Raw genomic sequence first — 49,917 nt, forward strand, 5'->3', positions numbered from 1 at the left:
CCTTTCCAGCTATGCTATTAATAATCTTATTTAATTCCCCACCTTCTAGTGGTGGATCTACTTTTGTATTCCATAGATGCATGATTTCAACTACTAAACTAGGATCTACGTATCTTCTAAACAAATGGCCTGCTAACTGTGCAGCAGCATTATTCCTGGTTCCTTCACTCGTATGATGAAAGATATCAATCCAATGAGAAGAAGGTTTCTTTTGATACTCTTTTTCTTTTGGTTTACTCGCTAATTGAATTAACCATTCTGGCGCCTTTGCTATCTGTGTAACAATCGGCTTTGATGAATACTCGTACTCATATTTATTGCCATTAGGATGCGTACTAGGAGGCAATACGATATATTTACCATCCCCTTGTACATCAACGCCCTCGTAGCTTTCTAATTTGCTCTTATTGATGCGTTCATCATATTGAAAGAAGAAATGTTGTCCACCTCCGCCAGTAAGGCTTAAAACGGTATCGGGTAAATCCTCATAATCATGTTGCAATTCTTCAAGCGACACATCACCTCTATTACGAGGATCTATATCCAATACGACTACATCATTAATTTTTCCAGTAGGTAATCCTATACCTGCACTTGGATGCTCTGTATACCAACGTTTTATTTGTTCCACATTATTACTAGCATCTTTAAAGCCGTGTTGTGTAATTGGCTTTTTTGACTTATAATAGATAGGAAAGATCGACCAACCTAACATTTGCGAATAGGCTATTGCAGCGTTTAGATTGGCACTCTGTTCAGGTACGGCAATACCTGGACTTTTTTTATTGCTCATCTTCCATCACTTCTTGCATTTGTTTATCAATCCATTCATCAATAGCATGACGTTTAAAGAGAATACGCCTACCGATTCTAAAATGGACTAACGCCTTTTCTCGTACCATTTTATACACCATATCAGTGCTAATTCCTAAATACTCTGCCACTTCTTCAACAGTTAAGGTACTTCTTTTAATTGGCTCTAATTGTGGTTTAAATGCCTCCATATCAATGGCCTCCAACCTTATGATTTTCTCTTAGATCAAGTATTGCTGCATGTAATTCTATATGGTCAATTAACAAGGAATAAGTCTTCTTCAAATGGTTTGCCATGCTAATTGGCTCACCAATTTCAAATTTTCTTATCCTAGTTGAACTAGTGCCCAATAATTCAGCTGCTCGATTAAGTGTTAAACCAAGTTGATTACGTTTCTTTCTAAAATATTGCCCTTCTTCATTCCACTTTACATAGTTATCAATAAGGAATTGTTCCTTTCTTTGTTCGTTACTCATATTTTGTTTCATTAGCTTATCCCCCCTAAACTGGTATGTTTTAAGAATTGCAACAATGGTGAAATGTCATGACTATTTTCTTTCAACCATTTGAGTACTTCTTCTAAATCAACGGAACCATCCTTATTTATTTTTAAGTCCTGCTTCAATTTCTTCTACCTCCCTTACTGGCAAATCTTGAATATACTTATATTCTTTAAGAAACAAAACTAAATCCCTAGCTGCATCATTTTTAGAATAAAGATGATCGCTCGCTAGCATTGAAGCAACCATTAAAATCTTTGCCGATACTTCTGCTTTTTCTTGTAATTCCAATAATGACATTGCCATTAGTTAACCCTCCTAAATTAGATTTTCGAGAACCGTTTGCACTTCGCCAAATAAATGCTTTTCTAAAACGTTGATTGCTTCTACATACACTTGAAGCTCTTCTTTTGTAGTTACACCATCATGATAGAAACTGATTTCTGCATACAAATGCGCTTTTAAAGAATTAATAGCATGATCCATTTTTATACCTCCTTTCGAATCCCTTCACCTAATGCCTTAATATGATCTATTAATGCTTTTGCTCTTGGATCTTCATCTTGCTCATCAATAACAACCTTCAAAGCATTTGCGAATTCTTTATCTATTGTGGATGATCGCATTTGTTACGCCTCCTTTAAACTATTGTTATCTACTACATATTTCCTTTTGGCTTTTTCTATTGATTCAAAGACTTCTTTCTTTTTCTCTTTAGACATTTCCTTTCGTAATAAACGACTAAAATTGCCATCAGATATCCCATATTCTTCTGCTACTTGCCAGTATTTTAAATTTGCTTCACCAATCGCCTTGCGAATATCCTTATTTCGCACTCTATCACTCCTCCCTTTTGTTGTTGTTTCCTTTTGGCAACTTTATAATATCATATCGGTTTCCTTTTGACAACAACAAAAAAATAATTTATTATTATTTCAACAACAACAAAGGAAACGAGGTGATATTATTGTCTTTTGGTGAAGAAATAAAAGAGATTAGAAATACTAAAAAGCTTACTTTAGATGAATTAAGTAAGCGGACAGGCTTATCTAAAGGTTACTTATCTAAATTAGAAAATGGAAAAAGGGATATCCCAAAAGCTGAAACTATAAAAAGATTAGCTGAAGGGCTGGAAGTTAGCTCTTTTGAACTGCTTTATGATGCAGGACATATAAGCAAAGAAGATGTTCAAAAAAAGATTCAAGATATGGCTACAAAGATGCAAAATATATCAAGAGAATTAATAGATCAAACTGAAGAATACCTTAATATACCTAACCTAAAAGAGTTTTTGATTCAAGATAATAACATACGGTGGGAGAATCAACCTCTTAGTATAGAAGATAGACAAAAAATAGTTGATTTTATTCAAGAAAAAGTTGTGGAAAAGCAAACTAAACGCTTAGTAATTGAATTTGAGGATGGTAAACCTGTGTCAAGAACAGAAAATTTTGATAACAATTCTAAAAAGGAGGAGTAAAATGGCTGGTCACATCCAAGATAGAGGAAATGGCTCTTTTTTATTAGTGTACCATGTTGGCTATGATTCAAATGGGAAGCGAATTAGAAAAACTAGGACAGTTAAAGCTAAAAACTCAACGGAAGCTAAGAAGAAACTAGCTGCATTTGTAACGGAAATTGAAACTGGTCAATACGTTGCCCCTTCTCATACTCGTTTTGGTGATTATGTGGAGGTATGGAGGAAACAAGCACAAAAGAAATTAGCACCTACCACACTTCAAACATATAACTATGCTATAGATAAGAGAATACTCCCCTTTTTCTCCCATTTTAAGATGGAAGATATAACTCATGTTCATCTTAATGGTTACATTGAAGATTTAGAGGAAGAAGGACTGGCAAGCTCTTATATTAAAAAGCAAATCAATATTTTAAGTAATATCTTTGACTTGGCTCTTAAGAATGAAGTCATAAAAAAGAACCCTACCGAAAAAGTAGAATTACCAAAAGTAAATAATAAAGAAGGACAAGTGTATAACTCTAAGGAATTAAAAGAATTATTCCAGTTATTAAAGAAAGAAAACAACAAGCAACAAGTATTAATTGTGAAGTTAGCATTAAAAACTGGTATGCGTAAAGGTGAATTATTGGCTCTTACATGGGATGATGTAGATTTTAATACAAATACGATCCATATTAGAAGGTCATTAGGCTACACTAAAACAGATGGCTATATTTTAAAAGAACCAAAAACAAAAGGCTCTATTCGTAAAGTAGCACCACCTAGAAAGCTAATGGAAGAATTAAGAAGGCATAAGCTTAAGAAAAGCACTGAACGCATTGAAGCAAAGGAATTATGGCAAGGTGGACAGCATTTCTTTGTATTCTCTACTGATTTAGGTAAACCTTTCTTTTTAGATGTGCCTAGTACTTGGTGGAAAAGATTTCTCGAACGTCATAACTTTAAAAAGATAAGATTCCATGATTTACGTCACACTGCTGCAACGGATTTAATAAACAAAGGGGCGAATATCCACTCTATTTCTAAAAGGCTCGGACATACGAATATAAGTACCACCTTAAATATATATGGACATTACTTAGAGGAAGCAGATCAAAAAATTGCAGATATGTTAGATGAGGATTATATTTAGGCACCATATAAAATGGTGTTTTTTCTTTGCTTTTTTTAAGAACAAACGTGCGTTAAATTTCAAATGGGCAACAATTGGACAACAAATAAACCTACTTTATAATATCTATAAACAAATAAAACAACTAAAACCCTTGATAAACAAGCATTTCAAGGGCTAGTTATTTTGTGAAGGCAATCAGCGACTTTCACCCCTTAAGGATTCCGTCCATATGAACGTATCAGTCATACCAATTATAGTGATACTTCTTTGAATTGACAAGTTATTAAAAAGCGAAAATCAAGGGTTTCCTCCCCTTGATTTTTTACTTTACTCTTATAAAAAATGCATATTCCTCCTATAACCTATCAGAAAAACACATATGTTTCACGTGAAACAGTTTATTCTTGGTGCTCAAGTACTTGCTTCATCTTTTGTTCAAATCGTTTTCGTGGCAACATCACACTGTGACCACAGCCTTCACATTTAATTCGAATATCCATACCCATGCGGATTATTTTCCAGCGATTTGTCCCACATGGATGCGACTTTTTCATTTCTACTATATCATTCAACTGAAATTCTTTGCGTTCCATGTTATCACCTCAATACTTACACAATCTTATTGTATTATTATATTAGATTCTTTTGTAAAAAGGAAATAGTAAGATAGCACAAAGTAAATAAAGATTCACAATTCCATATATCGGGTATAAAAGGGCAATTAAAGTGGAAAAACCGATTTTTGTTAATGGTGTTACAACAATTAATAAAACGAAAACAATCTTCCACATATGAACCTTAAAAAAGCCTGCTATTCTCGTAACAAGGCCTAAAACACTGGAGATAGCGGTAGTAAAAATGGCACACCATAATAGAATTGACATTAAAATATACGTATAATCAGGATAATTCTTTAATATCGCAAATAAGGGAATTTCATATAAAATGATGATTTCTGAAATTTGAATAAGTGAATTATTATATAAAAGAGAGGTAATTCCCAGTACTAATCCACTCCCTACACTCGCAATAATAATTTCCCCGTTTGTTTGCACCTTATCCCCTACAGCTCCTAAAACAGCTAAAATTGATAAAATATTCAAAGCTGTAAACGTAAACGATGCTGTCCAGTTTGCCTGTTGATCCATCGATAAAATAAAGGACAATTGCTCATCAATGGAATAAATAACTAAAATGGATAATAAACCGACAATTAATAAAGGTAACAAAATAACATTGAACGTAACCACACCATTAATTCCTTTAATAAAAATAATGAAGATAAAACATACAATAAAGATGATTCCTGCCCATTTTGATAATTGAAAAGCTTCAAAAGTTGCCCCACTTCCCGCTATCATGATAACTAATGTAGAAAGAAGATATAAAAAGATCAATATATCATAAAAACGCGCAATTTTTTTCCCTAAAAGAATCTCTAATAATGAAAAATAATTGGATGTTTGATGTTGATAGCTTACTTTCATAATAATGCCTACAGAACAGATAAACATAATCGTAAATAAGACGATAGCAAGTCCACTTTCATGACCAAAGAACTGCCATAGCTCCCTTCCTGAGGCATACCCAGCACCTATCATCGTTCCAATAATCAAAAACATCCATTTAAAACCCGATTTCCACATATCTCTGCCCCCAGAAAAAGCATTATATATAGTAAAAATATGCTTCCTTGGACAAAGGTATGAGAAAAATCTATATACAGTAATGAAAAAGGAACAAACCGAGGAAAAACAGTTTGTTCCTTTCAAAAATATGCTAGTACATATTTACAAAAAAGCCATAACCAAAATAAAACAAGATAAATACAAATATTGCTGGTAAAAAGTCTCCTATTTTTATTTTAGTGATGTTTAATATATTCAAGCCTATTGCTAAAATTAATAAGCCGCCAATGGCTGTTACTTCGTTAATAAATCCATCTAATATCGATGCAGGTAACCATTTATTAATTTGAACAGCCAGTAGTGCAATGGTTCCTTGATACAGCACTACTGGAATGACAGAGAAAATAACACCATATCCTAGTGTTGTTGTTAATACAATTGCCAAAAAACCATCTAAGAAGGACTTAGTAAATAATACTTCATGGTCACCACGTAAACCACCATCAAGTGCACCAACAATAGCCATCGCGCCAATAACAAAAATTAACGTAGCAGTAATAAACCCTTCTGTAATATTACTGTCACCCTTCTCATTAAATCGCTTTTCTAATTTTTGGCCAACTAGATTTAATTTATCCTCCAATTGTACTCCCGCCCCAATAATGGCCCCTACTAATATACTGAGTAAAATGAGAATAATATTATCTGCTTGTATAGCCATCTGTATACCAATCAATACGATTACTAAACCTATTCCTTGGAGTGCTGTTGTTTTTATCTTTTCTGGAATATTTGTGAAAATAAGCCCGATAACCGTACCGATAATGATTGCTAATCCATTTACCAATGTTCCTAATAACACCATTTTTAGTCTCTCCTAGCTGTATTTTTGTATAAAAAAAATCTGATTATTTGCGACCCGCAAACAATCAGACCTATTCTTACTCCATCTTATCCAATATGCGATTGAGATCATCTTCAGAAAAGAATTCTATTTCAATTTTCCCTTTCCGTTTACCTTTGTTAATTTTTACATTGGTACCAAAGAATTCTTTTAGGTGATTTTCCTTCTCTGTAATAAAAATATCTTTTTTGGGTTTCTTCTTTTTCTTCGGTGCCTTATTATTTAATTCATTAATTAGCGCCTCTACTTGGCGTACATTTAACTTCTCCGTCACGATACGATTAACGACAGGGTTGATATGTTTCTTATCTTTTAGCCCCAATAAAGCTCTACCATGTCCCATCGAAATAGATCCGTTATTAATTTTCGTAATAACATCTGCTGGTAAACTGAGTAAACGAACTAAATTGGCAATATGTGATCTACTTTTACCTAACCGTTTCGAAAGTTGATCTTGTGTAATATTTAGTTCATTGATTAACCGATCATATGCAGTTGCTTCTTCAACTGGTGTTAAATCTTCTCGCTGGATATTTTCTAATAAAGCTAATTCCATCATTTGTTCATCTGTTAAATCTTTGATAACTACTGGAATGGTACTTAATTGTGCCTCTTTTGCAGCTCTGTATCTGCGCTCTCCTACTACAATTTCGTAACCTTTAATACTTTGTCGAACAATTAATGGTTGAAGAATTCCATGCTGTAAAACAGATTCTTTTAATTCTTCAATCGCATCTGCTTCAAACACTTTACGTGGCTGATAAGGATTAGGGCGACATTCTTTTAATTCTACTTCCACTATCTTATCTGAAGATTTTTCCTCGACCACTTCATCAAATAAAGCGTCTAAGCCTCTACCAAGTCCTCCTTTAACCACCTGCAATCACTTCCTTTGCTAAATCAAGGTACACTTCTGCCCCTCTAGATTTAGAATCATATGTTAAAATTGGTTTCCCATGGCTCGGTGCCTCACCTAATCGTACATTACGCGGTATCACTGTTTGATAAACTTTATCCTGGAAGTATTTTTTCACTTCTTCGATAACTTGTAAACCAAGATTTGTCCTTGCATCTAACATAGTAAGAAGGACACCTTCAATCATAAGCTGTTTATTTAAATGTTTTTGTACAAGACGAATCGTATTTAATAGCTGACTCAAACCTTCTAATGCATAATACTCACATTGTACAGGAATTAAAACAGTATCTGCAGCAGTAAATGCGTTTATCGTTAATAAACCTAATGATGGTGGACAGTCAATGATCACATAATCATAGTTATCTTTTATACTATCAATTGCTTTTTTTAAGCGTGCTTCACGTGAAATAGTAGATACTAACTCTATTTCCGCACCAGCTAATTGAATCGTTGCAGGAATAAGTTCTAAGTTCTCTATAGTTGTCTTTTCGCATACCGTACTTGCTTCCACATCATCTACTAATACATTATATATACATTGATTGACATCCGCTTTATTTACTCCTATCCCACTAGTAGAATTACCTTGTGGATCAATATCAACAAGTAATATTTTTTTATTAAGATGTGCTAAGCTAGCACTCAAGTTTACAGAAGAAGTCGTTTTACCAACGCCACCCTTCTGATTTGCAACGGCTATTACTTTACCCAATGCTGTCACCTACCTCTTGCGTCATTTCCTTATATTCTATCACTTTTTTCATCAAAGAATAGCAATTTTTCTGCCTTTTTATTAAAAAACAACCCATCTTCCTAGCCGATAAAGATGGGTTCTGTACACATAATCATTTTTTCTTAGGAATTTTGATTGTTATCTGATAAAAATCATCATGATCCTGCTCATCAGTCTCTAAGTCTATCCCAGTATCGGTTACCATGTTTAATGACTGTCTAATCGTATTCATCGCAATTCGCATATCTTTATTAACACCTTTTAGACGTGGCTTTTTGGCTGGCTTTTTCTTTTCTGTCAAAAGCCTATTAATTTGTGCCTCTGTTTGTTTTACATTTAAATCACGTTCAATGATTTGCTCTAAAACTTTCAACTGAAGCTCTTCTTCCTTTAACGCAATTAATGCACGCGCATGTCTTTCGGTAATTTTTTTCTGTAAAATTGCTTGCTGAACCTGTTCTGGTAGTTTTAATAATCTCATTTTGTTAGCGATAGTAGACTGACTCTTACCTAATCGTTGTGCTAAAGCTTCCTGTGTTAACTCATGCATATCAATTAATTTTTGATAGGCAACAGCTTCTTCGATTACTGTAAGTTCCTCACGTTGTAAGTTCTCTATTAATGCTACGGATGCTGTTTCCTTATCCGTCATCTCACGGATAATTACTGGGACCTTCTCCCATTCTAATGTTCTAGCTGCTCGCCAACGTCTCTCACCAGCAATAATTTCATATTTATCTTCTTCATTCTCGATTGGGCGGACAACAATTGGCTGAATCATTCCATGAGTATGTAGAGTTTGAGCTAGTTCTTTGATCTTTTCTTCATTAAAAATAGATCTAGGTTGATAGCGATTCGCCTCAATATGATCAATATTAACGAACACAACTTCATCTTGGAAACTATCTTGTTCCTCTACCAAGTCATTATCCGCTTTATCACCTAATCCAAAAATACGACCAAATGGGTGTAACATAATAAACACCACCTTTTTTCTGCTTAACATTAGAAAAACTCAACATTTGCATAGTTTTATAGCAAGTGTCTTCATTTTTCTTACATTTTGTTCATTCAACATTTCACTAATGTCGAATTAATTCATCATAAAAAATAAAAATAATATAAAAACAATGGAAAACTTGCTTAAAAACAAACATTTAAGCAAGTCATAGAAGCCGTTATATATTCCTCATGTTTCACGTGGAACATAACTAGTAATCTGTTACTCTTATTTTATCATAAAAATAAAGAAAGCGATAAAAAATATGACTTATTTTTCATAAAATTATCATTTACAATGGGTTTTTGTTAGGTACTCCTGGTTTTCGCGGATATTTTTTCGGTGTTTTTCGCTTTTTGTCAATAATGACAATATTTCTCTCACCATCATTATTAGGAAGAGAAAAGTGTTCTACCCTCTGTAGTTTCCCACCTAATAATTCGATTGCATTTTCTGCATTCGCTAATTCTTCTTGTGCATTAGCACCTTTCATCGCAATAAATGTACCATCTGTTCGCACTAATGGTAAGCACAATTCTGCCAAAACCGACGTTCGTGCTACAGCTCGTGCCATTACAACATCAAATTCATGCCTGAATTTCTCATTTTTACCAAATAATTCTGCTCGATCGTGGTAAAAGCTTACTCCTTCTAAACCAAGCTCTGTTGCTAAGTGATTTAAAAAGGAAATTCGCTTATTTAATGAATCAACAATCGTGACATGAATATTCGGGAATAAGATTTTTAATGGGATGCTGGGGAAACCTGCCCCAGCACCCACATCACATACATGTATCTCATTCGTAAAATCAAAATAAAAAGCTGCCGTTACCGAATCATAGAAGTGCTTCCGATAAACCTCTTCTTTATCAGTGATTGCTGTTAAATTCATCTTTTCATTCCATTCCACAAGTGTGTGGAAATATATTTCAAACTGCTCTACTTGTCGCTCTGTTAATTCAATACCTTGTTCTTTTAACTGGTCTTGAAAAGACGCTACACTCATCATGCCACTCCTCTATTCATTCGATACTTTCGCTACATTTCCTTGCTCAATATAAACGAGCAAAATAGAAACATCAGCAGGGTTCACACCAGAAATTCTAGATGCTTGCGCGACAGACAATGGACGTACTTGTTTTAGTTTTTCTCTTGCTTCTGTTGCAAGACCACTAATTGCATCATAATCAATTTGATCTGGAATCAATTTGTTCTCCATTTTTTTCATTCGTTCTACTTGCTGATTTGATTTCGTAATATAACCTTTATATTTAATTTGAATTTCTACTTGTTCTTTCGCATCTCTAGCTAGCTCTCTATCAGCCGGTGCGATTTTTTCAATCACATCATACGTCACTTCAGGTCGTTTCATTAAATCATAAGCTAAAACACCATCTTTTAACCTTGTACTACCAATTTCATCAAGTAGCTCTTGTAATTGTTCTGTCGGTTTTAGACGGATACTTTTTAGACGCTCTTGCTCTTCATCAATTAATTGTTTCTTTTCTTCAAAGCGAGCAAAACGTTCATCTGAAATAAGACCGATTTGATGGCCAATGTCTGTTAAACGTAAATCTGCGTTATCATGGCGTAATAATAAACGATATTCTGCACGAGATGTTAACAATCGATATGGCTCGTTTGTTCCTTTTGTTACAAGATCGTCAATTAACACACCAATGTAACCTTGCGAACGGTCTAGAATTAGCGTATCTTTATCTAAAGCTTTTGCAGCAGCGTTAATACCAGCCATTAAACCTTGACCTGCTGCCTCTTCATAACCGGATGTTCCATTAATTTGACCTGCTGTAAATAGACCTTCAATATCTTTCACTTCTAAAGTTGGCCATAATTGAGTTGGTACTACAGAATCATATTCAATTGCATACCCAGCACGCATAATTTCTGCTTCTTCTAATCCTGGAATACTACGTAAAATATCTCTTTGTACGTATTCAGGTAATGATGTAGACAATCCTTGTACATATACTTCCTCTGTGTCGCGTCCCTCTGGCTCTAAAAAGATCTGGTGACGTGGCTTATCATGGAAGCGTACAATTTTATCCTCAATGGATGGGCAGTATCTTGGTCCTGTTCCTTTAATCATACCAGAATACATAGCAGATAAACCTAAGTTATCATTAATAATTTCGTGTGTTGTTTCATTTGTATATGTTAACCAGCAAGGAATTTGATCCAAAATCTCTTCTGTCGTTTCATAAGAGAAATGTTGTGGGTTTTCATCTCCTGGTTGTATTTCTGTTTTATCATAATTGATTGATTTATTATTCACTCGTGGTGGTGTACCTGTTTTAAAACGAACAAGGTCAAATCCTAATTCTTCTAGGTTCTCTGCTAACTTCACACTAGCTCGTTGATTATTTGGACCACTTTCATAAGAAATATCACCAATAATGACACGGCCGCGCATGAAGGTTCCAGTCGTAATAATAACAGATTCCGCTCGATATAATGCTTTTGTTTCTGTTATTACCCCTTTTACTTTCCCATCTTCTACAACTAACTCTTCCACCATTCCTTGACGAAGAGTTAAATTATCCGTTTGCTCTAACGATTTCTTCATTTCTTGAATATACAACGGCTTGTCTGCTTGTGCACGTAAAGCACGTACTGCAGGTCCCTTCGCTGTATTCAACATTCTCATTTGAATATATGTTTTATCGATTACTTTCCCCATTAATCCACCAAGTGCATCAATTTCTCGAACCACAATACCTTTGGCAGGTCCACCGATGGATGGATTACATGGCATAAATGCAATCATGTCTAAGTTTAATGTTAACATTAATGTTTTCGCACCTCGTCGTGCCGCTGCATGGGCAGCTTCCACCCCTGCATGACCAGCTCCGATAACGATCACATCAAATTTACCAGCTTCATATGTTGACATGGCTGATCCTCCTTTTTACAAATTATTTTCCTAAACAAAACTGTGAAAATAGCTGATCGATCAAGCTATCTTGCACGGTATCTCCAATTATTTCTCCGAGTAATTCCCAAGCTCTTGTTACATCTATTTGTACTAAATCAATTGGCATCTCTGCATCCATCGCGTCCATTGCATCATCCAATGCTTGCATTGTTTGTTGTAATAGCTGGATATGACGCACATTTGATACATAACTTAGATCACCACTGTCTAAATCTCCAGCAAAAAATGTATCTGCAATTGCCTCTTCTAGTGCATCCATCCCTTTATCTTCAATCAATGCAGTAGTAATAATTTTTTGATCACCAGCTAGTTGTTTCACTTCTTCTAGATCTAGCTTTTGCTCTAAGTCTGTTTTATTAACAATCACAATATATTCTAAACCTTCTACTGCTTTAAACAAGTTACGATCCTCATCTGATAATTCCTCACCATAGTTTAATACAAGCAAAATTAAGTCAGACTCTTTTAATGCTTGGCGAGAGCGTTCCACACCAATTCGTTCCACAATATCCTCTGTTTCACGAATACCAGCTGTATCAACTAAACGTAATGGAATACCACGAACATTCACGTATTCCTCAATAACATCTCTCGTTGTACCTGGAATATCTGTTACAATCGCTTTTGTTTCTTGAACAAAGGCATTCAATAAAGAGGATTTTCCTACGTTTGGTCGTCCAATAATCGCAGTTGCTATCCCTTCACGTAGTATTTTTCCCTGTTTTGCCATACTTAATAATCTCTCTACTTCAACATATACCTCTCTTGTTTGTTTCTTTAACATTTGATGCGACATTTCTTCGACATCATCATATTCTGGATAATCAATATTTACCTCAACATGTGCGACTGTTTCAATTAATTGTTGACGTAAATCTTGAACAAGTTTAGAGAGTTTCCCGTCTAATTGTTTTAGCGCAATATTCATCGCTTTATCTGTTTTAGCACGGATTAAATCCATTACCGCCTCTGCCTGTGATAAATCAATTCGACCATTTAAAAAGGCACGTTTCGTGAATTCACCAGGCTCAGCTAGACGTGCACCATGATATAAAATGTGTTCTAACAATCGATTAACAGATGCCAATCCACCGTGACAGTTTATCTCCACTACATCTTCTCTCGTAAACGTTTTTGGCGCACGCATCACTGTAACCATTACTTCTTCCATTACTTCGTTTGTTTCGGTATTAATCATCTTACCGTAATGAATCGTGTGTGAATCAACTGTTGCTAAATCTTTTCCGCTAAATAGTTTATTACTAATGGAAACTGCTTCCTCTCCACTCAACCGAACGATTGCAATCGCACCTTCGCCAATCGGTGTCGAAATCGCAGCTATTGTATCATTTTCCATTCTTTCACCCCCATTATTTACTCCATATCTATATCAATTGACTTATGCATTACATTTAGTATCACTAACTTATTAGAATATCACAAACCTCTATCACTTGAAAAGATATCCACACTTAGTTTCCCTCTTAAAATCAAAAATACTTATCCACATGTTAATATTATTACGCAAATCCAAATTATCAACAACTACTTACACAGCCTAAAAGCGATAACTTCACGTTGAAGTAGGCTTTCTTCCATTCTAATGATGATGAGTGCTGTTACAGCTCCGACAAAACACTACGCGTTCCGCGGGTACGGCTTCAGCTAATTTTTATGAAGAAGATCACTTCATAAAAATGGATCTTCAGCTCGTACTTTCCCGCAGGAGTCTACGTGTTGTGTCTCCGCTATATGATGCGTTTTACTGTTTGTGAGTGGAAATACGATGATTCATTTCCGAAAGAAATGCGCTTAATAAAAGGACATAAAATCTAAGTATTCCTCTCTCATACAATAGAGAATTTAATCAAAGCGGAGTATTCTGACGTAGCGATGAGCTTTCCACTAGCTATCAATCAGAATGAGTGAGCACTTTTTATCGAGTATTCAACATGGAGCAACGTCCACTCTCGCTTTTAGGCTGCGTAAGTGGACATATAAAAACGGGGCTGCGTGTACGATCTGATATTTGATCGTACAGCAGTCCCGTTTCATTTGTTTTTATTTTACTTTCGGTTTGATGACGACATATCGATTTGGTTCTATTCCTTGTGAATCCGTTTCGATATCTTTTCTTTGTTGCAATGCCGTATGAATAATTTTTCTTTCATATGATGGCATTGGTTCGATCTTCACTTGCTTATTGGTTTTAGCAGCCCGATCCGCTAATCGTTTTGCTAACGAAACAAGTGTCGAATTTCTACGTTCACGATATCCTTCTGCATCAATAATAACCGTATAATATTGCTCAGAATATTGATGCATCGCTAGTTGTGCCAGATATTGAATCGCATTTAAGGTTTGTCCACGTTTGCCGATCAATAAAGCAATTTGCGGACCTGCTAAATCGATTGTTACTACATTTTTATCTACCGATACATGTGTTGTAACATCTATTTGAAACTCTGCAATGATTTGTTCAACATACCGCTTCGTTTGCTCTACAGCATCAACTGATGTGGATATCGATGTTTGTTCTTCAATATCAGACGATTTTGTCGCTGGTGATTCGACTTTTGATACTTTGACGATGGCAGGTTTAGAACCAAATAAACCTAATAAACCTTTTCGCCCCTCGTCAATAATATCCACCTCGGCTTGGTCCGCTGTGATGTTTAACTGCCTTAATGCTGATTGGACCGCTGCTTCAACAGTTTGACCAGTAGCAGTTATTTGTCTCACTATTTAGCTCCTCCTGCCTTTGCCTCATCTTTCTTCATCATTGGATTTTTCACTAATAACGTTTGGAACACCATGAACAGATTACCTACCACCCAATAAAGTGCTAATGCTGACGCGAAGAAGATCGCGAATACACCAATCATAACAGGCATAATATAAAGCATCATTTTCATTTGAGGCATCATTGGATTATTCGTATTTGCAGAAGCATTCCCGGCCATCATTAGTTTTTGCTGTAAAAATGTAAAACCAGCAGTTAACACTGGTAAAATATAATATGGATCAGGATCACCTAATGTAAACCATAAAAATTCATGACTTCTTAATTCTGCTGTTCTCATAATCGCATGATAAAACGCAATTAAAATCGGCATTTGTACCAAAATTGGTAAACACCCTGCTAATGGATTAACACCGTGTTTTTGGAATAATTCCATTGTTTCTTGTTGCAATTTTTGTTGTGTCTGTTGGTCTTTTGAGCTATATTTTTCACGAAGTTCTTGTAATTTAGGTTGGATTTCCTGCATACCTTTAGAACTTTTTATCTGTTTAATGTTTAAAGGTAATAACACTAAACGAATTAATAATGTTACAATGACAATCGAAAGACCATATCCAAACTCAGCATGAAATAATTCAGCCACATGTACGAGCAACCAAGATAATGGATAAACAAAAATACTATTCCAAAATCCTTCACTTTCAGAAGTGATATCTTGATCAATCTGTGTACAACCAGATAATAATACTAACACTCCAACTAAACTCAATAAAATGAGGAGTTTCTTACGCATCGTTTTCCTCCTTAATTCCTACACTATCACTTTTTTATCGTACATTATTTTACCATTATCAACTATTAATAAGCCAGCCATAACAGTAATAATTACTTTCGTTTCATTCGGTCTTGCTCTTCTAACAATTTTGTTTTATAGAGCAAGTGATTTACACTCTTCTTTATTTGATGAAAATCCATGCTTTTCACCGGTTGCCTTGCGATAATAATGATGTCATATTCCTGCTTGATCATAACATCTAATTCAAGAAACGCTTGTCTAATATAACGCTTAATTTGATTGCGTACTACAGCGTTCCCAATTTTCTTACTTACAGATAAACCAACTCGATAATGCTCTTGTTGATCCTTATGTAAATAATAAATAACAAGTTGTCGATTAGCAAAAGAAGCGCCCTTCTTGAATACCTTCTGAAAATCACTATTCTTTTTTATTCTCCATGCTTTCTTCATTACTAGTGCGCCTCCATTAAAGAAAAAACAATACTTTCTAGGTAAATAAAAGATGTGCCTTATATGGAAAAAAGACCACTGAGTGTATCAGTGGCCTATGCAGACAATACTTTTCTACCCTTCTTACGACGACGAGCAAGTACTTTACGTCCATTTTTTGTGCTCATACGCGCACGGAATCCATGAACTTTCTTACGTTTACGGTTATTTGGTTGAAATGTACGTTTCATTTATATGCACCTCCCTGAGGAATCTAATAATCATCGATTAGACAGTCTTACTCATTATACTTTTAAAGATAGTTACATGTCAATGGTTACTACCAAAAAACTTCAAATCTCCAATGAATAAGAGAAAAGATTCTTAACCTTTCCTGTACTATAACAAGATATCTTTCCCTCTGTTATAATACAGAAGTGTGTGGATAAATGCAATATATTTTATCGACTTTAAAAACATATTATCGACATATTATTAACAAAATAAGAACATGTGTAGAATATCTAGTCACATTTTGTCTAAATTGTGGATAAGTCGAGAGAAACCATTGCAATATTCCGCTTTATTTGATATTATATTTGTGTTTTAGTTTGTGAATAAAAAGTAAAGCATATACATTTATCCACAATGTGTGGATACAGTGTGGACAAAAATTCACACCTTGTATATTAGTTTATACACATATTTGTGGAAAACTTAATTTTTAGGTTTTCCGCTTTTTTGTCAGTCTATTTTTATCCACAAGTTATTATAGACCGTTATGAAAAAGAATACTATAAATGAGAGGGGGGTTTTGGTGGAAAATCTTGAAGATCTATGGCAGAGCACCTTGGAATTAATCAAAGAACGAGTAAGTAAACCAAGTTATGATACATGGTTGAAAAATACTTCTGTTAATGAGTTAAAGGAAGATACCGTTATTATTTCTGCTCCCAATGAATTTACTAGAGACTGGCTAGATTCTAAATACACAACGATTATTGCAGATGCATTATATGAAATAACAGGGGCAAAGCTAGCTGTGAAATTGGTTATTCCTGAAAACTCAAATGATCCATCAGAAGAAGTAAAACAAATAAAGAAAAAGAGTACTGTACCAACACAAAATAGTGAAGCCTCACCAAGATCCATGTTGAATGATAAATATACATTTGAAACATTTGTTATTGGATCTGGAAACAGATTTGCTCACGCTGCATCACTCGCAGTTGCAGAAGCTCCAGCAAAGGCCTATAATCCTTTATTTATCTATGGTGGTGTTGGGCTCGGTAAAACACACTTGATGCACGCAATCGGTCATTATGTACTAGATCATAATCCATCTGCTAAGGTAGTCTATCTATCATCAGAAAAATTCACAAACGAATTTATTAACTCTATTCGTGATAACAAAGCCGTGAATTTCCGTAATAAATATCGAAATGTCGATGTCCTTTTAATTGATGATATTCAGTTCCTTGCCGGAAAAGAACAAACACAAGAGGAATTTTTCCATACTTTTAATACATTACATGAAGAGAATAAACAAATTATTATCTCTAGTGACCGTCCGCCAAAAGAAATTCCAACATTAGAGGATCGTCTGCGTTCGCGCTTTGAATGGGGACTTATTACAGATATTACTCCACCTGATTTAGAAACAAGAATTGCTATTTTACGCAAAAAAGCAAAAGCAGAAGGACTAGACATCCCTAATGAAGTAATGCTTTATATTGCGAATCAAATTGATACAAATATTCGAGAATTAGAAGGTGCGTTAATTCGAGTTGTTGCTTATTCATCTTTAATCAATCAAGATGTAGATGCATCCCTCGCAGCTGAGGCATTAAAAGATATCATTCCATCTTCTAGACCAAAAGTAATTACGATTCAACATATTCAAGAAGAGGTTGGAAAAAGATATAACGTAAAATTAGAAGAATTCTCTGCAAAAAAACGGACAAAGTCGATTGCTTTTCCTAGACAAATCGCTATGTACTTATCGAGAGAACTAACCGATTTTTCTTTACCTAAAATAGGAGAAGAATTTGGCGGAAGAGATCATACAACCGTTATTCACGCACACGAAAAAATATCAAAATTAATGGGTACAGATCAGTTATTAAGTAAAGAAATAGAGGATATCAAAGAACAATTAAAATCAATGTAGTCCATTCTCTATTTGATGCTTGTGATTTTTGTGGATAAACAGAACAAGCCTACAAACAAGTTGTCCACATCTGGATAACTTTAATCAAACCGTAAAACTTAAGTTATCCACATAATCACAGCCCCTATTACTATTATTACGATCTTTTATTAATAATAAATAAATATATTCCTCAAGGAGGATAATCATGAAAGTTGTCATAAATAGAAATAAATTAATAGAAAGTATTCAACATGTAACAAAAGCTATTTCATCGAAAACAACCATTCCTATTTTAGCTGGATTAAAAATACGAGCTACTTACAATGGACTGACTTTAACAGGTAGTGATTCTGATATAACAATTGAATCTTTTATTCCTGTTGAAGAAGAAGGTATTCAATTTATTGATGAAATTGAACAAGGAGAAATTATTGTTCATGCTAGATATTTCCCAGACATTATCAAAAAATTACCTTCTGAAACGGTTGAAATAGAAGTTGATGAACAATTACAAATTACGATTCAATCTGGACATGCAGAATTCCACTTGAATGGACAAGATGCAGAAGAATATCCACAAGTAGCACAAATTCAAACAGAAACAAACTTTGAACTACCGATTAATCTATTGAAAAATATGATTAAACAAACCGTTTTTGCTGTTTCTACTTCTGAAACACGCCCGATTTTAACAGGGGTTAATCTTACTGTGGAAAATGAGCAAATTCATTTTGTTGCAACAGATAGTCACCGTCTAGCAGCAAGTAATTTGCCTTTGGAAAACATCATTGATGAATTCCCATTTGATCAAGTTGTTATTCCAGGTAAAAGTTTAAATGAGCTAAGTAAAATTCTTGATGATACAGATGATAAAATACAAATCTCTATTAGCGAGAATCAAATCGCTTTTCAAACAAATCATTTATACTTTTTATCCCGCTTATTAGACGGAAAATATCCAGAAACATCTCGATTAATTCCAGACGAGAGTAAAACAGTGATCCATGCAGACACTAAAACATTACTACAAGCAGTTGATCGTGCATCATTGTTAGCAAAAGATAACCATAACAATGTCATTCGCCTACAAACGAAAGATCAACAAATCGTAGAACTTTCTAGTAATTCACCAGAGATTGGGAAAGTAGAAGAGGAAATAACGGTTGCAAAAATGGATGGGGAAGAGTTAAAAATCTCCTTTAGCTCGAAATATATGATTGATGCATTAAAAATCATGGAAACGGACCAAGTGAAAATTGAATTCACTGGAGCTATGCGACCGTTTATTATCAAACCATTAGAGCACGATCAAATACTCCAATTGATTTTACCAGTAAGAACATTTTAATTCTAAATAAACGGCAATTAAACACACGTATTCACTATTTTTTGAGTACGTGTGTTTTTCATTGATGAATGTAGGACCGTTCCTTATGTTAAAAAATCTAAGACACCCTTTTTCCACAAACTTAAAAATAATTATGTTGGTTTGCTTTTATATTTAACAAATGTTTAGTAAAATAGATAGAAGGGCTATACTAGTAACCAATATCTTTCATAAAGTAAGACTTCAATCAATTTGAGTCGATAACTCCACTGATTGTTGGCGAAAATGATCAGGAAGTTAGTGTTCGTTTATCCCCACTTAACTTCCTTGTTACTCTTCAAACGATAAAGTGGGGATTTTACGGACAATTGCACCGTGAAAAAAGTTAAAGTAGGTGAAATGATGGAAGAACAAATTGAAATTTCAACAGATTATATTCCTTTGGGCCAGTTTTTAAAATTAGCTAATATACTTGAATCTGGTGGAATGATTAAAGTATTTTTACAAGAAAATGGTGTCTATGTAAATGACGAATTAGAGACACGACGTGGTAAAAAACTTTACCCTGGGGATACAGTCTTTGTCGAAGATGTTGGTACGTTCGTGGTGACGAAAAAAGAGTCATAAAATCAATGATCAGCTTAGTATACGTTGATGAAAAGGTTAATGTCGGAAGGAAATTCGCATGTATATAAAACAATTGAGTTTAACTAATTATCGGAACTACGAGCAATTATCTGTTCAGTTCGATGATAAAATAAATGTAATTATTGGTGAAAATGCTCAGGGAAAAACCAACTTGATGGAAGCCATTTATGTATTAGGATTTTCTAAGTCACATCGAACAACAAAAGATAAAGAATTAATTAAATGGGATGAAAACTATGCTAAAATAGAAGGTAGTGTATTAAAAAGAAAGCAGCAATTCCCGTTAGAAATCCAATTTAATAATAAAGGTAAAAAGGCCAAGTTAAATCACTTAGAACAGAAGCGTCTTAGTGATTATATTGGTGCCTTAAACATTGTTATGTTTGCCCCTGAAGATTTAAATTTGGTGAAAGGAAGCCCACAAGTTAGAAGACGTTTTATTGATATGGAAATAGGGCAAATTCAACCAATTTATATATATCATCTTGGCCAGTATGTCAAAATTTTAAAACAACGTAACCATCTGTTAAAACAACTTCAAAAGCGCAAATCCAGTGATCTAACTATGCTACGCGTCTTGACAGAACAATTAATTGAGCATGCAGCCATTATATTAGAGAAACGTTTTGTATTTATGAAACGTCTGCGCTCTTGGGCATATGAAATCCACCAGGGGATTAGTAGGGGAATCGAACGATTAGATTTACAATATGCTCCCACAGTTGATGTATCGGAAGAAGACAATCAGGAAAAAATAGTAACAGTTCTTACAGAATCATTTGAACGCACGGAAACAAAAGAAGTAGAGCGTGGTACTACTCTACTTGGCCCGCATCGAGATGATCTTGTTTTTTATGTTAATAACAAAAATGTGCAAACCTTTGGTTCACAAGGGCAACAAAGAACAACAGCATTGTCTTTGAAACTGGCAGAAATAGAGTTGATTTATGAAGAAATCCATGATTACCCTATTTTGTTATTAGATGATGTTTTAAGTGAATTAGATGATTATAGACAATCCCATTTATTAGATACAATTGAAGGTAAAGTACAAACCTTTGTTTCGACGACAAGTGTTGATGGTATTCATCATCAAACATTGGAAAAAGCAGAGATTTTTAGAATTGATAACGGAAAAATAATCGAGTAAAAGTAGGGATATTATGTTTATTCACATTGGAGATGAACATGTCATTCAGTCAGAAGATGTGATAGGAATTATTGATTATAGCTTAGTAAACTCTTCTACCATTAACGATGAAATGTTAGGGGAATTAAAACGAAAAAAGCAGATAATTGTATCAGATGAAGAGCTAGTGAAGGCTGTAGTTATTACTACTAACAAAGTATATTACAGTCCTTTATCTGTTTTAACGTTAAAAAAACGAGCGAGTATGATTTCTACAATTAGCAGATTAGAGGATTATGCGGAAAATAGTGATGACTAGTGTCACGATACGCTAGTTAATATCTTTACTTATAGAGATTACAATTGAGAGAGAATGTAGGTGATTGAATTGACAATGGAAGAAAATAGGCCACTAGAACAGTCCTATGATGCTGATCAAATTCAAGTTTTAGAAGGACTAGAAGCTGTACGAAAACGACCTGGTATGTATATTGGCTCAACAAATGAAAGAGGTCTTCATCACTTAGTGTGGGAGATTGTTGACAACAGTATTGACGAGGCTTTGGCTGGTTACTGTGATCATATTGAAATATTTATTGAAAAAGATAATAGTATTACAGTTGTCGATAACGGTCGGGGGATTCCGACGAGTATTCATGAGAAAACAGGTCGTCCAACAGTCGAAACAATTATGACTGTTTTACACGCTGGTGGTAAATTCGGCGGCGGGGGATATAAAGTTTCTGGTGGACTGCACGGTGTAGGTGCTTCTGTTGTAAACGCCTTGTCAACGGAGTTAGATGTATATGTTCATCGCGATGGGAAAGTTTATTATATTCGCTTTAACCAAGGGAAGACAGTTCAAGAATTAGAAGTCGTTGGTGAAACAGATATCACTGGAACACGGACACACTTTCAACCAGATCCAGAAATCTTCACAGAAACGACTGTATATAACTACGATATATTAGCAACTAGATTACGTGAATTAGCATACTTAAATAAAGGCTTGCGTATCTCCATCCAAGATAAGCGCGAAGAACGTGAAGTAGATACCTTTTACTATGAAGGTGGAATTGGCTCATATGTAGAACATTTAAATCGTTCTAAAGAGGTACTACACGAACCCTTCTATGCTGAAAAAGAAGAAGATAACATTCAAGTAGAAGTTGCTCTGCAATATAACGATGGATTTGCAAGCAATATCTATTCTTTTGCTAATAATATTAGTACGCATGAAGGTGGTACACACGAATCAGGATTTAAGACTGGTTTAACACGTGTTATTAATGATTATGCAAGAAAGAATAATTTATTCAAAGAGAATGATCCGAATTTAACAGGTGATGATGTACGTGAAGGCTTAACGGCCATTATTTCTGTTAAACATCCAGATCCGCAATTTGAAGGCCAAACAAAGACAAAGCTTGGAAATAGTGAGGCTCGTACTATTACAGACTCTGCTTTTAGTGAGCTATTTTCCAAATTTTTATTCGAAAATCCTAATACAGCAAGGATTATTGTGGAAAAAGGTTTGATGGCTTCACGAGCTAGACTTGCAGCGAAAAAAGCCCGTGAATTAACAAGACGTAAAGGGGCATTGGAAGTATCCCATTTACCAGGTAAATTAGCTGATTGTTCATCACGTGATGCAACAATTAGTGAGCTTTATATCGTAGAGGGTGACTCTGCCGGTGGTTCAGCGAAACAAGGTCGTGATCGTCACTTCCAAGCGATCTTGCCACTAAGAGGTAAAATTTTAAATGTAGAGAAAGCAAGATTAGATAAAATTTTATCAAATAATGAAATTCGTTCCATTATCACTGCTTTAGGTACAGGAATTGGAGAAGAATTTGATATCTCTAAGGCACGCTATCAGAAAATTGTCATTATGACAGATGCAGATGTTGATGGTGCACATATTCGAACTTTATTATTAACGTTCTTCTTCCGTTTTATGAAGCCGTTAATTGATCATGGATATGTTTATATTGCGCAGCCACCTTTGTATCAAATAAAACAAGGTAAAGCCATTCATTATACGTATTCAGATAAAGAATTAGATGCATTATTAAGCGAATTACCAAAACAACCGAAGCCAGGTTTGCAACGCTACAAAGGTTTAGGGGAAATGAATGCGACACAGCTGTGGGAAACAACAATGGACCCTGCCGGCCGTACATTGTTACAAGTTAGTTTGGAAGATGCGATGGAAGCTGACCAAATTTTTGATATGTTGATGGGCGATAAAGTAGAGCCACGTCGTAACTTTATACAAGATAATGCGGTATATGTGAAGAATTTGGACATCTAAACAACTTGTTTTACTAGTTTGTTTAGATTGTTCAGATTTTCTTGCAGTGAAATAGGAGGTAATCAAATATGGTGGATCATAATCGTCCACAAGTTCAAGAAATTAATATCGGGCAAGAAATGCGTACATCTTTCTTAGATTATGCGATGAGTGTAATTGTATCCCGTGCATTACCAGATGTCAGGGACGGAATGAAACCTGTTCACCGTCGAATATTGTATGCATTAAATGATCAAGGTATGCATGCAGATAAAGCATATAAGAAATCTGCGCGTATTGTTGGGGATGTAATCGGTAAGTATCACCCACATGGTGACTCGGCTGTTTATGATGCAATGGTAAGGATGGCACAAGATTTTAGCTATCGTTATATGTTAGTAGATGGCCACGGAAACTTTGGTTCTGTTGATGGGGACCCACCAGCAGCGATGCGTTATACAGAAGCAAGAATGTCGAAGATCTCAATGGAAATGTTAAGAGATATTAACAAAGATACAATTGATTATACGGATAACTATGATGGATCAGAGCGCGAGCCTATCGTATTACCTGCTAGATTTCCTAACCTTTTAGTTAACGGGGCTTCTGGTATTGCAGTAGGGATGGCAACAAATATTCCACCCCACCATTTGGGCGAGACGATTGATGCGATTTTAGCTATTAGTGAGAATCCGGAAATTTCTATTTCTGAGCTAATGGAAGAATATATTCCTGGACCTGATTTTCCAACTGCGGGGCAAATTCTTGGTCGAAGTGGAATTAGACGAGCATATGAAACAGGTAAAGGATCGATTACTGTTCGTGCTAAAACAGAGATTGAGGAACAGGCGAATGGTAAAGCAAGAATTCTTGTATCTGAACTTCCTTATCAAGTAAATAAAGCGAAATTGATCGAGAAAATTGCTGAATTAGCGCGTGATAAACGTATTGAGGGTATTACTGATTTACGTGATGAATCAGACCGTAATGGTATGCGTATGGTAATTGAACTACGTCGTGATGCTAATCCAAATGTTGTGTTAAATAATTTGTACAAACAAACATCCTTACAAACATCGTTCGGTATCAACATGTTAGCGTTAGTAGATGGCCAACCAAAAGTTCTGACATTAAAGCAATGTTTGGAATATTATTTAGAGCACCAAAAGGAAATCATTATAAGAAGAACACAGTATGATTTAAATAAAGCAGAAGCTCGTGCCCATATTTTAGAAGGTTTACGGATTGCTTTAGATCATATCGATGCTATTATTGCGTTAATTCGTCAATCTCAAACGACAGAGATAGCACGTACTGGCTTAATGGAGCAGTTTAACTTATCTGAAAAACAAGCACAAGCTATTTTAGATATGAGATTGCAACGTTTAACTGGTTTAGAGCGTGAAAAAATTGAAGATGAATATAATGAAATAATGGCCCTTATTCACGAATTGAAAGAAATTTTGGCAAGTGAACCAAAAATTCTTGAAATTATTCGTGAAGAGTTATTAGAGATTAAAGAGAAATATAGTGATGATAGAAGGACAGAAATTGTTACTGGTGGCATTGATCTAATTGAAGATGAAGATTTAATTCCAGAAGAGAATATCGTTATTACGTTAACACATAAAGGTTATATTAAACGTCTTCCAGCTTCTACTTATCGAGCACAAAGACGTGGTGGCCGTGGTATTCAAGGAATGGGAACAAATGAAGATGACTTTGTAGAACATTTAGTATCTTGCTCGACTCATGATACGGTACTATTTTTCTCTAACAAAGGTAAAGTCTATCGTTCCAAAGGATATGAAGTACCAGAATTTAACCGAACAGCCAAAGGGATTCCGATTATTAACTTGTTAGAAATAGAGCAAGGTGAATGGATTAATGCGGTTATTTCCGTTAATGAATTCCACGAAGATTGGTACTTATTCTTTACGACAAAACACGGTATTTCAAAACGAACATCTCTTAAACAATTTGCGAATATCCGTAAAGGTGGTTTAATTGCACTTAATTTACGTGAAGAAGATGAATTAATCTCTGTCCGCTTAACAGATGGTGAAAAAGATATTTTAATTGGTACACAAAATGGTTATGTCATTCGTTTTGAAGAAGACCAAATTCGTCCAATGGGAAGAACTGCAGCAGGTGTGAAGGGTATTTCCTTACGTGAAGATGACGAGGTTGTCTCGATGGAAATTTTAGAAGAGGACCAGTTCGTCTTGAACGTAACAGAAAATGGCTATGGAAAACGAACGCCAGTAGAAGAGTATCGTCGTACAAATCGTGGTGGTAAAGGTATATTTACTGCGAATGTAACAGATAAGACAGGGAAAGTTGTTGCTGTGAAGAATGTTACAGGGGAAGAGGATATTATGATTATGACGGTATCTGGTGTATTAATTCGTATGCAAGTCGAAGGAATTTCAACGACAGGTCGAAATACACAAGGTGTTCGATTAATTCGAGTACAAGATGATGAAAGAGTAGCAACTGTTGCGAAAGTAGATCCAGAAGAAATAGAAGAAGAGTATGAAGAAGAGATAGAAACTGAGTAAAGGGTGTGATCTGGTTGAGGGTACATCCAGAGCAACTAGTACCAGGATGTATAATTACTGAGCAGGTATTAGGTAGAACAAGACATCCGATTATTGATGAGAATACTGTCATTAATGAGAAACACATCCATGTATTAAAACATTTCCAAATTCCTGCTGTTGAAGTGTCCAATAAGTTAGTGTCAGGTAGTCCGTTCATTCCACAACATGTGAATGAACAACCAATCGATACAAAGCCTCAAAATCAAAGGAAGCATACTACTTCCTTTGAAGCCTTGTATCTTGATGCAGTTGCAAGCTATAAAAAGATGTTTACTAAATGGCAAGGTGGTAGTCCTGTTGATATTTATCAAATTAGAAAGATTATGACACCACTGCTTGAGCACTTAAAAAATATTAGTTTGGATTTATTTTTATTACATAAGTTTTCTTCCAAACGCGACTACTTCTATCACCATGGGATAGCTATTTCTCTATTATCAGCACATTTGGCTAAAAAGATAGGATATGAGAAAGATTGGATGCAAGTAGGTATTGCAGCCATTTTAGCTGATTGTGGGATGGCTAGAGTAAGCGAAAATTGGTTAGTGAAAGAAACAAAACTAACGGTAGAGGAATATAATGAGATTAAAAAACATCCGACATTATCGTATCGGATGATAGAAGATATCCCTTCTGTCACAAAAGAGATGAAATTAGCTGTTTTACAGCATCATGAACGAATAGATGGTAGTGGATATCCATTAGGAACACAAGATGAAAAGATTCACCCCTTCGCAAAGATTATTGCTGTGAGTGATACGTATCATGCAATGACATCTGAGCGGATATATCGCACAAGGCAATCCCCATTTAAAGTCATGGAAGAGATGCTACGTGTAAAGTATCAAAAATATGATTATTCCATTTTGCAAAAATTCATAGATACGCTCATGTACTATACAATAGGTACACGTGTATTACTTTCAAATGGTAAAGAGGCATATATTATATTTGTTGATCAAAATGCACCTACAAGACCAACAGTGCGACTGATGGACAATGATGAAATTGTTAATTTAGATGAGAAAAGATCTATTTTTATTGAAAATATTATCAACAACTAAAACAGGAGATATGGCATCTTCTGTTTTTTTGTGTATAAAAGTTATCTGGTCTGAGTGTTAGAATTAATCCTTTTATAATGTAATCACTTACATTGTTGATTTGTTCATAAATGCTGTTAGAACACGTTAAATAGCGAAAAAAAAGGGTTGAAAAAGGTTGTGACATATCGTATTGTAAATAACAATAGTTAAGAGTTACCCTATCAATAATAGATGGTATAACTGTGTTTAAGTGATGGATTTTAGCGTAATTCCCCACTTATTTACATCCTTTTTTATTTATCATGTATTATTCCCTATAAAAAATCAAAAGTTTCAAGGAGGTTCACTAATGAGAACGGATAAATTTAGTAAAGAAGGTTTAACGTTTGATGATGTGTTGTTACTACCAGCGGAATCTAATGTATTACCTCGTGAAGTATCAGTACAGACAAAGCTATCAGAAAATATTACACTTAACATTCCTTTTTTAAGTGCAGGGATGGATACTGTGACAGAGGCGAAGTTGGCAATTTCTATTGCTAGACAAGGTGGAATTGGTATTATTCATAAAAATATGCCAATTGAAGAACAAGCAGAGCATGTAGATCGTGTAAAACGTTCTGAGAGCGGTGTAATTACGGATCCATTCTTCTTAATGCCAGACAATCAAGTATATGATGCAGAGCATTTAATGGGCAAATTCCGAATCTCAGGTGTACCAATTGTAAACAATGAAAAAGAACAAAAATTAGTCGGTATTTTAACAAATCGTGATTTGCGTTTTATTGAGGACTATTCGATTAAAATTGCAGACGTGATGACAAGTGAGAATTTAGTAACAGCACCGGTTGGGACTACGCTAGAAGAAGCAGGAAAAATTCTCCAACAGCATCGAATTGAAAAATTACCACTTGTTGATGAAAACAATGTATTAAAAGGTCTTATTACGATCAAAGATATTGAAAAAGTAATTGAATTCCCTGACTCTGCTAAGGACAAGCAAGGTCGTTTATTAGTAGGTGCTGCTGTAGGTATTACAGCTGATTCTATGACACGTATTGATAAATTAGTAGAGGCTGGTGTTGATGTCTTAGTGATTGATACAGCACATGGTCATTCACAAGGTGTAGTAGAGCAAGTAAAACGAGTGCGAGCGGCTTATCCTCATATAGATATTATTGCTGGTAATGTTGCAACTGCTGAAGCAACTAGATCATTGATTGAAGCTGGTGCAAATATTATTAAAGTAGGTATCGGACCTGGGTCTATTTGTACGACACGTGTTGTAGCTGGTGTAGGTGTGCCACAAATTACTGCCGTAAATGATTGTGCAACAGAAGCGGAAAAATACAATATTCCAGTTATAGCAGATGGTGGTATTAAATATTCAGGGGACATTGCTAAAGCAATCGCTGCTGGAGCACATGCTGTTATGTTAGGAAGTTTATTTGCTGGTGTAACAGAAAGTCCTGGAGAAACAGAAATTTTCCAGGGTAGAAGATATAAAGTATATCGTGGAATGGGATCTGTTACAGCGATGCAAGCAGGGTCTAATGATCGTTATTTCCAAGATTCACAGGATGCGAAAAAATTAGTTCCTGAAGGAATCGAAGGGCGTGTAGCTTACAAAGGACCTTTAGCAGATACGGTTCATCAATTACTCGGTGGCCTACGCTCAGGAATGGGTTACTGTGGTACAGCTACTATTGATGGGTTACGTAATGACGCACAATTTATTCGCATGACTGGTGCTGGATTACGTGAAAGTCATCCACACGATGTACAAATTACAAAAGAAGCACCTAACTACTCTTTATCTTAAGCTAACTACAAAATACCGTAAGAACGGGGCTACCTGCATAATCAAGTGTAAGTAGCCTCATTTTAATACGTCCACTATCACTGTCTAAAAACGAAAGTCTCCTGTGGGCTAGACTCTCTTCCATTCTATTGATGATGACTGCTAGCATGAGCTCCGACAAAACACTACGCTTTCCGCGGGTACGGCTTCAGCTAATTTTTATGAAGAAGATCACTTCATAAAAATGGATCTTCAGCTCGTACTATTCCCGCAGGAGTCTTCGTGTTTTGTCTCCGCTGTATGATGCGTTCTACTGTTCGCGAGTGGAAACATGTTAAAATCATTTCCCGAGTAGAAACATATGTGGCACGGATATCTCTACCTTTAGCACATGCGATTATCGTGTTCTATGGACATAGAACCTTCGTTGTTCTCTCTCAAACATCAGAGAGCATAAATCTAGCGAAGGCAGAATACGGAGACTCCTACAGGAATAGCATGAGCTGAAAATCCACTTTTTCAACCGTTCTTGTTGAAAAAGTTAGTTGAAGCCATGCCTGTGGAAAGCGGAGCATTCTGACGTAGCGCTAGTTATCCACTAACCAACAATCAGAATGAGTGAGCACTTTTCATCGAGTATTCAACATGGAGCAACGTCCACTTTCGTTTTTAGACTGCGTAAATGAGTGGATATTCTTTATTTATATTACGTAAATTTGTACTAGCTACATAGCGTTATTTCCTATTTGAGATAGTTGTGATAAAATGATCTCATGCAAAAAAATAGTCGGAGGTAGAGATGGTGAAAGCAGTAATGAAGAAAATGAGTTTGATTGTAGTGATAGCATTATTAATGATCACTACCCTTTCGATTAATAATGTAACGGTCGAAGGAGCGAGCGTTGATACAGAAGCAGAATCTGCTATTGTAATTGATGCTAATACAGGAAAGGTATTATTTGAGAAACAATCAGATTTAAAATTACCACCAGCTAGTATGACCAAAATGATGACAGAGTATTTAGTTTTAGAAGCCATTGATCAAGGTCATATCAGTTGGGATACAACTATTCAAATAGATGATTATCCTTACTGGTTATCATCCAACAATAGCTTTTCAGGTATTGGATTAATCCAAGATAAGGATTACACAGTTCGTGAGTTGTATGAGGGAATGGCGATTATCTCTGATAATGCGACAACAGTTGCTCTAGCGGAGTTAGTGGCAGGTACAGAAGGCGAATTCGTGCAAATGATGAATGATAAAGCAGAGGAAATGGGCTTACCTGAATATAAATTCGTCAATTCGACAGGATTAGAGAATGCAGACTTAGGGGAATATCACCCTGAAGGAACGGAGCCAGATGCGGATAACTTATTATCAGCTCGTTCAGCAGCATTGTTAGCTTATCATTTAGTTAATGATTATCCAGAAGCATTAGATTACTCTAGCACGATGTTATCTGAATTAGATGATAGACCGTTAGAGAACTTAAACTGGATGTTGCCATGGGATAATGATAACTTCAGACAATTTGCTTATGATGGTGTTGATGGATTAAAAACGGGTCATACGAAAGCAGCAGGCTATTGTTTTACAGGAACAGCGCAGCAGGGCGATCGTCGTATTATCACTGTTGTAATGAAAACAGACTCAGAATCGAAACGTTTTATAGAAACGAAAAAGCTAATGAACTTTGGTTTCAATCAATTTGAAAGTGCAGAATTATTCCCTGCAAACTATCAATTAGAAGATGAATCAGAATTACAAGTTTCTAAAGGAAAAGAGAAAACAGTAGGTGTAGAAACAGCTGAACCATTCGCGACAATGGTGAAAAATGGTGAAGAAGATTTATACAGTGTTCGTTATGAGATTGATCAAGACAAGCTAACAGATGATGGCACATTGGAAGCACCAATTGAAGCTGGTGAAAAAGTAGGACAAGCTATTTTAGTATATGACGGAGACGAAGACTTCGGTTATATTGATGGAGAAGATGGCCAACGAGTTGACTTAGTTACAACAACTGCGGTAGAGAAAGCTAACTGGTTCATGCTATCTCTAGGAGCAATTGGTGATTTCTTCTCAAACATATTTTCAACAGTAGTTGACTTCTTTAAAGGATTATTTAGTTAATTAATTCCGATTATACTAGTTGGCATTTACAAAAGGTTTATTATATAATGTAAGGAACGTTAACAGTTAAACTACTTAGGAGGAATAAGAGTATGTCAAAAATAGGTACAGATAGAGTTAAAAGAGGGATGGCAGAAATGCAAAAAGGCGGCGTTATTATGGACGTTGTCAATGCAGAACAGGCCAAAATTGCAGAAGAAGCTGGTGCAGTAGCAGTTATGGCATTAGAGCGAGTGCCATCTGATATTCGCGCAGCTGGTGGTGTAGCTCGTATGGCTGATCCTACTATTGTAGAAGAGGTTATGAATGCTGTATCTATTCCAGTAATGGCAAAAGCACGTATCGGTCACATTGTAGAAGCGCGTGTACTTGAATCTATGGGTGTTGATTATATTGACGAGAGTGAAGTATTAACACCAGCGGATGAAGTATACCATTTAAATAAAAAAGAGTATACAGTACCATTTGTATGTGGTAATCGTAACTTAGGTGAGGCTGCACGTCGTATTGGTGAAGGGGCTTCTATGTTACGTACCAAAGGGGAACCTGGTACAGGAAACATTGTGGAAGCAGTACGTCATATGCGTGAAGTAAATGCACAAGTACGTAAGCTTGTAAATATGAGTGAAGATGAAGTAATGACATATGCGAAAGATCTAGGTGCACCATATGAAGTGCTTCTTAATATTAAAGAACATGGTCGTCTTCCTGTTGTAAACTTTGCAGCCGGTGGTGTAGCTACTCCTGCTGATGCTGCCTTAATGATGCAATTAGGCGCAGATGGTGTCTTCGTCGGTTCAGGAATCTTTAAATCAGATAACCCTGCTAAGTTTGCAAAGGCAATCGTGGAAGCAACAACACATTATCAAGACTACGAATTAATTGCAAAAGTATCTAAAGATATTGGTACAGCAATGAAAGGTTTAGAAATCAGTACCATTTCTCCTGAAGAGCGTATGCAAGACCGTGGTTGGTAATTAGTGAGGGGTATGTAAATATGGTAAAAATCGGAGTGCTTGGCTTACAAGGCGCTGTAAGAGAACATATTCGTTCTGTTGAGGCATCTGGAGCTGAAGGGATTATCATTAAGTATAAAGAGCAATTAGCAGATATAGATGGATTAATCATACCTGGTGGCGAAAGTACAACGATGCGTCGTCTTATTGATAAATATGACTTCCTAGATGCATTAATGGATTTTGGTCAACAAGGAAAGCCGATTTTTGGTACTTGTGCTGGGTTGATTTTATTAGCTAACAATATTGCTGGACAAGCAGATGCTCACTTAGCGCTAATGGATATGAAAGTGGAGCGTAATGCTTTCGGTAGACAACGTGAATCATTTGAAGCAGAAGTAGAGCTCGAAGGTATAGCAGATAGCTTTGAAGCAGTCTTTATCCGTGCTCCATATATTATGGAAGTTGGTCCAGAGGTTGAAGTATTAGCTACTTATCAAGATAAGATTGTAGCGGCTAGACAAGGCCATTATTTATGTAGTGCCTTTCATCCAGAATTAACGGATGATCACCGTTTAACAGAATACTTTGTCAAAATGGTGGAAAAATAATATAATAAGAAATAAGAAGTAAAATAGCTAAAAAGCAATGACAGGAAATAGTAGCTTATTGTTTTATAAAAGAGAGCCGATGGTTGCTGTGAATCGGTATAAAAGATAAGTGAATCCATCCTGGAGTGGTGCATGGAAATGATAGTACATGTACCCGGCGGTAAGCCGTTATCCACAAAAGAAGCCGGGAGAAGTCTATTCTCCAACCAGGGTGGTATCGCGGGAAAACTCTCGTCCCTACTATTAAACAGTATGGGATGGGAGTTTTTTTATTTGGATAATTTTTGTTCCATTTAATAATTATCATCATTTTTTAGGAGGTATTCGTTTATGTTAGATTTGAAAATGTTACGTAATAATTTTGCTGAGGTGAAGGAGAAGTTAGCTCACAGAGGAGAAGATTTAACGGATTTAGATCGTTTTGGTGATTTGGATGAAAAGAGAAGAACATTGATTGCCGAAACAGAGCAATTAAAAGCAAAACGTAATGAAGTATCAAAGCAAATCTCTGTTTTGAAAAAAGAAAAGAAAGATGCAGATGACATGATTGCTGAAATGCGTCAAGTTGGCGACCGTATTAAAACAGTTGATCAAGAGTTAAATCAAGCGGAGGAAGAATTAGATCTGTTAATGCTATCTATTCCAAATATCCCACATGAGTCTACTCCTATCGGTGAAACAGAGGACGATAATGTAGAAGTTCGTAAATGGGGAGTAGCACCAAGCTTTGACTTTGAAGGCAAAGCACATTGGGATATCGCAACAGATTTAGACATACTAGATTTTGAAAGAGCAGCAAAGGTAACCGGAAGTCGTTTTGTATTCTATAAAGGCCTAGGAGCAAGGTTAGAACGTGCCTTATGGAACTTTATGATGGATTTACATGCAGATGAACATGGATATCAAGAAATTTTACCACCACACATGGTAAATCGTGCGAGCATGACAGGAACAGGTCAATTACCTAAATTTGAAGAAGACGCCTTTAAAGTAGAAGGTTGGGATTATTTTATGATTCCAACTGCAGAAGTGCCGGTAACAAACTATCATCGTAATGACATCTTAAAAGCAGAGGAGTTACCGAAAAAATTCACTGCCTTTAGTAGCAATTTCCGTTCCGAAGCAGGTTCTGCTGGAAGAGATACAAGAGGTTTAATCCGTCAGCATCAGTTTAACAAAGTAGAATTAGTACAATTGGTTAAACCAGAAGATTCTTATCAAGTATTAGAGGAGTTAACAGGTCATGCAGAGAAAGTATTACAACTCCTTCAACTACCATATCGAGTGATGAGTATGTGTACAGCTGATTTAGGCTTTACAGCAGCGAAGAAATACGATATTGAAGTTTGGATGCCAAGTAATGATACGTATCGTGAAATCTCTTCTTGCTCTAACTTTGAAGACTTCCAAGCAAGACGTGCAGGTATTCGTTTCCGTCGTGATGATAAAGCGAAGCCAGAATTTATTCATACATTGAATGGATCTGGTTTAGCAATTGGACGTACAGTTGCTGCTATTATAGAGAACTATCAACAAGCTGATGGAACCATTAAAGTACCAGAAGTATTAGTACCATACATGGGTGGAAAAACAGTTATTCAATAATTTATTTCGAAAAAATAGATGAAATTTAAAAAAAATGTTGACGACATTGAATCTATGTGATATATTATTAAATGTCGTCAGCAAAACACGGAGGAGTACCCAAGTCCGGCTGAAGGGATCGGTCTTGAAAACCGACAGGGGCTTCACGGCTCGCGGGGGTTCGAATCCCTCCTCCTCCGCCATTAATTGAACACAAAATTGGAGATTTCAAATCGTTATCTATGAGGTAGCGGTTTTTTTATTTTGTGCAAAAACAATTATCCTTTATACTATAATTATTATACATAAAGGGTGGTTTACACATGGATTATACGATAGCGTTTTTAGGGGCTGGTTCCATGGCAGAAGCAATTATTTCTGGCATGACAGCAAAACAAATAGTTTCACGTGAAAACATTATTGCAACGAATCGTTCAAATAAAGAGCGCTTAGTGGAATTAGAAGAAACTTATCACATACGAACATTAGATTCGAAAGAAGAGGCAATTAAACAAAGCGATATTATTGTATTGGCAATGAAGCCAAAAGGTATACAGTCAGCTATTGCGGAGATCCAACAAGTTATTAGCGAAGAGAAAATTATCGTCTCTTTATTAGCGGGAATTTCTACTTCTTATATAGAGCAATTATTAGCTCGTGACAATGCCGTTATTCGCGTGATGCCTAACACATCTGCAATGATAGGACAATCAGCGTCAACGATAGCAGCTGGTAAGCATGTAAGTGAAGAGACTATTACAGCCATTGAAAAGCTCATGACATCAATAGGAACAACTACATTGATTGAGGAAGAGCAAATGGATGCCTATACAGCTCTTGCAGGTAGTGCGCCAGCTTTTTATTATTATATGGTAGAAGCGATGGAGCAATTTGCTGAAGCGAATGGATTACATAAGGAGAAAGCCAAGCCATTAATGGAACAGACAATAAAAGGTGTTGCAGACATGTTAAAAGCATCAGAAGACTCACCAGCGGTATTACGTGAAAAAATAACAAGCCCTGGTGGTACAACAGAGGTAGGCTTGCGTACATTGGCGGAGCATGAGTTCCAACAAGCAGTCGTTGCATGTTTAGAAGCAACAGCGAAACGCTCTGCTGAGTTAAGGGAAATGTTTGAAAAATAACTAGATAGTGAAGAGAGTCTTGCTATTTATCTGATAGTTGATTAAGATAATATATATCATCTCTCTTCCCTTTATAATGATCGTGGCCCCGTAGCTCAGTAGGATAGAGCAATTCTCTCCTAAAGAATGTGTCGGAGGTTCGAATCCTCTCGGGGCCGTATAGAAGGGTAATGGTGACAGACTATTTCTGATTAAAAGAGGTAGTCTTTTTTTATTTGAATAAATTTACTCTTGCGTTATAAATTAAAATGATTACAATAAAATGTAAGGGGTTTCAAAGTTTGTTTAAGAATGTTAACAATTTTAAAGAGGTGATAGGATGGATATGGCAAAAGTTCAGCCAAGATCAGGAGAGCATAATTTAACTGATATTGATGTGCAAAGAGAAGGTTTCGATTGGGAAGAAATCAAGAAAGACTTTAGCTGGTATCACACTGGTAAGGTAAACGTTGCTTATGAAGCGATTGACCGACACGCAGAAAATCCTCACAAAAAAGATCAAGTGGCATTATTGTACTCCGCACCAAATCGAGAAGAAAGTGTTACATTTGAACAATTAAGCAAACAAAGCAATCAAACAGCGAATATATTGAAAAAGTACGGTATAGGAAAAAGCGACCGTGTTTTCTTATTTATGCCGAGAACGCCGGAATTTTATGCGAATTTCTTTGGTATATTGAAAGTAGGGGCTATCGCTGGCCCATTATTTGAAGCATTTATGGAGCAGGCGGTTCGTGATCGCTTGGCGGACAGCGAGGCAATGATGTTAATTACAACTCCAGAATTAATCCACCGAGTGCCTGTAAAGGAACTTCCTGCCTTAGAGAAGATTATATTAATCGGTAATTCAACAGACATGAAAGATGAGCAATATATTAGTTATGAGGAAGAAATAAAAGAAGCTTCTGAAGCATTTGATATTGAATGGGTAGATAGAGAAGATGGGATGCTTATCCATTATACCTCTGGTTCAACTGGTAAACCAAAAGGGGTTTATCATGCCCATAATGCAATGATCCAACACTATGCAACAGGTAAATGGGTGTTAGATTTAAAAGAAGATGATACGTATTGGTGTACAGCAGATCCTGGCTGGGTTACTGGTACAAGTTATGGAATTTTTGCACCATGGTTAAATGGAATAACGAATGTTATTAGAGGTGGACGTTTTTCTCCAGAATCATGGTATGAAACGTTAGAAAAACATCAAGTGACAGTATGGTATACAGCTCCAACTGCACTGCGTAAATTTGTTAGTGCTGGTGATGATATTGTTTCAAAATATGATTTATCTAACCTGCGTCATCTGTTAAGTGTCGGAGAGCCATTGAATCCAGAAGTCATTACATGGGGATTACGGACATTGAATTTGCGTATTCATGATACATGGTGGATGACGGAGACTGGGGCGATGTTAATTGTAAATGTTCCCAGTATGGAAATTCGTCCAGGCTCCATGGGGAAACCAATTCCAGGTATAGAAGCAGCTATCATTGATCATGAAGGGAATAAGTTACCACCGAATCAGATGGGGAATTTAGCGATTAAAAAAGGTTGGCCATCAATGATGCGAGCTATTTGGAATAATCCGAGTAAATTTGATAGTTATTTTATTAAAGATTGGTATGTATCAGGTGATAGTGCCTATATGGATGAAGACGGTTATTTTTGGTTCCAAGGGCGGTTAGATGATGTAATTAATACATCAGGTGAACGCGTTGGTCCTTTTGAAGTAGAAAGTAAGTTAATTGAACATCAAGCAGTATCAGAGGCTGGAGTAATTGGTAAGCCAGATCCGGAACGAGGAGAAATTATAAAAGCATTTATTACGTTAAATCCTGGCTATGAGGCATCAGATGAATTATTAGAAGCCATTCGTCAATTTGTCAAAACGAGCTTAAGTGCACATGCAGCACCACGTGAAATCGAGATAAAAGATAGTATTCCGAAGACACGAAGCGGTAAAATTATGCGTAGACTTTTGAAATCATGGGAATTAGGATTACCCACTGGTGATACGTCTACGTTAGAAGAATAAGTGTGGGATAAAAGGCTAGCAAATGCTAGCCTTTTACACATGATTACTCCAAGCTTCCTTTAGGACCAAAGAATTCATAATAAATATTTTCTTCGTTAATTTGCCATGCTTGTAAGGCTTGGTACACAGTTTTCATAAATGGCTCGGGACCACAGAAATAAAAGGATGCTTCTTGTGTCGGTACAACAGATTGAAGCCATGTTAAGTCGATAAAGCCCGTTTTATCACAATGAGTAGTTTCTTCTGGCTTTTCATAAATAGTATAGGCATGTACCTGTTCATGTTGCTGAGCAATTTGTTTAACATGATCCTTAAATCCGTGTAGATTTTCATGTTGTGCTGCATGGATATAATATACCTCACGATTAGGTTGTTCATGCAAAACTGTTTCAAGCATGCTTGTTAAAGGAGTTAATCCGACTCCGCCACTTATTAAGACGAGTGGCTTATCTGCTTGGTTAAGTACAAAGTCGCCAGCAGGTGCGCTAAGCTCAATGGTATCCCCCTCATGAACAGATTCATGAAGATAGGTTGATACAACCCCATCTGGATTTTCAGCGATTCCCTTTTCCTTTTTGACACTAATACGGAAAAATTCCTTATTTGGTTTACAAGACAAGCTATATTGGCGCTGACAAGTGTATGGAATAGTAGGTATATTTACTTTTACAGTAATGTATTGTCCTGCTTCAAACTCAGGTAATAAACCATTGTCTGCTGGTTTCAGATAGAAGGATGTGATCACATCACTTTCTTTAACCTTTTCTACTACTTGGAAAGGACGATAGTCGAGCCATCCACCATCTTTTTGTTCGGTTTCTTCATACATTTCTTTTTCTACTTGAATAAAGGCATCTGCAATGACTTCATATGCTTTTGCCCATGCAGCAATAATTTCTTTTGTTGCAGCCTCTTTTAAAACATCTTGCATCGCCTTTAATAAGTTTTCTCCTACAATTGGATAGTGCTCGGGTTTAATATTTAAGCTACGATGTTTGTGTGCTATCTGATTAACAACAGGTAGAATGTTTTCTAATTGATCAATATTGGCAGCAGCTGCATATACCGCATTTGCCAATGCTTGAGGCTGTTTCCCTTTTCGTTGATTGGTTTGGTTAAAAATATTTTTTAATTCTGGATGATTGATAAAAAGTAATTGATAGAATCTGGATGTAATAGCCTTACCATGTTCTTCTAGTACAGGTACAGTCGCTTTTACTGTTTCAATTGTTTGTTTATCAAGTATTTCAGTAGAGTTTGCCATTTAAAACACTCCTTCTGATAGTTTTGAAAAAACATGTATTATTTATACATGTTTAATTATAAGGAATGGATGGAAAACTTTTCAATAGCTTTTCACGGAAAGATATGACAATTCTGTTAAGGAAGATAGCGAATAACCATTAATTCGGGTAGAATGAAGAGGGGGGAGATCAGAACATGAGATTAAAGAAATATACAGATTACGCATTAAGAGTATTACTCTATACAGCAATAAGTGAACGAAAAGTCAGTATTAAAGAAATAGCTGATACTTTCTATATATCGAAAGAACATATCCGAAAGGTTGTTCATCAACTAAGTATCAAAGGTTATATTAAAACAATTCAAGGGCGCAATGGTGGCATTTTATTAATGAAAGATCAAAGTGAAATTAATATTGGAGAAGTTGTGCGCCTAATGGAGAATGATTTCTATATGCTAGAATGCTTTGATGGAGACCACAATCAATGTGTCATAACAGAGGTGTGCACATTACGTTCTGTTGTCGGAAAAGCATTAAAAGCTTTTTTTGAAGTATTGGATCAATATTCATTAAAAGACTTGATTGAAAATAAAGAAGAGCTTGGTATGTTACTTGGAATCAAGGAGGAGTAACCTCAGTGATTAGCTTACTCCCCCTCCTCTTATTTTATATTAAATTGGTCTGCGAGTAGTAACCAGTTTTGTGGGAATGCTAATCCAAGCTTCCAGTAACTGATTCCCCGTAAGTTTTTTTCTTTAATTAACTCAAATTTGGCTTGTATGGAACGAGCATCTTCAAACCAGACTTCATGCTCTTGTTGCTGATCATCTACATAATAAAAATAAGGGGCTTTAGCATCTTCATTAAAGAGAATTGCTTGGTTGTTCTCTCTTGCAAGTTGCACGGCTTGTTGAGGACTGATTGCTCGTGCGTACTCACCACCTGGTTCATATGGAAGGGTCCAATCATAACCGTATAAATTTTGACCGAGCATTATTTTTTCTGATGGCATCTCACTTAGGGCATATTGGATGACATTCCGAACAGGCTCAATTGGAGAGACCGCCATTGGTGGACCACCACTATAACCCCATTCATATGTCATTAATACAACGAAGTCTACTATTTCGCCATGTGCGTGATAATCGTGTGCTTCATACCATGCACCTTGTTGAGTTGCACTTGTTTTTGGTGCAAGAGCTGTTGATACTAATAGTCCCTCTTGATGGAGTCTATTGGTAGCCTTTTCTAAAAAATGTCGGTAGTCGTCACGATTTTCTGGTGGAAGGAATTCAAAGTCAAAATGAATGTCCCCATAACCTACTTCCTCAGCTATTGTAATGATTTGCTGGAGAAGATTATTTTGCGCTGCTTCATTGGTCAGAATTTCTTGTCCTAATGAAGCGCTAAAGGCTCCATCTTCTAAATTTGTAATGACAAGCATCATTGTTGCACTAGATTCATCGGTAATAGTAGCAAAATCATTTAATGGAGGAGCACTTAGATTACCTTGACGGTCCATTTGATAGGAGAAGGGAGCTAGATAGGTTAGGTTGTTTATATGTTTTCTTGCAGCATTTTCTAATTGCTCTGATACAGTTCCGCCTGTAGGTTCAATATATGCATTTACTTCAATAGTTGTCTTAGGTGTTTCAGGAATATATAAGGTCATTCCAACGGCAAGAGGTTGATAAATATTGACTTGATTCATATTAGCTAATTCAGCTGCAGATACACCAAATTTTTGTCCGATTGTGTAGAGACTATCACCACGCCTAACAGTATAAAACCGTCCGTATATCGGGATGACAAGTGCCTGACCTACAACCAAAGGCTGGTCCGGATCTATTTCATTCGCTAGTGCGATTGATTCATAAGTAGTACCGAATTGATTTGCTATTTTATATAAGCTATCTCCTTGTTCCACAACATAAATTTGCACGAAATGTTCTCCTTTCTCATCTAAAAGTGCCTTCTATTTAACTGTATGATTAGAAAGAAGAAATAGAACAGTATGGTAGTGTACATATTAATTTAATCATTTAATGTTTGTTGATTTGCTGCTTTTTTGCGTTGTCTCAATGCTTTAAAAAAGTTCGTGAGCAATTGACTTGTCTCTTCTTCCAATACATCTGGTACCACATCTACTTGGTGATTGAAGCGTTCATCCTGTAAAAAGTTATAGAGCGAACCAGCACAACCTGCCTTATGATCCTTTGCTCCATATACAACACGGGGGATTCTTGCTTGTAAAATAGCACCGGCACACATTGGGCAAGGTTCAAGCGTGACGTATAATGTACATTCTTCTAAACGCCAACTACCAATCACTTCATTTGCTTTCTGAATAGCAAGCATTTCTGCATGGGAGTCTGTTGTTTGTAGTTTTTCACGTAAGTTAAAAGCAGTTGCAATTACCTCTCCTTTATGGACGATTACCGCACCTATAGGCACTTCTCCGAGCACTTCCGCTTTTTTTGCTTCTTCTATTGCCATCAACATATATTTTTCATCTAACATATTTATTTCACTCTTTTCTTATTGATCTGGATGATATATCAAACCTATCACTATAGTGAACAAAAAAGAAGCAAAGTTCAAGTGCTAGGAGTTAAAAGGAACTAATAAGTAAATAGGCAAAAGGGCTGTAAGTATATCACCTTTTTGTTAATCTGTTGGATGTACGTATGAATTTGAATAATTAAAATAAATAAGTTATTGACAACGGTTGCATATGGTGATAACATTTTCATTAAATAAGCTATTGCATTGCAATACACATACTATAAGTTAATCACACCAAGAAAAAAAGAAGTTAGGTAATTTTTTTGTTATTCATGAAAGCGTTTCAAAAAATAGGAGGGGTAGAAAAAAATGAAGAAAAGCTTGCTTATTTTGTTACTAGGTGTTTTAGCTGTTGTTTTAGCAGCTTGTGGAGGCGGTGGTGATGACGCTTCTGGAGAGGCAGAGGAAGTAGAAGTTATTGGGGAAGACCTTGAAGATGCAACAGAGCTTACTTTTTGGACGTTTGTTGGTCAACACGTTGATTTGTATAGTGATGCTGCGGAAAGATGGAATGAAGAGAATCCAGATAAACCAATTAAACTAGTTGCTGAAACTTATCCGTTTGAGCAAATGCATAACAATTTATTGTTAGCGATTCAATCTGGCCAAGGTGGTCCAGATATGGTAGATATAGAACTCGGTCAATTCCCGAACTATTTACAAGGTGACATTCAGCTAGAGCCAATGAATGAATATGTAGAGCCTGTATTGGATAATGCTGTTACATCAAGGTTTGAAAATTATGCGAAAGATGGTAACTACTACGCTTTACCTACACACGTAGGTGCGACAGTTATGTTCTATAATACAGAAATTATGGATGAAGCCGGTGTTGATATTGATTCTATTAACACATGGGATGATTTCGTAGAAGCTGGTAAACAAGTTGTAGAAAACACGGATTCTGTAATGTGGAATGTTGGTACAGAAGACTGGTTAATGGATATGTGGCCAATGATTTCTCAACAAGATTCAGACGCATTTGATGAAAACGGTGAATTAATATTAGATAACCAAACAAATATTGATACATTACAATTCTTACAAGATGTGATTTATGAGCATGAAATTGCAGAAGTTGCACCAGGTGGAATGAACCAATCAGAAGAATTTTATGGATACTTTTCTGATGATGGAGCAGCATCTATCTTAGCGCCGTTATGGTATATGAGTCGATTCTTAGATAGTATGCCAGATATGGAAGGTAAGATTGCTATTCGTCCAATGCCAGCTTGGGAAGAAGGCGGAAAACGTTCTGCTGGTATGGGTGGAACAGGTACTGCAGTTACAAACCAGGCAGAAGATACGGAGTTAGCGAAAGAATTCTTAGCATATGCAAAACTTAGTGAAGAAGGAAATACTAATCTTTGGACAGTTTTAGGGTTTGACCCACCACGTTGGGATACTTGGGAAAGTGAAGAAGTGCAAGCAGACAATAAATATTATGACTTCTTTGGGGATGGCATTTTCGATATGCTACTTGAAGTGAGAGATGATATCAATACGTTACATTTTACAGAGAATACACCAGAGGTAATTAGTGAATTTCATACAAATGTAACTCAAGAAACAATCCGTTCGAATACATCAACTCCAGAGGAAGCACTTAAGAAAGCTGCGGATGCAGTGAGAGCTGAAATGGAGTAAACAATACCAGATTAGGAGGCAGAGCAGCTCTTGTAGCCCTGTCTCCTAAAATGGCTAATTTTAAAAGGAGGTAAAACTCATGTCATCTCCCGCCCAAGAAACAGATGCGATGGTAAGGGATAAACAACCGAATAAATTGATGTCTATATTGAATTCAAAAAAAGTCGTTCCATATATTTTTGTTACGCCATTTATTTTATCTTTTGTTATTTTGACATTATATCCGGCGATTCACGGTGTTATTATGAGTTTCCAAAAGATTTTACCTGGACAAGTTGAATGGGTTGCTTTTAGAAACTATGAACGAGTATTTAATCCAAATTTTTATAAAGCACTATCAAATACAACCATTTATGTAGTATTAACTGTTGTTATTTTAACGTTGATTCCGATGCTACTAGCTATTTTGTTAAATTCAAAAGCAGTTAAATTTAAAACGTTTTTCAGAGCATCTATTTTTATCCCAGCATTAACTTCCACAATCGTAGGTGGTATGATTTTCCGCTTAATGTTTAGTGAGGCGGATTCATCTGTAGCAAACCAAATCGTCCATCTCTTAGGTTTTGACTCGGTTGATTGGCGATATAATGCATGGTCAGCAATGTTCTTGATGGTTATTTTAGCATCATGGCGTTGGATAGGAGTAAATGTTTTATATTTCTTAGCACAATTACAAAGTATTTCAAGTGAATTGTATGAGGCGGCAGATATTGATGGTGCTAACGCTTGGCAAAAGTTACGTTATATCACGATCCCTCATTTAAAACCGATTACGATCTTTGTCAGTACGATTACGATTATCAATGGTTTCAGGATGTTTGAAGAAAGTTTCGTGTTCTGGGAAACTAGCTCACCAGGTAACATTGGTTTAACCGTAGTAAGTTATATTTACCAACAAGGTATCGGGCAAAATGATATGGGATTCGGTTCTGCCATTGGGGTTGTACTCATGCTGATAATCTTTGTTATTAGTCTTATCAATTTAATTGCGACAGGTACCTTCAAGCGAGGTGACGAATAAATGAATGAAACAAACAAAAAAACTGGATCAACGTGGATAGCTACGATTGGATTCGGGCTGATCTCCTTAATTATTTTATTCCCGATTATTGGATTGTTGATTTCCTCATTTCGTCCTTCATCGGATTTAATGAGAGACGGTATTACATTTAGTATTGATTTTAGTTCATTAAACATAGATAACTATCTGTATATATTCCAAGAAGCAGGATCTTACTGGAGTTGGTATGGTAATAGTTTAGTTATCTCAGCGTTAACGATTGTTCTTTCATTATTCTTTTCATCTATGGTAGGTTATGCATTAGCGATGTATGACTTTAAAGGAAGAAACCTATTCTTTGTATTAGTATTATTAATCTTAATGATTCCATTTGAAATACTAATGCTTCCTTTATATCAGATGATGGTCGGAGCACAGTTAATTGATAGTTATTTTGCGGTTATTTTACCATTAATCGTTGCACCTGTTGCGGTCTTCTTCTTTAGACAGTATGCAACAGGATTACCGAAAGCATTGATGGATGCGGCGAGAATTGATGGAAGTACGGAGTACGGTATTTATTTCAAAATCATGTTACCGCTAATGGGACCTTCTCTTGCGGCGATGGCGATATTACAAGGATTAGGTAGTTGGAATAACTTCCTGTGGCCATTACTCGTATTACGTTCGAATGACATGTTTACATTACCAATTGGTTTAGCGACATTATTAACACCTTATGGAAATAACTATGATGTTCTAATAGCAGGATCAGTTCTGACAATTATTCCGATTGTTATTCTTTTCATCTTCTTCCAACGTTACTTTGTAGCTGGATTAACTTCTGGGGGAGTAAAAGGATAAGCTATCCTTGCTTGTTAGCAAAACGTATCAAGGTATCGACGCCGAGATAACGTATCACATAGGAAGAACCATAGTTCTAGTCAAAAACTATGGTTCTTTTCTGTTATAATAGTAGTAAATAGTAGAAGGATGACGTGGGCAATGAATGGGAAAAGTATTACAACAACATTAGATAAAGTATTTAGGTGGATAACAAATCTGGCATTTTTAAATGTATTATGGGTAGCTTTTACGATTCTTGGTTTAGGAATTCTAGGTATCTTTCCTGCTACTACAGCAGCTCTTGGAGTAGCGAGGAAATGGTTGAAGGGAGACCATGAAATTCGGATATGGCCCACGTTTAAACAGATTTATCGAGAAGAGTTTAAATCGGCGAATATTCTTGGTTGGATATTAGCGGTTGTGGGTTATTTATTCTTTTTGAATTATCAAATTATCCATCTTGCAGAGGGTGACTTGCCGTTTATTGTGCCATTTCTTTACTATTTTATTTTATTTCTTTATATAACCATTGTAATTTGGGTTTTCCCATTACTTGTGCATAACTATGCTTCTATCATACATCAATTGAAAAATGCTTTAATTATTGGTATTACGAAAATCCATATTACGGTTACGTTGATTTTGTTATTATTTTCTATGATGTATTTCTCATTAGAGTTTCCTGTTCTTTTAGTGTTTTTCACTTTTAGTTTGCTTGCACTTGTTTGGATGTGGTTATCATTAAGAGTGTTTGTGAAGATTTTTAAGGAATGAACATCAATATTCGATTGCATTTTTTATTAAAAAAGGGTATACTATTATTTGCGCTTCCAAAATAGCGCAACTGAATATGTTAGTAAATTTGCCGTGCTAGGTGGGGAGGTAGCGGTGCCCTGTACTCGCAATCCGCTATAGCGAGACTGAATTACCTTGCTGAGGTAGCATTGCTTTAAGGTCTGCCGTAAGGGAATAGTGTTGACGCTTGGGTCCTGCGCAACAGGAACTCGTGAACCATGTCAGGTCCGGAAGGAAGCAGCATTAAGCGATTCCTCCTGTGTGCCGCGGGGAAGCCTGAGTCTAGCTATGAACTTATGTAACGCTTAAGGTAGTGTTATCGAAGCTTGGTGCACGGCGTTAAATATAATTGTTCAACCTCTTGTATGAATGCAAGAGGTTTTTGTTATATTATAAAGTGAGATTTCAATCAGTGGTAGTTTTACGGATGTTTGCACCGTGATAAAAAAGAGTAGTGAGGAGAGAAGAGTGTTCTTATGCAAATATTACTCGTTTTTCATGGTTGTATTTGATACAATGATAATTAGGAATATATCTATAGTAAAGGGGATCAGTTATGGGTTATCAAGCATTATATCGTGTCTGGCGTCCAAAGAATTTTGAGGATGTAGTGGGACAAGTACATATTACGCGCACGTTGCAAAATGCTATCATGCAGGACAAATTTACTCATGCATACCTTTTTTCAGGTCCCCGAGGTACAGGAAAGACAAGTGCGGCTAAAATCTTCGCTAAAGCAGTCAACTGCCAAAATGGACCAGCTTTAGAGCCATGTAATCAATGTGATGCATGTAAAGGTATCCAAGATGGTTCTATTTCGGATGTAGTTGAAATTGATGCTGCGTCTAATAATGGTGTGGAACAAATTCGTGATATTCGCGATAAAGTGAAGTATGCGCCAAGTGTTGTGCAATATAAAGTATATATTATAGATGAAGTTCATATGCTGTCTATTGGTGCATTTAATGCATTATTAAAGACACTAGAAGAACCACCGAAACATGTTATCTTTATTTTAGCAACAACAGAACCACACAAAATTCCGTTAACAATCATTTCAAGATGTCAACGTTTTGATTTTAAACGGATTAGTCAGTCAGCAATGGTAGAGCGAATGGAAAAAATAACGGAAGCGGAGAACATTGCAGTAGCAGATGAAGCGCTGGAAGCAGTAGCGTTATCTGCTGAAGGTGGTATGCGTGATGCGTTAAGTTTATTAGATCAAGCTATTTCCTATAGTGAAGAGCAAGTGATGATTGAAGATGTGCTTGCGGTGACAGGGTCTGTTTCACAAGCCAAATTAGCAAAGGTAGTTAACTTGATGCATGCTAATGAGGTTAAAGAAGCGTTATTGGAAATTGACGGAATGATCCAAGAAGGAAAAGATCCTGGACGATTCGTGTTTGATTTAATTTATTATTTGCGTGATGTATTGCTTTATCAAACAGCGCCAGCTTTAGAAAATGTTTTGGAGCGAGCGATCGTTGATGATACATTTAAACAATTAGCAGATGGACTAGATGCAGAATGGATTCAGTCAGCTATAAAAGAATTAAATCAATGTCAGCAAGAAATTAAATGGACGAATAGCCCGAAAGTATTTATTGAGGTTGCGGTATTAAAAATCTGTAATCAAGAAAGAAGTTTGAAGGTAGATACTGCATCAATCCCGGCGGTCGATCAATTGAATGATAAAATTCGTAAGCTAGAGCAACAATTAGCGAATATGCAACAACAACCAAATCAGGCTGTACAAACAGAAAATAGGCAACCTGCACCGAAAAGGACAGCTCCGTCGAGTCGAAACAGTTATAAAGTGCCATATGATAGAATTAGGCATGTATTAGGAGAGGCTTCGAAATCAGCTATTCAGAAAGTGCGAGCACAATGGCCGACATTTATGGATGCATTAAAGAGACAAAGCGCACCAGCACATGCAACGATTCAAAATAGTAAGCCAAGTGCAGCATCTGATGATGTCGTCATTATTGCTTTTCGTTATGAAATACATTGTTCGCTTGCATTAGAACATAAACAAACGATAGAATTAATGTTATCTGAGGCTATAGGGCAGAATATCACGTTTATTCCTATTCCAGAGGCTGAGTGGACTAGTTTACGTGAAGAATATGTACGTAAACAGAAGCAACAAGATGGAGAAATGGAATCAGGGGATGCTTCTATTGAAAAAGAAGAAGATCCTGTTGTAGATGCTGCTAGAAAATTAGTTGGAGATGACTTATTAGAAATACATGATTAAAAAATAGATTTTATTTAGGAGGGCTTGCCATGCGTGGTGGAGGAAATATGAATAAAATGATGAAACAAATGCAAAAAATGCAAAAGGATATGATGAAAGCTCAAGAGGAATTGCAAGAGATGTCCTTTGAAGCGACTGCTGGTGGTGGAATGGTTAAAGTAGTAGCCAACGGTAAGAAGGAAATTACAGATATTGAAATTCAAGAAGAAGTAGTAGATCCAGATGATATTGAAATGCTACAAGATCTTATTTTAGCTGCTACTAATGAAGTATTGAAAGAAGTAGACGATAAAACAAATGATACAATGGGCAAATTTACTAAAGGATTAAATTTACCTGGAGGAATGTTCTAGGAGGGTTCTCATGTATTATCCCGAACCGATATCAAAGCTGATAGACAGCTTTACCAAATTGCCAGGAATCGGTCCAAAAACTGCCGTACGCCTGGCCTTTTTTGTATTAAATATGAAGGAAGACGACGTTCTAGACTTTGCGAAGGCATTAGCAAATGCGAAGCGCGAATTGACACATTGTAGTGTATGCGGGCAGATTACAGATCAAGATCCGTGTTCCATTTGTCAAGATGAATCACGTGATCAATCTGTTATCTGTGTAGTGCAAGATCCGAAAGATGTTATTGCTATGGAAAAGATGAAAGAATTCAATGGTAAGTACCATGTATTACATGGAGCAATATCACCTATGGATGGAATCGGACCAGAAGATATCAATGTACCTTCATTAATTAATCGTTTAAAAGATGAAGAAGTAAAAGAATTAATTCTTGCAACAAATCCTAATGTTGAAGGGGAAGCAACCGCGATGTATATATCACGCTTAGTGAAACCTTCAGGGATCACAACAACACGAATTGCTCACGGCCTGCCAATGGGGGGAGATTTGGAGTATGCAGATGAGGTTACACTCTCTAAGGCATTGGAAGGTAGGAGAGAACTTTAATAGTAGGTGAAGATAATGTTTCGTTCTAAAAAAGTAAAAAGATCAGACATGGATCAAGAGTTATTAAATCAACTATTTCATTTGAAGAAGGAATGGGTTTATTTAGAGGACCTATTAAATAGAAGTATTGAACCAAGTGAATCTGGACAATTTGATTTAGCTATTACAAAGGCGAAATACTTTTATTTGCTAAGAGAAGCGAAAGTGCGAAATTTATCTGCTATTAAATAGTTTTTCTTCTAATTCTTGTTTTCCCTTCATATAGATAGAGTAGTTATATTCTATAGGAAGAAGGGGACAAGTATATGAACTGGTTCGTTATAATTGGGATAGTCCTGTTAATTATTTTATTGTTAACAAAAGGCATACCAGTTAACTTTGTTAAAGGTAGTGGACAAGTTGTTATGAAGGTAACCGTCGGTATCTTGTTTTTGTTTTTCTTTAACTTATTCGGTGCATCCTTCGGTCTTTATATACCTATTAATGTCTTTTCAGCTATGATTGTTGGTTTGTTAGGCATACCTGGTATTGCTTGTTTAACTGCTATTCATATTTTAGTTATTTGATAAAAAGCAACCTTGTTATTAAAGGTTGCTTTTTATATGGAATGGAACCGACTTACATAGTGTTGGAGTGGAATGTTTGCAGTGTCGATAGTTATGCACATCTATTATAAATAGAACAGAATCAAGCAAAGCCTTTAGTGAGTTTCTCCTTTATATATTTAGAGCGCTAAGTTATAGTGTAGGATTGTTACTTTAAAAGGAGTTTATATGTAATTTCAAAAAACACTAAACTTTTTTTAAAAAAGTATTGCATTGTATTAGTTATTCGTGTTATATTTATCAAGTCGCTTTTTTGAAAGGCATTTTTGAAAAAACAAACAAAAAACTTTTTTAAAAAAGTTGTTGACTTCAATAACTCATCATGTTATATTTAAGAGGTCGCTAAAAAAACGACAAACATTGAACTTTGAAAACTGAACAAAACAACCAGTATGAATTTAAACATGAAACATGCTAGCTTATAGAAGTGAGCATAAGTCAACTTTATTGAGAGTTTGATCTTGGCTCAGGACGAACGCTGGCGGCGTGCCTAATACATGCAAGT

The 49,917-nt window shown here is 36.0% G+C and carries 50 protein-coding genes, 2 tRNA genes, 1 rRNA gene, 1 other RNA gene and 1 other annotated feature (1 of these 55 running past the window's edge); of the genes, 31 read left to right on the forward strand and 23 right to left on the reverse strand.

Annotation, left to right across the window (positions count from 1 at the left end; translation table 11 throughout):
* From SH601_RS05530 to SH601_RS05560, 7 genes are all read right to left on the reverse strand, one after another.
* A protein-coding gene (locus SH601_RS05530; RefSeq protein ID WP_319957262.1) for a bifunctional DNA primase/polymerase crosses the window boundary here: on the reverse strand, positions 1 to 793 show its 5' portion. Its footprint begins 32 nt before the window's first position; 793 of the gene's 825 nt are visible here — the first part of the coding sequence; the start codon lies at positions 791 to 793; its stop codon lies off the left edge, out of view.
* Positions 783 to 1,004 (reverse strand): helix-turn-helix domain-containing protein, encoded by a 222-nt coding sequence (locus SH601_RS05535; protein ID WP_319957264.1) that lies wholly within the window; start codon positions 1,002 to 1,004, stop codon positions 783 to 785. The genes SH601_RS05530 and SH601_RS05535 overlap by 11 nt, the downstream gene beginning before the upstream one ends.
* 1 nt (position 1,005) lies before the next feature.
* On the reverse strand, positions 1,006 to 1,302 hold the full coding sequence (locus SH601_RS05540) for a helix-turn-helix domain-containing protein (RefSeq protein ID WP_319957265.1): 297 nt from the start codon (positions 1,300 to 1,302) through the stop codon (positions 1,006 to 1,008).
* A 111-nt stretch (positions 1,303 to 1,413) separates the two neighbouring features.
* The gene (locus SH601_RS05545) at positions 1,414 to 1,620 is read right to left on the reverse strand and encodes a hypothetical protein (RefSeq protein WP_319957266.1); all 207 of its coding nucleotides are present in this window, start codon (positions 1,618 to 1,620) and stop codon (positions 1,414 to 1,416) included.
* 12 nt (positions 1,621 to 1,632) lie between these two features.
* Complete coding sequence (locus SH601_RS05550; RefSeq protein ID WP_319957267.1) at positions 1,633 to 1,800, reverse strand: hypothetical protein; 168 nt, start codon at positions 1,798 to 1,800, stop codon at positions 1,633 to 1,635.
* A 2-nt stretch (positions 1,801 to 1,802) separates the two neighbouring features.
* Positions 1,803 to 1,940, reverse strand: a complete 138-nt coding sequence (locus SH601_RS05555; RefSeq protein ID WP_319957268.1) for a hypothetical protein — start codon at positions 1,938 to 1,940, stop codon at positions 1,803 to 1,805.
* Between the two features lie 3 nt (positions 1,941 to 1,943).
* A complete protein-coding gene (locus SH601_RS05560; protein WP_319957269.1) occupies positions 1,944 to 2,150 on the reverse strand; it encodes a hypothetical protein in 207 nt (68 codons plus the stop codon).
* 131 nt (positions 2,151 to 2,281) lie between these two features.
* Here SH601_RS05560 and SH601_RS05565 point away from each other — a divergent pair, with 131 nt between their 5' ends.
* Both SH601_RS05565 and SH601_RS05570 read left to right on the forward strand, forming a co-directional pair.
* Positions 2,282 to 2,794, forward strand: coding sequence for a helix-turn-helix domain-containing protein (locus tag SH601_RS05565; protein ID WP_319957270.1), 513 nt, complete (start codon positions 2,282 to 2,284; stop codon positions 2,792 to 2,794).
* Between the two features lies 1 nt (position 2,795).
* Positions 2,796 to 3,929: a tyrosine-type recombinase/integrase gene (locus tag SH601_RS05570; protein ID WP_319957272.1), complete on the forward strand. Its 1,134-nt coding sequence runs from the start codon at positions 2,796 to 2,798 to the stop codon at positions 3,927 to 3,929.
* 380 nt (positions 3,930 to 4,309) lie between these two features.
* Here SH601_RS05570 and SH601_RS05575 read toward each other — a convergent pair whose 3' ends face one another.
* The 13 genes from SH601_RS05575 to rpmH all read right to left on the reverse strand — a co-directional run bounded on the left by SH601_RS05575 (position 4,310) and on the right by rpmH (position 16,269).
* Positions 4,310 to 4,504 carry a DUF951 domain-containing protein gene (locus tag SH601_RS05575; protein ID WP_319957273.1) on the reverse strand — a complete coding sequence of 65 codons (195 nt, stop codon included), beginning with the start codon at positions 4,502 to 4,504 and terminating at the stop codon, positions 4,310 to 4,312.
* A gap of 42 nt (positions 4,505 to 4,546) precedes the next feature.
* Complete coding sequence (locus SH601_RS05580) at positions 4,547 to 5,557, reverse strand: YkvI family membrane protein (protein ID WP_319957274.1); 1,011 nt, start codon at positions 5,555 to 5,557, stop codon at positions 4,547 to 4,549.
* Between the two features lie 133 nt (positions 5,558 to 5,690).
* On the reverse strand, positions 5,691 to 6,404 hold the full coding sequence (locus SH601_RS05585) for a DUF554 domain-containing protein (RefSeq protein ID WP_319957275.1): 714 nt from the start codon (positions 6,402 to 6,404) through the stop codon (positions 5,691 to 5,693).
* A 76-nt stretch (positions 6,405 to 6,480) separates the two neighbouring features.
* On the reverse strand, positions 6,481 to 7,320 hold the full coding sequence (locus SH601_RS05590) for a ParB/RepB/Spo0J family partition protein (protein ID WP_319957276.1): 840 nt from the start codon (positions 7,318 to 7,320) through the stop codon (positions 6,481 to 6,483).
* The gene (locus SH601_RS05595; protein ID WP_319957277.1) at positions 7,313 to 8,074 is read right to left on the reverse strand and encodes a ParA family protein; all 762 of its coding nucleotides are present in this window, start codon (positions 8,072 to 8,074) and stop codon (positions 7,313 to 7,315) included. The genes SH601_RS05590 and SH601_RS05595 overlap by 8 nt, the downstream gene beginning before the upstream one ends.
* 133 nt (positions 8,075 to 8,207) lie before the next feature.
* The gene (gene noc / locus SH601_RS05600; RefSeq protein WP_319957278.1) at positions 8,208 to 9,071 is read right to left on the reverse strand and encodes a nucleoid occlusion protein; all 864 of its coding nucleotides are present in this window, start codon (positions 9,069 to 9,071) and stop codon (positions 8,208 to 8,210) included.
* A gap of 316 nt (positions 9,072 to 9,387) precedes the next feature.
* Positions 9,388 to 10,101, reverse strand: coding sequence for a 16S rRNA (guanine(527)-N(7))-methyltransferase RsmG (gene rsmG, locus SH601_RS05605; RefSeq protein WP_319957279.1), 714 nt, complete (start codon positions 10,099 to 10,101; stop codon positions 9,388 to 9,390).
* 12 nt (positions 10,102 to 10,113) lie between these two features.
* On the reverse strand, positions 10,114 to 12,006 hold the full coding sequence (mnmG, locus tag SH601_RS05610) for a tRNA uridine-5-carboxymethylaminomethyl(34) synthesis enzyme MnmG (RefSeq protein WP_319957280.1): 1,893 nt from the start codon (positions 12,004 to 12,006) through the stop codon (positions 10,114 to 10,116).
* A gap of 22 nt (positions 12,007 to 12,028) precedes the next feature.
* On the reverse strand, positions 12,029 to 13,405 hold the full coding sequence (gene mnmE, locus SH601_RS05615) for a tRNA uridine-5-carboxymethylaminomethyl(34) synthesis GTPase MnmE (RefSeq protein WP_319957281.1): 1,377 nt from the start codon (positions 13,403 to 13,405) through the stop codon (positions 12,029 to 12,031).
* 704 nt (positions 13,406 to 14,109) lie between these two features.
* Entirely contained in the window at positions 14,110 to 14,790 is a 681-nt protein-coding gene (gene jag / locus SH601_RS05620; RefSeq protein WP_319957282.1) for an RNA-binding cell elongation regulator Jag/EloR, read from the reverse strand.
* The gene (spoIIIJ, locus tag SH601_RS05625) at positions 14,790 to 15,584 is read right to left on the reverse strand and encodes a YidC family membrane integrase SpoIIIJ (protein WP_319957283.1); all 795 of its coding nucleotides are present in this window, start codon (positions 15,582 to 15,584) and stop codon (positions 14,790 to 14,792) included. Before spoIIIJ ends, jag begins: the two co-directional genes overlap by 1 nt.
* A gap of 92 nt (positions 15,585 to 15,676) precedes the next feature.
* Positions 15,677 to 16,039: a ribonuclease P protein component gene (rnpA, locus tag SH601_RS05630; protein WP_319957284.1), complete on the reverse strand. Its 363-nt coding sequence runs from the start codon at positions 16,037 to 16,039 to the stop codon at positions 15,677 to 15,679.
* A 95-nt stretch (positions 16,040 to 16,134) separates the two neighbouring features.
* Entirely contained in the window at positions 16,135 to 16,269 is a 135-nt protein-coding gene (gene rpmH, locus SH601_RS05635; RefSeq protein WP_018933824.1) for a 50S ribosomal protein L34, read from the reverse strand.
* Between the two features lie 566 nt (positions 16,270 to 16,835).
* On the opposite strand from rpmH, the gene dnaA reads away from it, so the two are divergent.
* The 17 genes from dnaA (at position 16,836) to acsA (ending at position 37,488) form a co-directional block, all read left to right on the forward strand.
* The gene (dnaA, locus tag SH601_RS05640) at positions 16,836 to 18,188 is read left to right on the forward strand and encodes a chromosomal replication initiator protein DnaA (RefSeq protein ID WP_319957285.1); all 1,353 of its coding nucleotides are present in this window, start codon (positions 16,836 to 16,838) and stop codon (positions 18,186 to 18,188) included.
* Positions 18,189 to 18,375: 187 nt separating this feature from the next.
* Positions 18,376 to 19,518: a DNA polymerase III subunit beta gene (gene dnaN, locus SH601_RS05645; RefSeq protein WP_319957286.1), complete on the forward strand. Its 1,143-nt coding sequence runs from the start codon at positions 18,376 to 18,378 to the stop codon at positions 19,516 to 19,518.
* A 381-nt stretch (positions 19,519 to 19,899) separates the two neighbouring features.
* Positions 19,900 to 20,124: a S4 domain-containing protein YaaA gene (yaaA, locus tag SH601_RS05650; protein WP_319957323.1), complete on the forward strand. Its 225-nt coding sequence runs from the start codon at positions 19,900 to 19,902 to the stop codon at positions 20,122 to 20,124.
* Between the two features lie 58 nt (positions 20,125 to 20,182).
* Positions 20,183 to 21,295 carry a DNA replication/repair protein RecF gene (recF, locus tag SH601_RS05655; protein ID WP_319957287.1) on the forward strand — a complete coding sequence of 371 codons (1,113 nt, stop codon included), beginning with the start codon at positions 20,183 to 20,185 and terminating at the stop codon, positions 21,293 to 21,295.
* 13 nt (positions 21,296 to 21,308) lie between these two features.
* The gene (gene remB / locus SH601_RS05660; RefSeq protein WP_319957288.1) at positions 21,309 to 21,593 is read left to right on the forward strand and encodes an extracellular matrix regulator RemB; all 285 of its coding nucleotides are present in this window, start codon (positions 21,309 to 21,311) and stop codon (positions 21,591 to 21,593) included.
* A gap of 75 nt (positions 21,594 to 21,668) precedes the next feature.
* Positions 21,669 to 23,588: a DNA topoisomerase (ATP-hydrolyzing) subunit B gene (gyrB, locus tag SH601_RS05665; protein WP_319957324.1), complete on the forward strand. Its 1,920-nt coding sequence runs from the start codon at positions 21,669 to 21,671 to the stop codon at positions 23,586 to 23,588.
* 68 nt (positions 23,589 to 23,656) lie between these two features.
* Positions 23,657 to 26,128, forward strand: a complete 2,472-nt coding sequence (gene gyrA, locus SH601_RS05670; protein ID WP_319957289.1) for a DNA gyrase subunit A — start codon at positions 23,657 to 23,659, stop codon at positions 26,126 to 26,128.
* A gap of 14 nt (positions 26,129 to 26,142) precedes the next feature.
* Positions 26,143 to 27,234 carry an HD-GYP domain-containing protein gene (locus SH601_RS05675; protein WP_413775095.1) on the forward strand — a complete coding sequence of 364 codons (1,092 nt, stop codon included), beginning with the start codon at positions 26,143 to 26,145 and terminating at the stop codon, positions 27,232 to 27,234.
* Between the two features lie 331 nt (positions 27,235 to 27,565).
* Positions 27,566 to 29,038, forward strand: a complete 1,473-nt coding sequence (gene guaB / locus SH601_RS05680; protein WP_319957291.1) for an IMP dehydrogenase — start codon at positions 27,566 to 27,568, stop codon at positions 29,036 to 29,038.
* A gap of 781 nt (positions 29,039 to 29,819) precedes the next feature.
* Positions 29,820 to 31,154 carry a D-alanyl-D-alanine carboxypeptidase family protein gene (locus SH601_RS05685; RefSeq protein ID WP_319957325.1) on the forward strand — a complete coding sequence of 445 codons (1,335 nt, stop codon included), beginning with the start codon at positions 29,820 to 29,822 and terminating at the stop codon, positions 31,152 to 31,154.
* Positions 31,155 to 31,246: 92 nt separating this feature from the next.
* Complete coding sequence (pdxS, locus tag SH601_RS05690; protein ID WP_319957292.1) at positions 31,247 to 32,131, forward strand: pyridoxal 5'-phosphate synthase lyase subunit PdxS; 885 nt, start codon at positions 31,247 to 31,249, stop codon at positions 32,129 to 32,131.
* 20 nt (positions 32,132 to 32,151) lie between these two features.
* A complete protein-coding gene (gene pdxT, locus SH601_RS05695) occupies positions 32,152 to 32,721 on the forward strand; it encodes a pyridoxal 5'-phosphate synthase glutaminase subunit PdxT (RefSeq protein WP_319957293.1) in 570 nt (189 codons plus the stop codon).
* Positions 32,722 to 32,749: 28 nt separating this feature from the next.
* Positions 32,750 to 32,963, forward strand: a binding site (T-box leader).
* Positions 32,964 to 33,051: 88 nt separating this feature from the next.
* On the forward strand, positions 33,052 to 34,326 hold the full coding sequence (serS, locus tag SH601_RS05700) for a serine--tRNA ligase (RefSeq protein ID WP_319957294.1): 1,275 nt from the start codon (positions 33,052 to 33,054) through the stop codon (positions 34,324 to 34,326).
* An 89-nt stretch (positions 34,327 to 34,415) separates the two neighbouring features.
* Positions 34,416 to 34,508 (forward strand) — tRNA-Ser (locus tag SH601_RS05705).
* A 120-nt stretch (positions 34,509 to 34,628) separates the two neighbouring features.
* On the forward strand, positions 34,629 to 35,450 hold the full coding sequence (gene proC, locus SH601_RS05710; protein WP_319957295.1) for a pyrroline-5-carboxylate reductase: 822 nt from the start codon (positions 34,629 to 34,631) through the stop codon (positions 35,448 to 35,450).
* 84 nt (positions 35,451 to 35,534) lie between these two features.
* A tRNA-Arg gene (locus SH601_RS05715) sits at positions 35,535 to 35,608 on the forward strand.
* Positions 35,609 to 35,769: 161 nt separating this feature from the next.
* Positions 35,770 to 37,488, forward strand: coding sequence for an acetate--CoA ligase (gene acsA / locus SH601_RS05720; protein ID WP_319957296.1), 1,719 nt, complete (start codon positions 35,770 to 35,772; stop codon positions 37,486 to 37,488).
* 43 nt (positions 37,489 to 37,531) lie between these two features.
* Here the strand turns inward: acsA and hmpA are convergent, their stop codons facing one another.
* Positions 37,532 to 38,752 (reverse strand): NO-inducible flavohemoprotein, encoded by a 1,221-nt coding sequence (hmpA, locus tag SH601_RS05725; RefSeq protein WP_319957297.1) that lies wholly within the window; start codon positions 38,750 to 38,752, stop codon positions 37,532 to 37,534.
* A 176-nt stretch (positions 38,753 to 38,928) separates the two neighbouring features.
* Here hmpA and SH601_RS05730 point away from each other — a divergent pair, with 176 nt between their 5' ends.
* Positions 38,929 to 39,366, forward strand: coding sequence for an RrF2 family transcriptional regulator (locus SH601_RS05730; RefSeq protein ID WP_319957298.1), 438 nt, complete (start codon positions 38,929 to 38,931; stop codon positions 39,364 to 39,366).
* A 29-nt stretch (positions 39,367 to 39,395) separates the two neighbouring features.
* On the opposite strand, the gene SH601_RS05735 is transcribed toward SH601_RS05730, so the two are convergent.
* Together SH601_RS05735 and tadA are read right to left on the reverse strand one after the other, a co-directional pair.
* Positions 39,396 to 40,676, reverse strand: a complete 1,281-nt coding sequence (locus tag SH601_RS05735) for a glycoside hydrolase family 18 protein (RefSeq protein WP_319957299.1) — start codon at positions 40,674 to 40,676, stop codon at positions 39,396 to 39,398.
* Positions 40,677 to 40,768: 92 nt separating this feature from the next.
* Positions 40,769 to 41,254 (reverse strand): tRNA adenosine(34) deaminase TadA, encoded by a 486-nt coding sequence (gene tadA / locus SH601_RS05740; RefSeq protein ID WP_319957300.1) that lies wholly within the window; start codon positions 41,252 to 41,254, stop codon positions 40,769 to 40,771.
* 354 nt (positions 41,255 to 41,608) lie between these two features.
* On the opposite strand from tadA, the gene SH601_RS05745 reads away from it, so the two are divergent.
* The 11 genes from SH601_RS05745 to SH601_RS05795 form a co-directional block, all read left to right on the forward strand.
* Positions 41,609 to 42,946, forward strand: coding sequence for an ABC transporter substrate-binding protein (locus tag SH601_RS05745; RefSeq protein WP_319957301.1), 1,338 nt, complete (start codon positions 41,609 to 41,611; stop codon positions 42,944 to 42,946).
* Between the two features lie 79 nt (positions 42,947 to 43,025).
* On the forward strand, positions 43,026 to 43,967 hold the full coding sequence (locus SH601_RS05750; protein WP_319957302.1) for a carbohydrate ABC transporter permease: 942 nt from the start codon (positions 43,026 to 43,028) through the stop codon (positions 43,965 to 43,967).
* Entirely contained in the window at positions 43,968 to 44,810 is an 843-nt protein-coding gene (locus SH601_RS05755; protein WP_319957303.1) for a carbohydrate ABC transporter permease, read from the forward strand.
* 141 nt (positions 44,811 to 44,951) lie between these two features.
* Positions 44,952 to 45,566: a YesL family protein gene (locus SH601_RS05760; RefSeq protein WP_319957304.1), complete on the forward strand. Its 615-nt coding sequence runs from the start codon at positions 44,952 to 44,954 to the stop codon at positions 45,564 to 45,566.
* Positions 45,567 to 45,657: 91 nt separating this feature from the next.
* An RNA gene (ffs, locus tag SH601_RS05765) (signal recognition particle sRNA large type) lies at positions 45,658 to 45,924 on the forward strand.
* Between the two features lie 219 nt (positions 45,925 to 46,143).
* Entirely contained in the window at positions 46,144 to 47,847 is a 1,704-nt protein-coding gene (gene dnaX / locus SH601_RS05770; protein ID WP_319957305.1) for a DNA polymerase III subunit gamma/tau, read from the forward strand.
* Positions 47,848 to 47,876: 29 nt separating this feature from the next.
* Positions 47,877 to 48,200, forward strand: coding sequence for a YbaB/EbfC family nucleoid-associated protein (locus SH601_RS05775; protein WP_319957306.1), 324 nt, complete (start codon positions 47,877 to 47,879; stop codon positions 48,198 to 48,200).
* 10 nt (positions 48,201 to 48,210) lie between these two features.
* A complete protein-coding gene (recR, locus tag SH601_RS05780; RefSeq protein ID WP_319957307.1) occupies positions 48,211 to 48,807 on the forward strand; it encodes a recombination mediator RecR in 597 nt (198 codons plus the stop codon).
* A 15-nt stretch (positions 48,808 to 48,822) separates the two neighbouring features.
* Positions 48,823 to 49,038 (forward strand): YaaL family protein, encoded by a 216-nt coding sequence (locus SH601_RS05785; protein ID WP_319957308.1) that lies wholly within the window; start codon positions 48,823 to 48,825, stop codon positions 49,036 to 49,038.
* 74 nt (positions 49,039 to 49,112) lie between these two features.
* Positions 49,113 to 49,373, forward strand: coding sequence for a pro-sigmaK processing inhibitor BofA family protein (locus SH601_RS05790; protein ID WP_319957309.1), 261 nt, complete (start codon positions 49,113 to 49,115; stop codon positions 49,371 to 49,373).
* Positions 49,374 to 49,855: 482 nt separating this feature from the next.
* Positions 49,856 to 49,917, forward strand: a 16S ribosomal RNA gene (locus SH601_RS05795); the annotation flags it as partial.

Origin of the sequence: Gracilibacillus pellucidus, assembly GCF_033949965.1 — a bacterium.
In the GTDB taxonomy this organism is placed as follows: Bacteria; Bacillota; Bacilli; order Bacillales; family Amphibacillaceae; genus Gracilibacillus; species Gracilibacillus pellucidus.

Bases quoted from the DNA above. Each gene is read 5' to 3' on its own strand.
- SH601_RS05535 (WP_319957264.1), bottom strand. From the start codon at position 1,004: ATGGAGGCATTTAAACCACAATTAGAGCCAATTAAAAGAAGTACCTTA.
- SH601_RS05540 (WP_319957265.1), bottom strand. From the start codon at position 1,302: ATGAAACAAAATATGAGTAACGAACAAAGAAAGGAACAATTCCTTATT.
- SH601_RS05545 (WP_319957266.1), bottom strand. From the start codon at position 1,620: ATGGCAATGTCATTATTGGAATTACAAGAAAAAGCAGAAGTATCGGCA.
- SH601_RS05550 (WP_319957267.1), bottom strand. From the start codon at position 1,800: ATGGATCATGCTATTAATTCTTTAAAAGCGCATTTGTATGCAGAAATC.
- SH601_RS05555 (WP_319957268.1), bottom strand. From the start codon at position 1,940: ATGCGATCATCCACAATAGATAAAGAATTCGCAAATGCTTTGAAGGTT.
- SH601_RS05570 (WP_319957272.1), top strand. From the start codon at position 2,796: ATGGCTGGTCACATCCAAGATAGAGGAAATGGCTCTTTTTTATTAGTG.
- SH601_RS05575 (WP_319957273.1), bottom strand. From the start codon at position 4,504: ATGGAACGCAAAGAATTTCAGTTGAATGATATAGTAGAAATGAAAAAG.
- SH601_RS05580 (WP_319957274.1), bottom strand. From the start codon at position 5,557: ATGTGGAAATCGGGTTTTAAATGGATGTTTTTGATTATTGGAACGATG.
- SH601_RS05585 (WP_319957275.1), bottom strand. From the start codon at position 6,404: ATGGTGTTATTAGGAACATTGGTAAATGGATTAGCAATCATTATCGGT.
- noc (WP_319957278.1), bottom strand. From the start codon at position 9,071: ATGTTACACCCATTTGGTCGTATTTTTGGATTAGGTGATAAAGCGGAT.
- rsmG (WP_319957279.1), bottom strand. From the start codon at position 10,101: ATGAGTGTAGCGTCTTTTCAAGACCAGTTAAAAGAACAAGGTATTGAA.
- mnmG (WP_319957280.1), bottom strand. From the start codon at position 12,006: ATGTCAACATATGAAGCTGGTAAATTTGATGTGATCGTTATCGGAGCT.
- mnmE (WP_319957281.1), bottom strand. From the start codon at position 13,405: ATGGAAAATGATACAATAGCTGCGATTTCGACACCGATTGGCGAAGGT.
- spoIIIJ (WP_319957283.1), bottom strand. From the start codon at position 15,584: ATGCGTAAGAAACTCCTCATTTTATTGAGTTTAGTTGGAGTGTTAGTA.
- rnpA (WP_319957284.1), bottom strand. From the start codon at position 16,039: ATGAAGAAAGCATGGAGAATAAAAAAGAATAGTGATTTTCAGAAGGTA.
- rpmH (WP_018933824.1), bottom strand. From the start codon at position 16,269: ATGAAACGTACATTTCAACCAAATAACCGTAAACGTAAGAAAGTTCAT.
- dnaN (WP_319957286.1), top strand. From the start codon at position 18,376: ATGAAAGTTGTCATAAATAGAAATAAATTAATAGAAAGTATTCAACAT.
- yaaA (WP_319957323.1), top strand. From the start codon at position 19,900: ATGGAAGAACAAATTGAAATTTCAACAGATTATATTCCTTTGGGCCAG.
- recF (WP_319957287.1), top strand. From the start codon at position 20,183: ATGTATATAAAACAATTGAGTTTAACTAATTATCGGAACTACGAGCAA.
- remB (WP_319957288.1), top strand. From the start codon at position 21,309: ATGTTTATTCACATTGGAGATGAACATGTCATTCAGTCAGAAGATGTG.
- gyrB (WP_319957324.1), top strand. From the start codon at position 21,669: ATGGAAGAAAATAGGCCACTAGAACAGTCCTATGATGCTGATCAAATT.
- gyrA (WP_319957289.1), top strand. From the start codon at position 23,657: ATGGTGGATCATAATCGTCCACAAGTTCAAGAAATTAATATCGGGCAA.
- guaB (WP_319957291.1), top strand. From the start codon at position 27,566: ATGAGAACGGATAAATTTAGTAAAGAAGGTTTAACGTTTGATGATGTG.
- pdxS (WP_319957292.1), top strand. From the start codon at position 31,247: ATGTCAAAAATAGGTACAGATAGAGTTAAAAGAGGGATGGCAGAAATG.
- pdxT (WP_319957293.1), top strand. From the start codon at position 32,152: ATGGTAAAAATCGGAGTGCTTGGCTTACAAGGCGCTGTAAGAGAACAT.
- serS (WP_319957294.1), top strand. From the start codon at position 33,052: ATGTTAGATTTGAAAATGTTACGTAATAATTTTGCTGAGGTGAAGGAG.
- proC (WP_319957295.1), top strand. From the start codon at position 34,629: ATGGATTATACGATAGCGTTTTTAGGGGCTGGTTCCATGGCAGAAGCA.
- acsA (WP_319957296.1), top strand. From the start codon at position 35,770: ATGGATATGGCAAAAGTTCAGCCAAGATCAGGAGAGCATAATTTAACT.
- hmpA (WP_319957297.1), bottom strand. From the start codon at position 38,752: ATGGCAAACTCTACTGAAATACTTGATAAACAAACAATTGAAACAGTA.
- SH601_RS05730 (WP_319957298.1), top strand. From the start codon at position 38,929: ATGAGATTAAAGAAATATACAGATTACGCATTAAGAGTATTACTCTAT.
- tadA (WP_319957300.1), bottom strand. From the start codon at position 41,254: ATGTTAGATGAAAAATATATGTTGATGGCAATAGAAGAAGCAAAAAAA.
- SH601_RS05745 (WP_319957301.1), top strand. From the start codon at position 41,609: ATGAAGAAAAGCTTGCTTATTTTGTTACTAGGTGTTTTAGCTGTTGTT.
- SH601_RS05750 (WP_319957302.1), top strand. From the start codon at position 43,026: ATGTCATCTCCCGCCCAAGAAACAGATGCGATGGTAAGGGATAAACAA.
- SH601_RS05755 (WP_319957303.1), top strand. From the start codon at position 43,968: ATGAATGAAACAAACAAAAAAACTGGATCAACGTGGATAGCTACGATT.
- SH601_RS05760 (WP_319957304.1), top strand. From the start codon at position 44,952: ATGAATGGGAAAAGTATTACAACAACATTAGATAAAGTATTTAGGTGG.
- dnaX (WP_319957305.1), top strand. From the start codon at position 46,144: ATGGGTTATCAAGCATTATATCGTGTCTGGCGTCCAAAGAATTTTGAG.
- SH601_RS05775 (WP_319957306.1), top strand. From the start codon at position 47,877: ATGCGTGGTGGAGGAAATATGAATAAAATGATGAAACAAATGCAAAAA.
- recR (WP_319957307.1), top strand. From the start codon at position 48,211: ATGTATTATCCCGAACCGATATCAAAGCTGATAGACAGCTTTACCAAA.
- SH601_RS05785 (WP_319957308.1), top strand. From the start codon at position 48,823: ATGTTTCGTTCTAAAAAAGTAAAAAGATCAGACATGGATCAAGAGTTA.
- SH601_RS05790 (WP_319957309.1), top strand. From the start codon at position 49,113: ATGAACTGGTTCGTTATAATTGGGATAGTCCTGTTAATTATTTTATTG.